The organism is Ilumatobacter sp., assembly GCF_046290335.1.
Lineage (GTDB): Bacteria > Actinomycetota > Acidimicrobiia > Acidimicrobiales > Ilumatobacteraceae > Ilumatobacter_A.
Map to the genome: position 1 here is coordinate 1 of NZ_JBKAGH010000005.1, position 56,350 is coordinate 56,350.

At 66.9% G+C, this 56,350-nt stretch carries 56 protein-coding genes and 4 tRNA genes (1 of these 60 cut by a window edge); 26 read left to right on the plus strand and 34 right to left on the minus strand.

Annotation, left to right across the window (positions count from 1 at the left end; translation table 11 throughout):
* Window positions 1–121 precede the first annotated feature (121 nt).
* Window positions 122–1,396 (plus strand): ISL3 family transposase, encoded by a 1,275-nt coding sequence (locus ACE37B_RS17835; protein WP_409922550.1) that lies wholly within the window; start codon window positions 122–124, stop codon window positions 1,394–1,396.
* Between the two features lie 1,305 nt (window positions 1,397–2,701).
* Here ACE37B_RS17835 and ACE37B_RS17840 read toward each other — a convergent pair.
* Complete coding sequence (locus tag ACE37B_RS17840; protein ID WP_409924694.1) at window positions 2,702–3,142, minus strand: PIN domain-containing protein; 441 nt, start codon at window positions 3,140–3,142, stop codon at window positions 2,702–2,704.
* Window positions 3,139–3,354, minus strand: a complete 216-nt coding sequence (locus ACE37B_RS17845; RefSeq protein WP_409924695.1) for a hypothetical protein — start codon at window positions 3,352–3,354, stop codon at window positions 3,139–3,141. Before ACE37B_RS17845 ends, ACE37B_RS17840 begins: the two co-directional genes overlap by 4 nt.
* Before the next feature lie 195 nt (window positions 3,355–3,549).
* On the opposite strand from ACE37B_RS17845, the gene ACE37B_RS17850 reads away from it, so the two are divergent.
* The gene (locus tag ACE37B_RS17850) at window positions 3,550–3,789 is read left to right on the plus strand and encodes a helix-turn-helix domain-containing protein (protein WP_409924696.1); all 240 of its coding nucleotides are present in this window, start codon (window positions 3,550–3,552) and stop codon (window positions 3,787–3,789) included.
* Between the two features lie 144 nt (window positions 3,790–3,933).
* Here the strand turns inward: ACE37B_RS17850 and ACE37B_RS17855 are convergent.
* The 3 genes from ACE37B_RS17855 to ACE37B_RS17865 form a co-directional block, all read right to left on the minus strand.
* A tRNA-Val gene (locus tag ACE37B_RS17855) sits at window positions 3,934–4,007 on the minus strand.
* Between the two features lie 39 nt (window positions 4,008–4,046).
* Window positions 4,047–4,454 carry a hypothetical protein gene (locus ACE37B_RS17860; protein WP_409924697.1) on the minus strand — a complete coding sequence of 136 codons (408 nt, stop codon included), beginning with the start codon at window positions 4,452–4,454 and terminating at the stop codon, window positions 4,047–4,049.
* Window positions 4,455–4,491: 37 nt separating this feature from the next.
* Window positions 4,492–5,295, minus strand: a complete 804-nt coding sequence (locus ACE37B_RS17865) for an inositol monophosphatase family protein (protein ID WP_409924698.1) — start codon at window positions 5,293–5,295, stop codon at window positions 4,492–4,494.
* A gap of 26 nt (window positions 5,296–5,321) precedes the next feature.
* On the opposite strand from ACE37B_RS17865, the gene ACE37B_RS17870 reads away from it, so the two are divergent.
* Together ACE37B_RS17870 and ACE37B_RS17875 are read left to right on the plus strand one after the other, a co-directional pair.
* Entirely contained in the window at window positions 5,322–5,891 is a 570-nt protein-coding gene (locus ACE37B_RS17870; RefSeq protein WP_409924699.1) for a hypothetical protein, read from the plus strand.
* Window positions 5,892–5,918: 27 nt separating this feature from the next.
* On the plus strand, window positions 5,919–6,182 hold the full coding sequence (locus ACE37B_RS17875) for a hypothetical protein (protein WP_409924700.1): 264 nt from the start codon (window positions 5,919–5,921) through the stop codon (window positions 6,180–6,182).
* A gap of 64 nt (window positions 6,183–6,246) precedes the next feature.
* Here ACE37B_RS17875 and ACE37B_RS17880 read toward each other — a convergent pair.
* The 4 genes from ACE37B_RS17880 to dnaG form a co-directional block, all read right to left on the minus strand.
* A tRNA-Ile gene (locus ACE37B_RS17880) sits at window positions 6,247–6,320 on the minus strand.
* A 94-nt stretch (window positions 6,321–6,414) separates the two neighbouring features.
* Window positions 6,415–6,487 (minus strand) — tRNA-Asn (locus ACE37B_RS17885).
* Between the two features lie 103 nt (window positions 6,488–6,590).
* The gene (rpoD, locus tag ACE37B_RS17890; RefSeq protein ID WP_409924972.1) at window positions 6,591–7,892 is read right to left on the minus strand and encodes an RNA polymerase sigma factor RpoD; all 1,302 of its coding nucleotides are present in this window, start codon (window positions 7,890–7,892) and stop codon (window positions 6,591–6,593) included.
* Complete coding sequence (dnaG, locus tag ACE37B_RS17895; protein WP_409924701.1) at window positions 7,879–9,639, minus strand: DNA primase; 1,761 nt, start codon at window positions 9,637–9,639, stop codon at window positions 7,879–7,881. Before dnaG ends, rpoD begins: the two co-directional genes overlap by 14 nt.
* A gap of 95 nt (window positions 9,640–9,734) precedes the next feature.
* On the opposite strand from dnaG, the gene ACE37B_RS17900 reads away from it, so the two are divergent.
* Window positions 9,735–11,165: a hypothetical protein gene (locus ACE37B_RS17900; RefSeq protein ID WP_409924702.1), complete on the plus strand. Its 1,431-nt coding sequence runs from the start codon at window positions 9,735–9,737 to the stop codon at window positions 11,163–11,165.
* An 87-nt stretch (window positions 11,166–11,252) separates the two neighbouring features.
* Here the strand turns inward: ACE37B_RS17900 and ppdK are convergent, their stop codons facing one another.
* On the minus strand, window positions 11,253–13,895 hold the full coding sequence (gene ppdK, locus ACE37B_RS17905; RefSeq protein WP_409924703.1) for a pyruvate, phosphate dikinase: 2,643 nt from the start codon (window positions 13,893–13,895) through the stop codon (window positions 11,253–11,255).
* Between the two features lie 93 nt (window positions 13,896–13,988).
* Here ppdK and ACE37B_RS17910 point away from each other — a divergent pair, with 93 nt between their 5' ends.
* A complete protein-coding gene (locus ACE37B_RS17910; protein ID WP_409924704.1) occupies window positions 13,989–15,110 on the plus strand; it encodes a metalloprotease in 1,122 nt (373 codons plus the stop codon).
* 21 nt (window positions 15,111–15,131) lie between these two features.
* Here the strand turns inward: ACE37B_RS17910 and ACE37B_RS17915 are convergent, their stop codons facing one another.
* Window positions 15,132–15,836: a YgfZ/GcvT domain-containing protein gene (locus ACE37B_RS17915; protein ID WP_409924705.1), complete on the minus strand. Its 705-nt coding sequence runs from the start codon at window positions 15,834–15,836 to the stop codon at window positions 15,132–15,134.
* A 33-nt stretch (window positions 15,837–15,869) separates the two neighbouring features.
* On the opposite strand from ACE37B_RS17915, the gene ACE37B_RS17920 reads away from it, so the two are divergent.
* Window positions 15,870–16,463 carry a hypothetical protein gene (locus ACE37B_RS17920; protein ID WP_409924706.1) on the plus strand — a complete coding sequence of 198 codons (594 nt, stop codon included), beginning with the start codon at window positions 15,870–15,872 and terminating at the stop codon, window positions 16,461–16,463.
* A 99-nt stretch (window positions 16,464–16,562) separates the two neighbouring features.
* On the opposite strand, the gene trpE is transcribed toward ACE37B_RS17920, so the two are convergent.
* Entirely contained in the window at window positions 16,563–18,089 is a 1,527-nt protein-coding gene (gene trpE, locus ACE37B_RS17925) for an anthranilate synthase component I (protein WP_409924707.1), read from the minus strand.
* A complete protein-coding gene (gene hisI, locus ACE37B_RS17930; RefSeq protein WP_409924708.1) occupies window positions 18,086–18,442 on the minus strand; it encodes a phosphoribosyl-AMP cyclohydrolase in 357 nt (118 codons plus the stop codon). The genes trpE and hisI overlap by 4 nt, the downstream gene beginning before the upstream one ends.
* Window positions 18,443–18,631: 189 nt before the next feature.
* On the opposite strand from hisI, the gene ACE37B_RS17935 reads away from it, so the two are divergent.
* Window positions 18,632–19,699 carry a hypothetical protein gene (locus ACE37B_RS17935; RefSeq protein ID WP_409924709.1) on the plus strand — a complete coding sequence of 356 codons (1,068 nt, stop codon included), beginning with the start codon at window positions 18,632–18,634 and terminating at the stop codon, window positions 19,697–19,699.
* Between the two features lie 115 nt (window positions 19,700–19,814).
* Here ACE37B_RS17935 and ACE37B_RS17940 read toward each other — a convergent pair whose 3' ends face one another.
* Complete coding sequence (locus tag ACE37B_RS17940; protein WP_409924710.1) at window positions 19,815–20,138, minus strand: GroES family chaperonin; 324 nt, start codon at window positions 20,136–20,138, stop codon at window positions 19,815–19,817.
* 26 nt (window positions 20,139–20,164) lie between these two features.
* Here ACE37B_RS17940 and ACE37B_RS17945 point away from each other — a divergent pair, with 26 nt between their 5' ends.
* Entirely contained in the window at window positions 20,165–20,788 is a 624-nt protein-coding gene (locus ACE37B_RS17945) for an alpha/beta hydrolase (RefSeq protein WP_409924711.1), read from the plus strand.
* 49 nt (window positions 20,789–20,837) lie between these two features.
* Here the strand turns inward: ACE37B_RS17945 and ACE37B_RS17950 are convergent, their stop codons facing one another.
* The 7 genes from ACE37B_RS17950 to hisC form a co-directional block, all read right to left on the minus strand.
* Window positions 20,838–21,800, minus strand: a complete 963-nt coding sequence (locus ACE37B_RS17950; protein WP_409924973.1) for a potassium channel beta subunit family protein — start codon at window positions 21,798–21,800, stop codon at window positions 20,838–20,840.
* An 88-nt stretch (window positions 21,801–21,888) separates the two neighbouring features.
* On the minus strand, window positions 21,889–22,584 hold the full coding sequence (locus tag ACE37B_RS17955) for a crotonase/enoyl-CoA hydratase family protein (protein ID WP_409924712.1): 696 nt from the start codon (window positions 22,582–22,584) through the stop codon (window positions 21,889–21,891).
* Window positions 22,585–22,668: 84 nt separating this feature from the next.
* The gene (gene hisF / locus ACE37B_RS17960; protein WP_409924713.1) at window positions 22,669–23,457 is read right to left on the minus strand and encodes an imidazole glycerol phosphate synthase subunit HisF; all 789 of its coding nucleotides are present in this window, start codon (window positions 23,455–23,457) and stop codon (window positions 22,669–22,671) included.
* Window positions 23,454–24,224: a HisA/HisF-related TIM barrel protein gene (locus tag ACE37B_RS17965; protein ID WP_409924714.1), complete on the minus strand. Its 771-nt coding sequence runs from the start codon at window positions 24,222–24,224 to the stop codon at window positions 23,454–23,456. Before ACE37B_RS17965 ends, hisF begins: the two co-directional genes overlap by 4 nt.
* Window positions 24,221–24,862, minus strand: coding sequence for an imidazole glycerol phosphate synthase subunit HisH (gene hisH, locus ACE37B_RS17970; RefSeq protein ID WP_409924715.1), 642 nt, complete (start codon window positions 24,860–24,862; stop codon window positions 24,221–24,223). Before hisH ends, ACE37B_RS17965 begins: the two co-directional genes overlap by 4 nt.
* 25 nt (window positions 24,863–24,887) lie before the next feature.
* A complete protein-coding gene (gene hisB / locus ACE37B_RS17975; protein WP_409924716.1) occupies window positions 24,888–25,481 on the minus strand; it encodes an imidazoleglycerol-phosphate dehydratase HisB in 594 nt (197 codons plus the stop codon).
* Window positions 25,482–25,499: 18 nt separating this feature from the next.
* A complete protein-coding gene (hisC, locus tag ACE37B_RS17980; RefSeq protein ID WP_409924717.1) occupies window positions 25,500–26,633 on the minus strand; it encodes a histidinol-phosphate transaminase in 1,134 nt (377 codons plus the stop codon).
* Window positions 26,634–26,682: 49 nt separating this feature from the next.
* Between hisC and ACE37B_RS17985 the strand changes: the two genes are divergently transcribed.
* From ACE37B_RS17985 to rlmN, 4 genes are all read left to right on the plus strand, one after another.
* Entirely contained in the window at window positions 26,683–26,895 is a 213-nt protein-coding gene (locus ACE37B_RS17985; protein ID WP_409924718.1) for a hypothetical protein, read from the plus strand.
* Window positions 26,896–27,145: 250 nt separating this feature from the next.
* Window positions 27,146–28,063 carry a mycothiol synthase gene (gene mshD, locus ACE37B_RS17990; RefSeq protein WP_409924719.1) on the plus strand — a complete coding sequence of 306 codons (918 nt, stop codon included), beginning with the start codon at window positions 27,146–27,148 and terminating at the stop codon, window positions 28,061–28,063.
* A gap of 94 nt (window positions 28,064–28,157) precedes the next feature.
* A complete protein-coding gene (locus ACE37B_RS17995) occupies window positions 28,158–30,008 on the plus strand; it encodes a M3 family oligoendopeptidase (RefSeq protein WP_409924720.1) in 1,851 nt (616 codons plus the stop codon).
* 16 nt (window positions 30,009–30,024) lie between these two features.
* On the plus strand, window positions 30,025–31,071 hold the full coding sequence (rlmN, locus tag ACE37B_RS18000; protein WP_409924721.1) for a 23S rRNA (adenine(2503)-C(2))-methyltransferase RlmN: 1,047 nt from the start codon (window positions 30,025–30,027) through the stop codon (window positions 31,069–31,071).
* 38 nt (window positions 31,072–31,109) lie between these two features.
* On the opposite strand, the gene ACE37B_RS18005 is transcribed toward rlmN, so the two are convergent.
* Genes ACE37B_RS18005 through ACE37B_RS18015 form a run of 3 tightly spaced genes read right to left on the minus strand, consistent with a single transcriptional unit; the run spans window position 31,110 to window position 33,694 of the window.
* Complete coding sequence (locus tag ACE37B_RS18005; RefSeq protein WP_409924722.1) at window positions 31,110–31,466, minus strand: DUF6285 domain-containing protein; 357 nt, start codon at window positions 31,464–31,466, stop codon at window positions 31,110–31,112.
* Window positions 31,463–32,392 carry a phosphotransferase family protein gene (locus ACE37B_RS18010; RefSeq protein ID WP_409924723.1) on the minus strand — a complete coding sequence of 310 codons (930 nt, stop codon included), beginning with the start codon at window positions 32,390–32,392 and terminating at the stop codon, window positions 31,463–31,465. Before ACE37B_RS18010 ends, ACE37B_RS18005 begins: the two co-directional genes overlap by 4 nt.
* An 18-nt stretch (window positions 32,393–32,410) precedes the next feature.
* On the minus strand, window positions 32,411–33,694 hold the full coding sequence (locus ACE37B_RS18015; protein ID WP_409924724.1) for a peptidoglycan DD-metalloendopeptidase family protein: 1,284 nt from the start codon (window positions 33,692–33,694) through the stop codon (window positions 32,411–32,413).
* A 199-nt stretch (window positions 33,695–33,893) separates the two neighbouring features.
* Here ACE37B_RS18015 and ACE37B_RS18020 point away from each other — a divergent pair, with 199 nt between their 5' ends.
* Window positions 33,894–34,733, plus strand: a complete 840-nt coding sequence (locus tag ACE37B_RS18020; RefSeq protein WP_409924725.1) for an ABC transporter ATP-binding protein — start codon at window positions 33,894–33,896, stop codon at window positions 34,731–34,733.
* A gap of 59 nt (window positions 34,734–34,792) precedes the next feature.
* Here ACE37B_RS18020 and ACE37B_RS18025 read toward each other — a convergent pair whose 3' ends face one another.
* Together ACE37B_RS18025 and ACE37B_RS18030 are read right to left on the minus strand one after the other, a co-directional pair.
* The gene (locus tag ACE37B_RS18025) at window positions 34,793–35,230 is read right to left on the minus strand and encodes an SRPBCC family protein (RefSeq protein ID WP_409924726.1); all 438 of its coding nucleotides are present in this window, start codon (window positions 35,228–35,230) and stop codon (window positions 34,793–34,795) included.
* A 16-nt stretch (window positions 35,231–35,246) separates the two neighbouring features.
* Window positions 35,247–35,834 (minus strand): hypothetical protein, encoded by a 588-nt coding sequence (locus ACE37B_RS18030; RefSeq protein WP_409924727.1) that lies wholly within the window; start codon window positions 35,832–35,834, stop codon window positions 35,247–35,249.
* Window positions 35,835–36,056: 222 nt separating this feature from the next.
* On the opposite strand from ACE37B_RS18030, the gene ACE37B_RS18035 reads away from it, so the two are divergent.
* Window positions 36,057–36,398, plus strand: a complete 342-nt coding sequence (locus ACE37B_RS18035; RefSeq protein WP_409924728.1) for a WhiB family transcriptional regulator — start codon at window positions 36,057–36,059, stop codon at window positions 36,396–36,398.
* Window positions 36,399–36,511: 113 nt separating this feature from the next.
* Window positions 36,512–36,585, plus strand: a tRNA-Val gene (locus tag ACE37B_RS18040).
* Between the two features lie 160 nt (window positions 36,586–36,745).
* Here the strand turns inward: ACE37B_RS18040 and ACE37B_RS18045 are convergent.
* Entirely contained in the window at window positions 36,746–37,393 is a 648-nt protein-coding gene (locus ACE37B_RS18045) for a J domain-containing protein (RefSeq protein ID WP_409924729.1), read from the minus strand.
* A 74-nt stretch (window positions 37,394–37,467) separates the two neighbouring features.
* Window positions 37,468–37,908: an Lrp/AsnC family transcriptional regulator gene (locus tag ACE37B_RS18050; RefSeq protein ID WP_409924730.1), complete on the minus strand. Its 441-nt coding sequence runs from the start codon at window positions 37,906–37,908 to the stop codon at window positions 37,468–37,470.
* Window positions 37,909–37,967: 59 nt separating this feature from the next.
* Here ACE37B_RS18050 and ald point away from each other — a divergent pair, with 59 nt between their 5' ends.
* Entirely contained in the window at window positions 37,968–39,116 is a 1,149-nt protein-coding gene (gene ald, locus ACE37B_RS18055; RefSeq protein WP_409924731.1) for an alanine dehydrogenase, read from the plus strand.
* Window positions 39,117–39,188: 72 nt separating this feature from the next.
* Window positions 39,189–40,463 (plus strand): cytochrome P450, encoded by a 1,275-nt coding sequence (locus tag ACE37B_RS18060; protein ID WP_409924732.1) that lies wholly within the window; start codon window positions 39,189–39,191, stop codon window positions 40,461–40,463.
* Window positions 40,464–40,504: 41 nt separating this feature from the next.
* On the opposite strand, the gene arfB is transcribed toward ACE37B_RS18060, so the two are convergent.
* Window positions 40,505–40,945 (minus strand): alternative ribosome rescue aminoacyl-tRNA hydrolase ArfB, encoded by a 441-nt coding sequence (arfB, locus tag ACE37B_RS18065; RefSeq protein WP_409924733.1) that lies wholly within the window; start codon window positions 40,943–40,945, stop codon window positions 40,505–40,507.
* A 71-nt stretch (window positions 40,946–41,016) separates the two neighbouring features.
* On the opposite strand from arfB, the gene ACE37B_RS18070 reads away from it, so the two are divergent.
* Window positions 41,017–42,045 carry an LLM class F420-dependent oxidoreductase gene (locus ACE37B_RS18070; RefSeq protein WP_409924974.1) on the plus strand — a complete coding sequence of 343 codons (1,029 nt, stop codon included), beginning with the start codon at window positions 41,017–41,019 and terminating at the stop codon, window positions 42,043–42,045.
* 46 nt (window positions 42,046–42,091) lie between these two features.
* On the opposite strand, the gene ACE37B_RS18075 is transcribed toward ACE37B_RS18070, so the two are convergent.
* A complete protein-coding gene (locus ACE37B_RS18075; protein ID WP_409924734.1) occupies window positions 42,092–42,439 on the minus strand; it encodes a DUF971 domain-containing protein in 348 nt (115 codons plus the stop codon).
* Window positions 42,440–42,459: 20 nt separating this feature from the next.
* Between ACE37B_RS18075 and ACE37B_RS18080 the strand changes: the two genes are divergently transcribed.
* A complete protein-coding gene (locus ACE37B_RS18080; protein ID WP_409924735.1) occupies window positions 42,460–43,233 on the plus strand; it encodes a YqjF family protein in 774 nt (257 codons plus the stop codon).
* A gap of 33 nt (window positions 43,234–43,266) precedes the next feature.
* Here the strand turns inward: ACE37B_RS18080 and ACE37B_RS18085 are convergent, their stop codons facing one another.
* The 3 genes from ACE37B_RS18085 to ACE37B_RS18095 are packed head-to-tail and all read right to left on the minus strand — an operon-like array spanning window position 43,267 to window position 48,762.
* Window positions 43,267–45,057: an acyclic terpene utilization AtuA family protein gene (locus tag ACE37B_RS18085; protein WP_409924736.1), complete on the minus strand. Its 1,791-nt coding sequence runs from the start codon at window positions 45,055–45,057 to the stop codon at window positions 43,267–43,269.
* Window positions 45,050–47,131, minus strand: coding sequence for a biotin carboxylase N-terminal domain-containing protein (locus ACE37B_RS18090; RefSeq protein ID WP_409924737.1), 2,082 nt, complete (start codon window positions 47,129–47,131; stop codon window positions 45,050–45,052). The genes ACE37B_RS18085 and ACE37B_RS18090 overlap by 8 nt, the downstream gene beginning before the upstream one ends.
* Window positions 47,131–48,762, minus strand: a complete 1,632-nt coding sequence (locus ACE37B_RS18095) for an acyl-CoA carboxylase subunit beta (RefSeq protein ID WP_409924975.1) — start codon at window positions 48,760–48,762, stop codon at window positions 47,131–47,133. The genes ACE37B_RS18090 and ACE37B_RS18095 overlap by 1 nt, the downstream gene beginning before the upstream one ends.
* A gap of 86 nt (window positions 48,763–48,848) precedes the next feature.
* On the opposite strand from ACE37B_RS18095, the gene ACE37B_RS18100 reads away from it, so the two are divergent.
* The 5 genes from ACE37B_RS18100 to ACE37B_RS18120 all read left to right on the plus strand — a co-directional run bounded on the left by ACE37B_RS18100 (window position 48,849) and on the right by ACE37B_RS18120 (window position 54,569).
* The gene (locus ACE37B_RS18100) at window positions 48,849–49,619 is read left to right on the plus strand and encodes a TetR/AcrR family transcriptional regulator (protein WP_409924738.1); all 771 of its coding nucleotides are present in this window, start codon (window positions 48,849–48,851) and stop codon (window positions 49,617–49,619) included.
* Window positions 49,616–50,455 (plus strand): TIGR03084 family metal-binding protein, encoded by an 840-nt coding sequence (locus ACE37B_RS18105; protein ID WP_409924739.1) that lies wholly within the window; start codon window positions 49,616–49,618, stop codon window positions 50,453–50,455. Before ACE37B_RS18100 ends, ACE37B_RS18105 begins: the two co-directional genes overlap by 4 nt.
* 34 nt (window positions 50,456–50,489) lie before the next feature.
* Window positions 50,490–51,629 (plus strand): epoxide hydrolase family protein, encoded by a 1,140-nt coding sequence (locus ACE37B_RS18110; RefSeq protein ID WP_409924740.1) that lies wholly within the window; start codon window positions 50,490–50,492, stop codon window positions 51,627–51,629.
* A 90-nt stretch (window positions 51,630–51,719) separates the two neighbouring features.
* Window positions 51,720–53,009 carry an MFS transporter gene (locus tag ACE37B_RS18115; protein WP_409924741.1) on the plus strand — a complete coding sequence of 430 codons (1,290 nt, stop codon included), beginning with the start codon at window positions 51,720–51,722 and terminating at the stop codon, window positions 53,007–53,009.
* Between the two features lie 54 nt (window positions 53,010–53,063).
* Window positions 53,064–54,569 carry an HAD-IG family 5'-nucleotidase gene (locus tag ACE37B_RS18120; RefSeq protein WP_409924742.1) on the plus strand — a complete coding sequence of 502 codons (1,506 nt, stop codon included), beginning with the start codon at window positions 53,064–53,066 and terminating at the stop codon, window positions 54,567–54,569.
* A 77-nt stretch (window positions 54,570–54,646) separates the two neighbouring features.
* On the opposite strand, the gene murF is transcribed toward ACE37B_RS18120, so the two are convergent.
* Window positions 54,647–55,948 (minus strand): UDP-N-acetylmuramoyl-tripeptide--D-alanyl-D-alanine ligase, encoded by a 1,302-nt coding sequence (gene murF / locus ACE37B_RS18125; protein WP_409924743.1) that lies wholly within the window; start codon window positions 55,946–55,948, stop codon window positions 54,647–54,649.
* A gap of 24 nt (window positions 55,949–55,972) precedes the next feature.
* Here murF and ACE37B_RS18130 point away from each other — a divergent pair, with 24 nt between their 5' ends.
* Window positions 55,973–56,350, plus strand: the 5' end (the start) of a protein-coding gene (locus ACE37B_RS18130) for a D-alanine--D-alanine ligase family protein (protein WP_409924744.1). The gene runs 813 nt beyond the window's last position; the window shows 378 of its 1,191 coding nt (coding positions 1–378); the start codon lies at window positions 55,973–55,975; the stop codon falls past the right edge of the window.

Consider the following 56,350-nt stretch of genomic DNA (forward strand, 5'->3'; position numbering starts at 1 on the left):
CTCATATCACGCTCTTCTGCTCTGTCCGTGGGTGAGTTGAGGGCCTATCCGCGGGTGCACCCCGCCTGATTCCTAGGTTTCGCGCTGTCGAAGGCTCGAAACTGAAAGGACGGCAGACGGGGTGCTGAACACCAAGGTATGGGAGAAGGCGTGCGGGTTGACGCGCACGGTCGTGGAAGGGGTCTGCGTTGACGACAGCGATGGTTCGATCGTGGTGTCGGTGAGACCTGATGCGAAGGCTCGTGGCCGCTGCGGTCACTGCCATCGACGTTCGCCTCGCTACGACCGTGGTGATGGTCGTCGGCGGTGGCGGGCGTTGGACGCCGGCACGACGAAGGTGTTCATCGAAGCCGACGCACCACGGGTCCGGTGCCGAACTCATGGCCCGACGGTGGCGGCGGTGCCGTGGGCTCGTCACGGTGTCGGCCACACCCGCGACTTCGACGACCTGGCGGCCTGGTTGGCGGTGCGCACCTCGAAGTCCGCGACGTGTGAGTTGTTGCGGGTGGCGTGGCGCACCATCGGGGCGATTGTCACGCGGGTCAATGCTGATGTCGAGGCGCGTGTTGATCGTCTCGACGGGCTGCGACGGATCGGGATCGATGAGATCTCCTACAAGCGCGGGCACCGCTACCTGATCGTCGTGGTCGATCACGACACTGGGCATCTGGTGTGGGTCGGCCCGGGCCGCACCGACGCCGACTTGGAGGTGTTCTTCGACGAACTCGGCGACGAACGCGCTGCGGAGTTGACCCACATCTCTGCGGACATGGCGGGCTGGATCGCCCGCGTCGTTGCCAAGAGAGCCCCGAACGCCGTGCGCTGCGCCGATGCGTTTCACGTCGTCGCGTGGGCGATCGAAGCACTCGACGTCGAGCGTCGCCGAGCCTGGAACCAGGCATCGGGACGAAACGCGATCACGACCGTCATGTCCCAGCGAGGACGAGCCCGAGGCACCTCGCTCGGCATCGCACGCGCCCGCTACGCGCTCTGGAAGAACCCTGGTGATCTCACCGACAACCAACGCGCCCAGCTCGACTGGATCGCCAAGATCGACCCTCGCCTCCATCGCGCCTACCTCCTCAAGGAAGGACTGCGATTCGTGTTCGCCGTCAAGGGCGACGCCGGCAAGCACGCCCTCGACAGATGGCTGTCGTGGGCGCGCCGATCACGCATGCCGGCCTTCATCGAACTCGCCCGCAAGATCGTGAAGCACCGAGGGGCGATCGATCACGCACTCGACTCCGGGCTCTCCAACGCCCTCATCGAGTCGACCAACACCAAGATCCGACTCCTCACCCGCATCGCGTTCGGCTTCCACGGACCCGAACCCCTCATCGCCCTCGCCCTCCTCGCACTCGGGAGCCACCCACCCGCCCTCCCAGGCCGAACCTGACCCACAGATCCAGCAGGAGAGCGTCATATCAGCGTGGACATTCAGACTCTCGAACAGCGCGTAGCGGCACTTCTGCGCTCGGCCAAGCGCTCCAAAATGCTCGATGACGCAAGCCGCCGGTGCCGTCGAATGCCGGAGCATGGACGCATAACGAGCCTCCGACCACTGCACGCCACGAGCAAGAGCAGGGGCGTCCGCTTGCAACTTCGCTCGAGCTGCGTCGAGCGCACCCCACGAACACCGACACGACACCCGATCACGCCGGCTCACAGATGAGATCTCGTCGCAGATCGTGTGACCAGATCCGCCGGCAAACACGGCTGATACCGCGGGTCGGCCGGCGTGCGTCTCAGCCTGCGTGAGGCTGGCGTGTCAGCCGGGGTTCGTCGCAGTTCCGGCATTGTTCTCGTCATCCCCGGGTGAGGCCTGGCCTGGTTGAGTGAACGGCCGCCTCGCCAGATCGTGTGTGATCGGCGGTCGGGTCAGGCAGGTCGTGTGTCCGAGTGGTGGGAGGGCATGCACCTTTGCAGGTTCCCTTCGGGAACCTGCCGTGGGCGCTTCGCGGCCTGTCCCCGCCCCACAACCTGCGGTGCTTCGACTCCCGTTCACACCGCGTCGAGCAACTGGGCTGTCGTAGCCGGAAGGCGGTCTGAGACGGTCGACGCCGAGCCGAATGGACCGAGGTGCTCAATGCCGACCTCGTCGCCGAGTTCCATCCCACAGCAGTCTGGCTCTACGACTCGGTCGCGTGCAGCGACGAGAGCGACCGCCACATCGACGAGCCCGTCGTGCTCGACTCCTTGGCTCCCCCAGGCGCGTCGATTTCACGGTCCGATCGTTCAACACGGCAACCGCCAGTAGCGCTCCGTTCGACGTGTCGTTCACCCGTCCAATGCGCTCCGCCGACGGAAGCAGAAACGCCGACACCATCGAACGGACAACCGCTCTCGACGGCCGAGGCCGCCACCAATGCTACCGACCCGGTTCCCCAGGTCTCCCGATGAGGGAAACCTGCAAAGGTATATGCCCTCCCACCACCAGGACAGACGAGCTGCCTCACCCGATCTCTGGCCGCGCACGATCTGGCGAGGCGGCGATGTCCCACCAACCCAAAGCGAGCCGCCTGTACAGGACGGGGGAGACCTCACGAGCACTCCCCTGGACGAACGGAGTCGCACCACAACCGCCACGCACAAAAAGCCGCAACCGCCCCGCACCCGGACGAAACAGATCTACGTGACGAAGTGGAGGGTCAGCGAAGTGCTGGCCGAACCCGATCTGACCACGAGGCAAGAGGCGCGGTCGTCAGGCTGTGCGCGTGGAGAGTAACGAGAGTCCCGGCGCCGAACGAAACGCCTTGTCGTCGGAGACCAAGTCGAGGCCTCCGGCGATTGCGGTGACGGCGATCCAGCGATCGGCTTCGTGAAGCTTCTGCCCCAGCGGATGCCCTCGACGTTCGCACGCTGACCGGAACTCGGCGCACGTCGACATCAACTTGTCGTCGGGCTGAACGACGACAAAGGTGCGCAGGTTGCGCTCCAGGCTCCGCTGGCGAAGCTCGCCCCAATTCCCGTTGATCGCTCTGCAGCGGAGTTCGGTCACCGTTGCGAACGAGATCACGACTCGCCGACCAGCAATCAACTTCTCGAACGGGTTGGGTTCGCCCGGCCGACGGCGAGAGTTGATCAGCGCCGAGGCAGCCATCGTGTCGTCGACGACAGCACGACCAGCCGCTGAACTGTTCACCTCTGCTCGAGCGCAGTGATGAAGGCGTCCCACTCTTCGTCGGTGACATCCTCGATCCCCGTGGTCGGATCCGGCGCCCATGGCTTGGCGAGGCGCAGCGCCTCATCGAGCGGCACGACGATCAGGTCCTCGCCCGCCCCGTCGTGTTTCGCCGTATCAGACATGTTCACATCGTAGTCGGCCGGTGATAACAGGTCGATCGGGTCAATCACACATGACGGGCTCCCACGATCGCCGCTGGTCAGAAGGCTGAGATCAGCGCCGAGCCAGACCGGCGGTCGGGCACGAATTGATCGAAGCCGCGGCGTTCACACGACATCGTGTCGACTGTCGTGCGAGGCATCGTCCGGCGCTGTGATCGTCAGGTTCGTGTCCCATACGATCAGACCGGGCGCCTTTACGCTGGTATGGCAGCGAAGTCGTTCTCGATCGTTCCCGCAGACGAAGATGGCACGTCGACCTCGGTGCGGCCGCTGCTCGTGACCGTCGAGCAGGCAGGAGCGATCCTCTCCTTGAGCCGCTCGTCGATGTACCAACTCATGTGGAGCGAGGAGCTCGTTCCGATTCGCATCGGTCGAAGTGTCCGGTTCTCGATCGAGCAGTTGGAGCGCTTCGTCACCGAGCGCCAACCCGGCGACAAGGAGTGAGCCGCAGCTGCGCCTGCACGGCCGATGTGCGAGATGCAGTCTGCCCATCACCACCGCGGATCCGTTGAGATCGTGTTGCCCACCGCGTTGCCCACCGCGAAGAAACACAGACAGGCCAAATTTGTAAAGTGCCTGGTAGATCGGTGGGCGCAGAGGGACTCGAACCCCCGACATCTTCCTTGTAAGGGAAGCGCTCTAGCCAACTGAGCTATGCGCCCGAACAGGCGGGGAGCCTATCGGGCACGGGTGCTCCCGCTTCAGGGGCCGGCGGTCACGAGGAAGCCAGCACGAGCGATCACGACGTTGTCGGCATCGAGCGCTCGGGCCTCGATGATGTCGGTCGGCGAACCTTCCAGTCGAACCGGGATGCCGACGTTGCCGTTGCCGTCGGTGGTGACGACCTCGATCAGATCGGGCTCGTTCTGCGCTGCCCCGTCGGATCCCCGATTGACGAACAGCAGGTCGTAGGTCGTTTCCGCGTCCGCGCCGGTCAGCGTGACCCGGACTTCGGAGCCGCTCGGCGCCTGGAACGGCGTCATCGTCAACGTGGGCCCCTCCACACCAGGGGCAGCCGCCTCGTCTCCGGTCGGGACGAACAGCAGTCCGCCGAACAGTGCGATCACGGCGAGGGCGGCGCCGATCTTGATGACGAGCTTGCGGTCCATGTCGATCTGCGACCTGACGATAGCGAGCGCGTCGACGTCAGCGGTCGACCTTCGCTGCTACGAGCAGCTCGTCCAACAACCTCGCCGATCGAGCAGCGACGGGTCGACGGCGCTCCGTCGGATCGAGCGTCACCAGGTCACGGCCGAGGGCGTCGGCGACCACACCGCCCGCTTCGACCACGATGAGCATCGCCGCCAGGTAGTCCCACACACCGATCATTTCGTCGTCGAAGTCGACGTAGCCGTCGAACCCGCCCGGCGCAGCGACGCTGGCGACATCGAGCGCCGTCGATCCCATCGCCCGGAACTGTCGCGGCACGAACGAGGCCGGCGGACGCGCATTGACCGCGACGATCGCGTCCGCGAGCACGACGCCACGCTGCCCGTCGCCCGCGTCCACGCTGATCGGACCACCGTCGGACGTGGCCCCCTCCCCCGCCACGGCCTCGTATCGTGCGCCAGTCCGCAGGTTTACGACGTGTGCGACGGTCGGTACCCCGTCGACGACCAGGCACAGCGACGTTGCACACCAGGGCAGGCCCAGCGCCGCGTTCGTCGAGCCGTCAAGCGGATCGACGACCACGATCGCATTCGGTGGAGCAGCCAACGACGAACCGTCGGCTCCGGTGATCCCGCTCTCCTCCGACAGCACCGCCCAGCCCGCGTCGTGCAGGATCTCCAGGCACACCTCGTCGACACCGAGATCGACCGCGTACTGACCGACCCGCTCACCCGATTCCGACCAATCGAGGTTCGCTGCCACCAGGTCGGCGGTGCGCTCGCTGATCGACCGGAACAGGTCGAGGACGTCGCCCGCCCGCAGATCGTTGGTCTCGTTCACTCAGCGGACGGTAGTGTCCGGGGTTGATGGCTGTCATCGATGTAGCTGGTTTCGTGGCCGACGTGAAGAGTCAGGCCATCGACCACGGGTTCCACGTCCACGACGAACGCCACTTCGTGGAGACCTACTCGCTGCGGCAGCTCTGGGAAGTCGACCTGCATCCGGAGGAGGCGTGCGCCGGCCCGATCGACCTGCATCTGTCGCTCGACGTCGACCCGCGGGCGATGCTCGCGTTCGAAGACGAGGTGATCCGGCTCGAAGAGCTCGACGATCCGCCTCCGACCGGCTTCACGTTCGCACTCATTTTCACCTGGACGCTGCCGCCACTTCCCGAACCGCCAGACCTCCTGGTGCTCGCCACCGACCTGGCTGGGATCGGTGGCATCGATCTCCCGGTCGAGGTGTCGGCGATCGACTCGTTCCCCTCGGTCACCGATGCTCCCGAACGGAGTCTGTCGATCGTCGCCAAGATGACCGTCGACCTCGCCGATGTCTATCTCACCAACGACGACGCCATCGGCGCGGCGCTCGAACGTTGCAAGTACGTGAGCCTGTATCTCCTCGATCGGGCACCCGCCTGGCTCGACGATCTCTGACCACCTCCGAAGAACCGAGGACCCACCGTGCGAGTGCATGAATTGATCGACATCTTGAACGACCAGCCACCGGACGCCGAGGTCGAACTGGCCGTCATCGCGCCGGTCGAGGATTCCACCGACGACATCACCGTCGACCGCTACTTCGTCGACGGCGTGCTCCCGTGGCAGGACGCCGAAGACGACGACGGCAACGAGATCGCCGATGGTGAGGTCACGATCTGGCTCGTCGGCGGCGAAGAGGGCGACGTCAACGCGTTCCTCGACGCCATCGAACAACCCGACGCCTGACCGTCGCGCTCGACGGCGTCCGCCGCCTTGGCCCAAGGGAGCGTGCGCGTCGCCGAGGCGTGCGTGGGGCGTCCGGGGCTCGAACCCGGGACCGACGGATTATGAGTCCGCTGCTCTGACCAACTGAGCTAACACCCCGCATCGCCGACCGGGACCGATCGGCGTGTTCTCAGTCAAGCGCGTCGGCGCCGAAAAAGACAGAAGCCCACCGCGTGGACGGTGGGCGTCTGAGCTCCGGGAGCAGGGCTCGAACCTGCGACCCATTGATTAACAGTCAATTGCTCTGCCAGCTGAGCTATCCCGGATTGCGAGTGCCGATGATATCGCGGCGCTCCGCCGCATCACACGTCTCGATGCCGCGATGTCTGTGATGTCGGTGAGAATCGTCGGAATCCGGGCCCAGCCAGATCACTCGGCTTCGAGGAACTCCCGCAGACGCTGGCTGCGCTGCGGGTGACGCAACTTGGCGAGCGTCTTCGCCTCGATCTGGCGGATCCGCTCACGCGTCACGCCGAACGCCTTGCCCACTTCCTCGAGCGTCTTGGCCTGCCCACCGTCGAGCCCGAAACGCAGGCGCACGATGTCCTGCTCGCGCTCCGACAGCTCGCCGAGCACTTCACTGACGGCATCGGACAGCATCGCCTTGGTCGCCGCGTCGGCCGGACTGTCGGCCGAATCGTCCTGGATGAAGTCACCGAGGTTCGATTCGTCCTCCTCGCCCACCGGCGAGTCGAGCGACAACGGATCCTGCGAGATCCGCAACAGCTCACGGACACGGTCGGGTTCGAGCTGCACCCGCTGGGCGAGCTCGTCGATCGTCGGCTCCCGCTCGAGCTCCTGATGCATCGTCCGCTTCGCACGGGTCACACGGTTCATGTGCTCGACCATGTGCACGGGGATGCGGATCGTGCGCGCCTGATCGGCGATGGATCGGGTGATCGCCTGGCGAATCCACCAGGTCGCGTACGTCGAGAACTTGAAGCCCTTGGTGTAGTCGAACTTGTCGACCGCACGCATCAACCCGAGGTTGCCCTCCTGCACCAGGTCGAGCAGCTGCATGCCGCGCCCCGAGTACCGCTTGGCGATCGAGACCACGAGGCGCAAGTTCGCCTGCGTCAACTCGCTCTTCGCGCGCTCACCCCGGTTCACGGCGCGCATCAGCATCCGGGCCTCGACACCCTCGGCTGGCGACCCGGCCTCGCTCGCCGCGTCGATCTTCTCGGCGGCGACCTTGCCTTCTTCGATCAGCTGGGCCAGGCGGCGCTCGTCGTCGATCGTCAGCAGGTCGACCTGTCCGATCTCACGCAGGTACATCCGCACGGCGTCGGCCGTGCCGCCCTCACCGCGCGGCGCCTGCTTCTTGGTGCGATGCTTGCGACGGCGGCTGAGCAACTGCTCGTCGGCGTCGTCGGCGTCGGGCTCGGCGGAGATCACCGATCGCGTCACGCCACCGGGGGTGTCGTCGGGGTCGTGATCGACCGCGTCGTCGATCTCGATGCCCAACACCGACATGGCGTCGTGCACCTCGGTCAACACGACGGCGGACAACTCGACGTGGCGCAACACGTGACTCACCTGATCGGCGTGCACCTCACCGGATTGGCGGCCCTTGGCGAGCAGTTGCGCCCACTCGTCGGGATCGACGCCGTCGAATGGCGCGACGAGATCACGAGCCTCGGCCGCATCGTCGGATGCGTCAGGTGTCACCAGCGGTCCGCTCTTCTGTGCGTCGATGCAGCCAACCTAGCAATGACTCGGCCGCCGCCAGCGACCGCTCGGCATCAGAACTCGTCAAGGCCTCGACATCGAGGCGAGCCACACGGTTCTGCTCCAGGTCGACCGGGTCGGTGAGGCTCGTTCGCTGCCGCAACTCACGCCGAACCGCCGCCTCGATCAGCTGGCGGGCCTCGACCATCGGATCGAGCTGCAGGTCGGCCATCCCGGCGCGTTCGAGCACCTCACGAGCGTCGGGCGGAGCGATCTCGAGGGCCCGATTGAAGTCGCCGGCCTCCGCCAAGGCCAGGAACGCCATCCGATTCGCGTCGTCGTAGAAGAGAGCCTCGACCAACCATTCGGCGATCGAGTCCCAGTCGTCGATCAGCAACACCAGCGCAGCGAACTCGGCGTTCTCCATCGGCCCGTTCCGCCGCGGTGCACGCACCTCGACGACCGGGCGACGGGTGCCGCGCTCGGCCAGCCGAACCAGATCGGTCACCGGCAGGCCGACCTTCGCCGCCACCTCCCCGGCGTACAGCTTGCGGACGTTGGCGTTCGGATGCTCGTTGACGACCGTCATCGCCTCCTCGGCGAGACGGGCACGATGCTCCGGGGAATCCATGCGCCGACTCTGCAGCGTTCGCTGCAACCGGAATCCGAGGAACGGAATCGGCGATTCGACCGCCTTCGCCAACGCCTCTGGATTGGATCGTGCCAGGTCACCGGGGTCCTTCCCCGCCGGGAGGCGCGCCACCGACACTTCGACCTGGTGCTTTTCCTCCCACTCGTAGAAGCGTTCCGCTGCGCCCTGGCCGGCCGCGTCGGCGTCGAACGACAGCACGACACGGCGGGCGTAGCGCTTCAGGATGCGGACGTGTTCTTCCGTGAGCGCGGTGCCACACGTGGCGACCGCTCGGGGCACGCCGGCCTGATGGAATCCGATCACGTCGGTGTAGCCCTCGCACACCACCACCTGATCGACCTTGGCGATGTCGGCCTTCGCCCAGTTCAAGCCGTACAACGTCTTCGATTTCGCGTAGATCGCGGTTTCCGACGAGTTCTTGTACTTGGCCGGATCGTCCGAGCCGGGCAGCACGCGTCCTCCGAACGCCAACGCCTCGCCAGAGTCGGAGAAGATCGGGAACATCACCCGCGCCCGAAACGAATCCTGCATCCGGTTGCGACGGTTCCGAAACGCCAGCCCGACGTCTTGCATCACGTCGGCGGGTTGGCCCAACTCGCGCGACAGCAGATCCCAGTCGTCAGGAGCCCAGCCGAGCTTGAAATGCCGGGCGACGTCACCCGCGAGACCACGTGTCCGCAGGTAATCGCGCGCCGCGCGTGCGTCCGGGCTCGTCAACAAGCGCTGGTGATACCACTCGACTGCGTCGCCCATTGCTTCGGTGAGGCGCTTGCGCCGAGCCCGCTCCGAGGACTGCCCGGTGGTGGTGTACGTGAGATCGACACCCGCTTTGGCGGCCAGATGCTCCACCGCTCCAGGAAAATCGAGATGCTCGATCTCCTGGATGAACGTGAAGACATCGCCGCCTGCCTGGCAACCGAAACACTTGTAGCGACCCCGCTCTTCGCTCACGTTGAACGACCCGGACTTCTCGGCGTGGAACGGGCACAACCCCACCCAGTTGCGCCCCACACGCTTGAGCGCGACGTAGCGCTGCACCGTGTCGATGATCGACACCGTCGAACGCAACCGCTCGATGTCGTCGTCCGCGATCCCCATCGCCGTCACACTACGGCAGCGAACGCCGATCGGCCCTGGCACGCCGCATCGCCAAATACCGGCCTGCGGCCGACTCCGATTCCTACACTCTCGCCATGCGCATCCGCAGGGCCTTCATCGCCATCCCCGTCGTGTTCGCCGTCGTCACCGCAGCGTGCGGCGGCGGTGGCGGCAGTTCGACGCAACCGCAAACCGAGGAGGGAGCGGTCGCGGCCGCTGAGCGGGCGTTGCGCGGGACCTACACCGCGGACATCGACGACGTGATGGCGTTCATGAGCGCCGAGTGCCGAGAGAAGGTCGACCGTGACGAGATCCGCGACGCGCTCATTCTGGTGCAGGCGTTCATGAGCAGCGACGAACTCAACCTGTCCGACCTCGAGGTCCGCGGCACCGCCACCTCGTTCGACGGGGACCAGGCCACGATCAGCGTCGAGTTGATTCCACCGGAGGGTGTGGACCTCGACGGCTTCGGGCTCTCCGACGAAGAAATCGACGTCATCTACGAGAACGGGAAGTGGGTCAGCGAAGACTGCGATTTCGAAGACACGTCGGGCCGTTCACTGGAGGACCTGGAGGCCGAACTGGAGACACTCGGTCTCGCTGGCACGAAGGACGATCCCGTTCCTGCGAACCTGGCGACACCGGTCGGTGAGGGTTTCGTCGTCGCGATCACCGGCTACGAAGCCGACGCCGCCGCGACCATCACCGAACGCGGAGGCTCCGAGCCGTTCCTCGACGAGGGTGAGATCATCGCCATGGTGTCGCTCGACGTCGGTTACGGCGGCACCGAAGAACCGACGAACCTCAGCCAACTCCAACTCCAACTCGTCGGCAGCGACGGCGTCGCGATCGACCAGGCCGGCTGCGGCAACATGACCGAGACGCTGTACTTCTCGAATCGCGAAGCCTTCTCCGGAGCATCGCTTTCGGTGGTGAGTTGCTTCAGCGCCACACCCGACCGCTTCCCCGACGAACCCGAACTCAGCGTCGAGGTCGGCTTCGGCAATCGCCCCGTGTTCTTCGCACCGACCACCGAGGCTGCCACGCCGACGACCGTGACCGGATCGACCGGCCCCGCCGCCGACGGCGACGCCACCGACGACCGCACGGCACCCGCCGCTCTCGGTACCGCCGTCGACGTCGGCGAAGGCTGGACCGTCACCGTGAACAGCGCTGATCTCGACGCCGACGCCGCCGTCGCCGCAGCCAGCGACTTCAACAACCCGCCTCCGCCTGGCACCAGCTACGTCTTGATCGACGTGACCTTGGCCTACGACGGCTCGGAGACGTCGAGCTCGGGCTTCTCGGTCGACACCGGCGCCGTCGGAGACTCCAACGTCTCGGCGACCGACTGCTTCGTGTCGGGGCTCGACAACGAAATCGATCGCTTCGCGGACGTGTTCCCCGGTGGCGCCCTCACCGGCACGCTCTGCTTTGTCGTCGACGAGGCCGACACCGACTCGCTGCTCTTCTACGCCAACGGCAACGCCTTCGAGGGCGACCCCGACTTCTTCGCGGTCCGCTGAACGCGACACGAGTCCGGGCCGGCGACCAGCCGGCTCCGGACTCGTGGAGGCTCACCCTGACGCAGACGCCCGATCGGGCGCCCGTCGTCAGGCGTTACGAAGGATGGCCTGCGCCGCCGACAGCCGAGCGATCGGCACTCGGAACGGGCTGCACGACACGTAGTCGAGACCGACCCGGTAGAAGAGGTCGATCGACTCCGGGTCACCGCCGTGCTCACCGCACACGCCCAGCTTCAGATCCGGCTTGGTCGCCCTGCCACGCTGCGCACCGATCTCGACGAGGTCGCCCACGCCGCTCTGATCGATCGTGTCGAACGGGTTCCGCTTCAGCAGGCCCTGCTCGAGGTACGCCGGCATCATGCGGCTCTCGACGTCGTCACGGCTGAAGCCGAACGTCAACTGCGTCAGGTCGTTGGTGCCGAACGAGAAGAAGTCCGACACCTCAGCCAACTCGTCGGCGCGAATCGCCGCACGCGGCGTCTCGATCATCGTGCCGATGGTGATCGTCGGCTTCTTCTTCATGCCGGCGAGCGCTGCGTCGATCTCGGTCTGCACCCAGCTGCGTGCCAACGCGAGTTCCTCGCGGGTGACGGTCAGCGGGATCATCACTTCGACGACCGGCTTCTTGCCGGCTTCGCGCAGCTTCGCAGCGGCATCGAGCAACGCCCGCACCTGCATCGCGTACAGACCCGGCTTGATGACGCCGAGTCGAACACCGCGAGTGCCGATCATCGGGTTGTGCTCAGCCCAACGCTCGGCCGCTTCGAGCATCTGTCCGTCCTTCTTCGACAGCTTGCCCTTCGCAGCCTGCTTGACGCGCAGCTCCTCGACCGACGGGAGGAACTCGTGGAGCGGCGGGTCGAGCAGGCGGATCGTGACCGGCAGGCCGTCCATCGCCTCGAGGATCTCCTCGAAGTCGGCCTGCTGGGCGACCCGCAGCTTCTCGAGCGCGACCTCTTCCTGCTTGGGAGTCGACGCGAGGATCATCTCGCGCACGATCGGCAGGCGGTCCGGAGCGAGGAACATGTGCTCCGTGCGACACAGGCCGATGCCCTCGGCGCCGAGCGCACGGGCGTTGGCAGCATCTTCGCCGGTATCGGCGTTCGCACGGACGGACATCTTGCCCTTCCGAACCGCGTCAGCCCACTTGAGGATGATGTCGAACTCGGCCGGCGGCTTCGCATCCTCGAGGTCCATCGCGCCGAGCACCACATCGCCCGTCGTGCCATCGAGGGAGATCTCGTCACCTTCGCTCACCACGACGTCGCCGACGGAGAACTGCTTGCCGCTGATCTTGATCGCCTCGGCGCCGACGACAGCAGGGGTGCCCCAACCGCGAGCGACGACCGCTGCGTGGCTCACGAGCCCACCGCGAGCGGTGAGGATGCCCTGCGCGACCATCATGCCGTGAACGTCTTCGGGACTCGTTTCGTTGCGAACCAGGATGACCTTCTCGCCCCGCTCCTCAGCGTCACACGCGTCGTCGGCGGTGAAGTACACCTTGCCGACAGCGGCCCCCGGCGATGCGCCTAGGCCCTTGGCCAGCGCCTTGCCGGCCTTCGCGAACTGCGGGTGCAGAACCGAGTCGAGGTGCTCTTCGCTCACACGCATCAACGCTTCCTCGCGCGTGATCTTCCAGCGTTGATCGCCGCGACCGGTGCCCTTGGTCATGTCGACGGCCATCCGCAGCGCTGCAGCACCGGTGCGCTTGCCGACACGAGTTTGCAGCATCCAGAGCTTGCCCTGCTCGATGGTGAACTCGGTGTCGCACATGTCCTCGTAGTGGCGCTCCAGCCGCAGGAAGATGCCGAGCAGCTCCTTGTAGATCTCCGGGAACGCACGCTCCATGTCTTCGAGCGTCTGCGTGTTGCGGATGCCGGCCACCACGTCTTCGCCCTGCGCGTTGATCAGGAAGTCGCCGTAGGGCTGATTGACCCCGGTCGACGCATTGCGCGTGAAGCCGACGCCGGTCGCAGAGCTGTCATCGCGGTTGCCGAAGACCATGGCCTGGACGTTGACGGCGGTGCCGAGTTCGTGACTGATCTTCTCGCGCACGCGGTACGCGATCGCCCGCGCGCCGTTCCACGACTTGAACACGGCCTCGACCGCGCCGCGCAGCTGAAGACTCGGCCGCTGCGGGAACTCTTCGCCGGTCGCCTTCTTGACCGCCTTCAGGTAGGTCGTACACAGCGACTTCAGCACCGAGGTGTCGAGGTCGGCATCGTTCGTCGTACCGGCCTTTTCTTTGGCGGCTTCGAGCGGGGCTTCGAACACATGCCCGTCGACGCCGAGCACGATCCGGCCGTACATGGCGATGAAGCGGCGGTACGAGTCGTACGCGAACCGCTCGTTGTTCGTGATCGTCGCCAGACCCTTGACGCTCTCGTTGTTGAGGCCGAGGTTGAGGACCGTGTCCATCATGCCCGGCATCGAGAACTTGGCGCCCGAGCGCACCGAAACGAGCAGCGGATCGTGCGGATCGCCGAGCTTGCGGCCCATGTCCTTTTCCAGCTTGAAGACCTGCGCGGCGATCTCGTCGTCGAGCTCGGCCGGCCAGCCGCCGTGCATGTACGCACGGCATGCGTCGGTCGAGATCGTGAAGCCCGGCGGAACCGGCAGCTTGAGGACCGACGTCATCTCGGCGAGGTTCGCACCTTTGCCCCCGAGCAGATCCTTGTACTCCATCGGAGGGCGGCGATGCTTATGGTCGAAGCTGTAGACAAGTGACATACGGCGTCGAAGTCTACGACTGTCGTGACGGATCGTGGGTCGATGCCTCACGGCACGGCGCGGACCCGCCGGCGACCGTACGATGGTCCATCGATGTTCCGATTGTTCGGGTTCGACGTACGAGTGCAATCGGGCTTCGTGGTGTTCATGGTGCTGATCGTCGCGCTGTACGGCAGCGAGTTCGGTTGGTGGCTCGCCGGTGCGATCGCCGTGCTCACCTTGCTCCACGAACTGGGCCACGCCTTCGCCGCGAGAAGCGCGGGCGCCGACGCCGAGATCTCACTCGGGTTCCTCGCCGGGTACGCCTCCTACCGACCGACCCGTCCGATCAGCCGGGCTCGCCAGGCGTGGATCTCGTTCGCCGGACCGTTCGTCCACATCTCGGTGAGCGTTGCCGTGTTGCTGGCGATGGGGGTCAATCCGCTCAGCCGCGACTCCTTCGACGACTCGCCTGCGTCGTTTGCCATCTGGTGGGCCGGGCCGGCGATCGGATTGATGAACCTCATCCCGGTCCTGCCGCTCGACGGCGGCCACATCGTCAACACGGCGCTCGACCGAGTGCTGCCCGGTCGCGCCGACAAGCCGATGATCTATTTCTCGATCGCCGCTACCGCTGGCGGCGCGATCTGGATGTTCCTCAACGGCTACCAGGGCTTCGGGATCTTCATCGCCTTCTTGATCATCGCCCAACTGCAACTCCTCAATGCCACCAAGCCCAGGCCGTCGCCCGCGTCGCCATGGGAACTCGCGGGGCGCGCGCTCGATGCCGACAAGCCCGCCAAGGCGCGCCGGCTGTTGACCGCCGCGTTGAGCCACCCGCAGCCGATACCGCCGACGTCGAACCTGTCGATGACGCCAGCTCGAGCGAATGAGCTCATCGATCTGCTCCCCGACCCGTATCCGCACGGCGACGCCGGGAACGAGTACGTGCTCGCCAATCTGTTGATGATGACCGGTCGATTCGACGCCGCAGCGCACTACGCCGCCGGGTCGTTCGACCGGCACCCGAACACGCTCAGCGCAACGATCGTCGCTCGTGCCGCGGCCGCGCTCGGCGATCACTCCACCGCGATCGGATGGCTTCGGTCGGGGGCGGACGCCGGCACCTCCGACAGCGGTCTCGCCATGACGATCGATCGGGCACCGGAGCTCACCGGAGTCCGACACCATCCCGACGTCATTGCGATCCGGCGCTCTCTGGCGACCCCTGGCTGAGGGGCGCCCGGCTCGTTCGGCTCAGTCGAGTTGGAACGGTGCGGTGCCGACATCGGCGCCGCGCTTGACGTAACCGAGCGCCCAACAGCCATCAGGAGCGACGCTGGTGACGACACCGACGTCGGTGCCATCGATGCCGACGACCGAGTCGCCCGGCCGCACGCCGTCGGCGACTGCCACGCCGACCTCGAGGACCCGCAGCGACCGCGGGGCATCTGCTCCACGACTGTCCATTCGCTCCACCAACTCCTGGCCCGGATAACACCCCTTCTTCAGGTTGACAGCCACCGGGACGAGCCCGGTCGTTGCCGGGATCGTCGAGCCGGGTTCGATCTCCGCGCCCATGCGGGGCCAACCTGCTTCGACACGCCGCTGCTCGAATTCCGCCGCCGGTGATGGCGATTCGGCGGTCTCGAGGGTCACGTCGGCAGCCACACGGATCTTGAAGCGGTTGACCCGTGCCATCAGCGCCTCGCCGAAGCCGGCGTCGGTGTCGAGGACGAACACCACATCGGCGCTGCGTCGAACACGTGCCAGCGAGTCGACCTTGCCGGTCGGATCGAGGACGAGACTCCATCGTGCCGCACCCACGGCGAGGTCACGGAGTTCCTGCGCCAGCTGCGACTGCAGGTACGTCTGCGCATCGGCACCAGATACGGTGACTCTGTCTCTGGCGGAGTCGTCGATGAAGTCGGCGGTGGAAGCAACGGCGTCGTCGGGGTTCACATGTCCAGTCTGGCGTGGCACACTGCGATCACCATGGCTGCCCGCGACGACATCCCCGACGACGACGACGGTTTCGGGCTCGACGACCTCGACCGACTTGCCCGGCGGGCCATCGACAGCGTCCTCCACCTCGTTCGGCGAGCCAACGCGCTCGCCGGTGGCGTGCTGATGTTCGCCGTCCTCGCGTGCGTCAGCGGCTTCCTACTCGGCCTGGCAGCCTTGAGTGACGGCATGAGGACGGTCTGGGTCGCGCTCGGCGGGTTCTTCGCCGTCGTCGGCGTCGGGTCGGTGGTGATCGCGATGTGGCGACTTCGATCCGTGCGCCGATCAGCCGACTCGTTGGTCGCAGAGGTGCGAGCGCTCATCGGCGGTGATCGCACCACGGAGCGAACGGTGATCGACACGGTGCTCGTCACCGAGGAGCGAAGCGACGACGGCATCGCCGACTTGTCGAGAGAATTCTTCGGATTCCGGAGCGCCATCGGCGACCGCGCTCAGCAGTTCCGGGCGCTCACCTCGGCGCTGTCCGCCGTCACCACGTTCCCCGGCCTCATGGCGATCGCCGCGCTGGTCAGCTTCGTGTTCCTCGGCCTCGGGGTCATCTTCGCCATCTCCCTCGCCCTCTGACCGTCAACCGAGAGCACGTCAACCTGGTGTCAGACACCACGTCAACCTGGTGTGTCAACCTGGTGTCAGACACCACGTTGACGTCACTCTGCGTGATCGTCAGGCGGGGGTGCCCGTGGCGCGGCGGGCGGTGGTCATGCGGCGGGCCGCCGGGATCGCTGCGAGGAGCGCGGCGGCCTTGTTGCGGCACTCGAGATCTTCCTCATCGGGTTCGGAATCGGCGACGATGCCAGCTCCTGCCTGCAGGCTGGCGGTCGCGCCATCACCGGTGACGAACATGGTGCGGATGGCGATCGCCGTGTCGAGATTGCCCGACCAGTCGATGTAGCCGACCACACCGGCGTACGGACCGCGCTTGACCGGCTCGAGTTCGTCGATGATCTCCATCGCACGCACCTTCGGAGCGCCACTCACCGTTCCCGCCGGCAACGTGGCACGCAGGACGTCGATCGGACCGAGCCCGTCGTTGAGATCGCCCGACACCTGCGACGTGAGGTGCATCACGTGGCTGTACCGCTCGAGGGTCATCAGTTCGTCGACGTTGATCGATCCGAACTTCGCGACCCGGCCGACGTCGTTGCGGGCGAGATCGACCAGCATCACGTGTTCTGCACGCTCCTTGGGATGCTCCGACAACTCAGCGGCCATTCGTCGATCGTGCTCGTCGGTCTTGCCGCGTCGGCGCGTTCCCGCGATCGGCCGCGAGATGACCTTGCGGTCGAGCAACTGCACCATGGGCTCGGGCGATGACCCGACGATCGTCAACTCCGGATGCCTCACGAAGTACATGTACGGCGACGGGTTGACCTGACGAAGCACGCGGTACACGTCGAACGGATCGGCTTCGAGTTCGAGGTCGTAACGTTGCGCCAGCACGACTTGGAAGATGTCGCCGGCGACGACGTAATCCTTGGCCACGTTCACCGCCCGCTGGTACGCGCCGTCGTCCATCGACGAGCGCAACTCCGGGAGTACGTCGTCGGACGACGGAGGCTCGACCGGCGTGTACGGCAGCGGCTTGGCGAGATCGGCCACCGCCTGCTCGACCCGAACAATCGCGGCGTCATATGCGGCATCGATCTCGCTCGTCGACAGCCCGAGCGTCGACACACTCTCGATCAGGTACACACGCTGTCGCCAATGGTCGAACGCCGCCAGTGACCCGATCACCGACATCACGCCATCGGGGTACTGCCGATCATCGGAGGGCGTGTCGGGCAGATGTTCGACTTCGCGGATCACGTCGTAGCCGAGAAAGCCGACGATGCCGCCGTGCAGCGGCGGCAGATCGTCGAAGGCCGGGCTGCTGTGTGCATCCAGCAGCGCCTCGATCGCCGAGAGGATCCCCCGGTCGGTCGGGATGCCAGCCGGCAGCGGCCCGTCGAGCTCGACCGTTCCGTTGCGCAGCACCATCGTCGCCGAGGGATTGCGTCCGACGAAGGAGAACCGCGCCCAACGCTCGGCGCCCTCGACCGATTCGAGCAAGAACCCCGGTTGATCACCGACGAGCTTGGTGAACGCCGCCACCGGCGTCTCGAGATCGGCGAGCAACTCGGTCCAGACGGGCACCACCGTGTGCGCGGTCGCGTGCGCGTGGAACGCCTCGCGCGACGGCTGGAACTTCACGATCCGAACTGTCGGAAGAAGCAGGAGCGAGCGCCGGTGTGGCACGCGCCCGCACCTTCCTGCTCGACCTTGAACAGGAGCGCGTCGGCATCGCAGTCGTAGAACGCTGCCTTGACGAACTGGCGATCACCGCTCGTATCGCCCTTGCGCCACAACTCTTGGCGGCTGCGCGACCAGTAGACCATCCGCCCTTCGGCGAAGGTCATCTTGAGCGACTCCTCGTTCATCCAGGCGAGCATCAGCACCTCGCCGTTCTCGACGTCTTGTGCGATCGCGGTCACCAGCCCGTCGTCGTTGTACTTGATGCTCGCCAACTCGTCGGCGGTTGCGTCGATCGTGATCCCCTCGGGCATGGCCGACAGCCTAGAGATCAGTCACCTGATGTCGCGAGACGATTCCGAGGCGGCGTCGACCGCCGGCACCCGTGTCCAGAGCGCCGCACCTCGACGCTCTAGCACACCCTGCCGAATATTCCAAGATCCGGGTCACCGCTTCCTGTCACGCTGGGTTCACGTCACTACCCGTCACAAAGGAGCAATGCCATGAAAGCAAGCAAGAAGTCCACGTGGGCAGCGATCGGTGCTGCCGTCGCCGTCACCCTCGGAGCCGGAGGGGTGTCGTTCACCCAAGCCGCGCTCACGTCCGGCGACAAGCCGGTGTTCGTCGCACTCGCCGAACCCTGCCGCCTCGTCGACACCCGACCCACCACCAACATCGGACCCAAGAACACACCGATCTCGGCCGGCGAGACCAACGCCTACGAGATCCAGGTCACCGGCGCCAACGGCAACTGCACCGGCAGCCTCGCCATCCCTGCCGAGGCCACCGCCGTAGCCACCAACGTCGCCGCCATCGCACCGTCGGCGCCATCGGGCCGGTCGTTCTTCACCATCTACCCGGCCGACGTGGCCCTGCCCACCACCGCCAACCTGAACTTCGTCGACGGGCAACCGCCGACGCCCAACAAGGTCGACGTCGGCCTCTCCGCCGACGGCAAGATCAAGATCTTCAACAACGACGGCAGCGCACACGCCGCCGTCGACGTGTTCGGCTACTACATCGACCACAACCACGACGACCGCTACTACACCGAAACCGAAATCGACGCGGCGCTCGACGCCAAGGCGAACTCCGCGGACATCCTCCCGGCCCCCGGGGTGGTGAGCAACACCGAGGACGAGTCGACGACGCTCAGCGGGACCGTGGCACGTGTCGTGTCGACGTCGATCCGTGTCCCAGCCGACGGGTTCCTCGTCGTCAACGTCAGCGGCACCTTCTCCACGGATGGCGCAGGTGGCCAACTCGCGTTCTGCCGGATCACCAAGGGTGGCACCGCCGGCGCGATCCCGATCATCGGCTCGGATATCGAGCCGTACACGACCCTCAGCGACTTCGGCGCCAGTGGCGCCCAGATCTCGGGATTCTCCGCTCATCGCGTCCTGCCGGTGAGCGTTGCCGACAACCCGCTGTTCATCACTACCGGGCAAGCGATCGGCTTCGACTGCCAGCGAGCCGGAAGCGACACGATCAGTGTGACGAACGCTCACATTTCTGCGACGTACGTCCCGCGCAGCTACGCGCCCGTCGGGTTCGTCTTCCCAACCCTGTGAGCTGAACGGTCGCCCCGAACAACCGAGCAGGTTCCCGGCGGGACCGTGTCGAAGCGTCGCCGACTTCGGCGATGCCGCGGTCTCGCCGGGCCGCCTCGCGGCGGCCCAGCCTCAGCTAGAGGTACAGCCCGGTACTGGATTCGATGCGTTGAGCGGCCACGGCGTGGAGTTCGCGCTCGCGCAACATGATGTAGTCCTCACCCTGCACTTCGACCTCGTAGCGGTCGTCGGGGCTGAACAGCACCTTGTCGCCGACCTCGCAGGCCCGCACGTTCTGCCCGTGTGCGACGACCGTCGCCCAGACGAGTCGCTTGGCCATCTGTGCAGTCGCCGGGATCAAGATGCCACCGGACGACTTTCGCTCGCCGTCCTCGTCGGAGCGAACGAGCACGCGGTCGTTGAGCATCTTGATCGGGAGCTTGTCGTCAGCGACCGGCATGGCTCGGCAGGGTACCGTCGGAACCCGTGAGCCCGAACGACCGAACCGATGTCGACATCTCCCAGGTTCGCTTCGTCACCGCTGACGGTGTCGAGATCACCGGGGATCTCGCCGAGCCAGCAACGTGTCGAGCGGCGGCGATCGTGTGCCACCCGCATCCCCAGTACGGCGGCAACCGATACAACAACGTCGTCGAGGCGATCTTCGGCGCGCTGCCGGGGGCCGGCGTCGGCGCCCTCCGGTTCGACTTCCGCCGAGAGTTCGGCGGCGGTATCGACGAGCGACTCGATGCGATCGCTGCGCTCGACCACCTCCACGAGACACATCTCGAACGACCGCTGTTTGCGATCGGCTACTCGTTCGGCGCGATGGTCGCACTGTCGCTCAGCGACGATCGACTCCACGGCAAGGCCCTGGTCGCCCCTCCGTTGGGCGCGATGGACGCAGCGCCGGCGATGGACACGCCGACGCTCGTGCTCAGCCCGGTTGCCGATCAGTTCGCTCCTCCCGATGTGGCGCGTCCGATCGTGGCCGATTGGCCGTCATCGGTGTTCGAGGTCGTCGAGTCGACCGATCACTTCCTCACCGGACGAACAGCGATCGTCGCACAGCGCATCGTCGAGTGGATCGACGACCGACTCGCCGACTGAACGCTGCTGCGCTCGACCGGCCCGGCGTCGATCGCTGCCGATCATCCGGTCAGCCGATCGCCGCTTCGATCTCCTCGCGCACCTCGTCGGTGATCGCGGGGATCACGTCGACGGTCTCGAAGTTCTGCACGACCTGGCTCACCTTGGAGGCGCCGGTGATCACCGACGACACCATCTTGTGCTTGGTCGCCCACGCGAGCGACAACTGCGCCATCGAGCAATCGAGACGCTCGGCGATCGGACGCAGGCGCTCGACCCGTTCGATCGCTTCTTTGTCGGAGAGCCGACCCTGCAACCACTCGTAGCCCGACAGCGCGCCGCGCGAGTCCTCGGGGATGCCGTCGCGGTACTTGCCGGTCAGCAGACCGGAGGCGAGCGGGCTCCAGATCGTGTTGCCGTAGCCGTAGTCCTCGGTGATGCGGGCGTAGCTGCGCTCGACCGCCTTGCGTTCCAGCAGGTTGTACTGGCTCTGCTCGGTGACGGGCTTGTGCCAGCCATGCTTGTCGGCGATCTCGATCGCCGCGCGGATTTCATCCGCGCTCCACTCGCTCGTCCCCCAGTACAGCGCCTTGCCAGCATCGATGATGTCGCTCATCGCCCGGACGGTCTCCTCGATCGGCGTGTTCGGATCGGCGCGGTGGCAGTACAGCACGTCGACGAAGTCGTGCCCGAGACGCTCCAACGAACCGTCGATCGCGTGCATCAGGTATTTGCGGTTCAGCGTGTTGCGCATGTTCGGGACCTCGCCGTGGATGCCCCAGAACACCTTGGTGGTCAGCACGTACGACCAGCGCGGCCACCCGAGCTCGCGGAACGCCCGTCCCATGATCTCCTCGCTCTTGCCGCCGGCGTACGCCTCGGCGTTGTCGAAGAAGTTGCAGCCGGCGTCTCCCGCGGCCGCAATGCACTCGACGGCCGCGTTGTCGTCGATCTGTGTGTCGAAGGTGACCCAACTGCCGAAGCTGAGCACGCTGACGCGCAGACCCGAGTTGCCGAGGCGTCGGTATTCCATCTGGGGATTGATCGTCGGTTGAGCCATGCACTCAACGTAGCGAGTCGATGGCGCCGTGCCCCGGCCGCGCCGGGACACGTATCGAGTTTCAGCCCAGCGCGGCGCGGTCGGCAGCGATCTGGTCCGCCATCGTGGCCAGCACGTCGCCGCGCAGCTTCGCGACCGTCCCGGCGTAGGAGCGACGGTCGAGCCCCGCCATCGCCGATGCACGCTCGATGGCAACGGGCAGCACGTCATCGACCGCAACGACCTCGTCGAGGTAGCCGGCATCGAGGGCACCGTGCGCGCCGGTGATGCGGGCGGTCGGCACAGCGAGTTGCAGGTGCCGACGGCTGAGGCGTTCGACCGCGATGGTCAACGCCCAGTCGGGCAGCACCATGCCGATCGCGACCTCGTTCAGGCCGATCTTGCAGTCGGTGTCGGCACCGATGCGCACGTCACAACCGAGCAGCATCAGGGCGCCGGCTGCCAACGCGTGCCCGGTGCATGCCGCGACCACCGGGATGCCCGAGCCGTACAACTGACGAACCAGGTCGCCGCCATCGGCGACCAGATCGACCATCGCCGCGATGTCGCCACCGCGCATCACCGACAGATCGAAGCCAGCGGAGAACTTGCCCTCTCGCCCGTGGAGCACGACCGCGTGCAGCGACTCGTCTGCTTCGGCCTCCGACACGGCGTCGCTGATCCCTGCGATCATCTCCTTCGACAGGGCGTTCGCCTTGCCGTCGTCGAGGTGGACGACGAGGACGCCGTCGAGTCGATCGGTACGCACACTGGCCATCGCCACACGGTAGATCCCACGGCCCGGTGGCACCCACTTCGTCGACTCGTCCGCCCGCATGCACCGCCGGACGCGACGCGGCGATCAGACGGGACGCACGGTGATGCCGGCTGCGGTCATCACCGCTTTGGCCTCCGCCACCGTGTGCTCACGGAAGTGGAAGATCGACGCTGCGAGGACGGCATCGGCACCGCCATCGACGATGCCGCGCGCCAGGTGATCGAGCGTGCCGACGCCCCCGCTCGCGATCACCGGCACGCTGACGGCATCGGCGACCGCGCTGGTCAGTTCGATGTCGAAGCCTTCACGGGTGCCGTCGCGATCCATCGACGTGAGCAGGATCTCACCGGCGCCGCGGCGAACCGCCTCACGCGCCCAGTCGACGGCGTCGATGCCGGTCGGGGTCCGTCCACCGTGGAGAAAGACCTCCCAGCCCGCTGCTTGCGTCCAGGGAGAACCGTCGTCGGGAGTGCGTCGCTTCGCATCGATCGCACACACGACGCACTGCGCACCGAACTCCCTGGCGATCTCGCTGATGACCTCCGGACGCTGCACCGCGGAGGTGTTGACGCTCACCTTGTCGGCGCCAGCGCGCAACATCGCACGCGCATCCTCGAGCGAGCGGATCCCGCCGCCGACCGTGAACGGGATGTACACCTGCTCCGCGACGTGACGCACCATGTCGATGGTCGTGTCTCGGTTGTCGCTCGACGCGGTGATGTCGAGAAAGACCAGCTCGTCGGCACCCTCAAGGTCATAGCGGGCAGCCAATTCGACCGGATCGCCGGCGTCACGGAGATCGACGAAGTTGATGCCCTTCACCACGCGGCCCTCGGTGACGTCGAGGCACGGGATCACTCGTGCGACCTTCATGACGACCGCTCCCCAGCGGCTCGGCGTGCACTCGCGAGCACCGCCAGGGCGTCGGGCACGGTGAACCGACCTTCGTACAACGCCTTGCCCGTGATGATGCCGGCAAGGCCGTCGATCGCTGCGAGCGCGGTGACGTCGTCGAGCGTGGCGACACCTCCGCTGGCGATCACCGGTGCTCCGGCAGTGGCCGCCGAGCGGGCGAGTCCGTCGAGGTCCGGGCCGGCGAGCATGCCGTCGCGACCGATGTCGGTGATGACGAACACGTCGGCGGTCGGGAACAGTCCGTACGCGGCCTCCAGTTGGAGACCGCTGCCCTGGGTCCAGCCGTGCACGGCGATCTCGCCGTCACGATGATCGAGGCCGACTGCGACGCGCACGACCTGTGACGCCTGCTCGACGAGCGCCGGATCACGAACGGCCGCTGAGCCCATCACCACTCGGGCGACGCCGGCGTCGGCGAGTTGGCGAGCGTCGTCGAGGGTGCGAACGCCACCCCCGGTCTGCACCCGAGCGCGACCGTCGACAGCGGAGGCGATCGCTGCGACGACGGGACGGTTCACCGGGTCTCCCGACTTCGCCGCGTCGAGGTCGACGACGTGGATCCACGGCGACCCGGCATCGGCGAACGCGCTGGCGACAGCGGCCGGGTCGTCACCGTAGACGGTCTCGTCGGCGTAGTCGCCCTGGCGCAGGCGAACCACGTGTCCGCCGCGCAGGTCGATCGCCGGGTAGAGCTCCGGCCATCCATTCGATGTGGTTTCGTTCATCGCGCTCCTCCACAGATCTCGACGAAGTTGGTCAGGAGGCGCAACCCGGGCGTGCTCGACTTCTCCGGGTGGAACTGTGCCGCGAACACGTTGTCGAGCCGGAACGCGGCGTTGATCGTCGACCCGTACTCGACGGTGGCGACGACGACGCTCGGATCGCTCGGCACGCCGTGCAGCGAATGCACGAAGTACAGCCAGGCATCGTGGTCGAGCCCGTGCAGCATGGGGTCGGTCGAGCCGCGACCGACCACGTCGAGCCGGTTCCACTGCATCTGCGGGATCTTGAGGTCAGCGCTCGGCGGAATCCACTCGACCACGCCCGGGATGACATCGAGGCCCGCGCTGTCGGGAGTCTCCTGCGACGAGGTGAACAGCATCTGCATCCCGACGCAGATGCCGAGGAACGGTCGGCCCGACTCGACGGCGTCGAGCGCCGGACCTTCCAAGCCCGTCGAGCGCAACGCATCCATGCACGCCCCGAACGCCCCGACGCCGGGCAGAACGACCCCATCCGCGGCGGCGATCGTGCCCGGGTCACTCGTGAGCACGGCGTCGGCGCCGCAGGTCTCCAGCGACTTCTGAGCCGAGTGCAGGTTGCCGATGCCGTAGTCGATCACGGCGATGCGCGGCCGCGTCATCGTGTGACTCGCGCGTCGACTCCGCTCACAGCACGCCCTTGGTCGACGGCACGCCCGAGGCGTCGTCGATGCGCACCGCGTCGCGCAAGGCGCGTGCGAGACCCTTGAACGTCGCTTCGATGATGTGATGCGTGTTGCGCCCTCGAACCAACTCGACGTGCAACGTGATGTTGGCCGACGTCGCGAACGAGGACACGGCGTGCTCGGCGAGCTGCGGGTCGAACGCGGGGTCACCGAGCGGGAGCGATTCCGGAATCGGGACGTGCCACTCGACGTGCGGACGACCCGACAGGTCGAGCGCGATGTCGACGAGTGCCTCGTCGAGCGGGTAGCGGCCGCTCGCGAATCGCCGCACGCCCGCTTTGTCGCCGAGCGCTTCGGCGAACACCTCCCCCACGGTGATCGCAACGTCCTCGACGGTGTGGTGCGTGTCGATGTGTAAGTCACCGACCGCCTTCACGACGAGGTCGAAACCGCCATGACGGCCGAGTTGATCGAGCATGTGGTCGTAGAACGGGATGCCCGTCGAGATGTCGGTCGCCCCGGTGCCGTCGAGGTCGATCGACACTTCGATCGAGGTTTCCTTGGTCGAGCGGGAGCGTGTGGCGGTGCGGGTCATCGAAACTCTTTCGAGGCGTCAGGCGGTCGGGATGTCGGCGGGTACAGCGGAGTCATTGGCGGCTGCGGTGCCGGAGTCGTTGGTGGTGGCGGGCGCGCTCGCCAGTGTCTCGGCGAGCGCGTCGAGAAACTCGGTGTTCTCCTCGGGCGTGCCGACGGTGACCCGCAAGCAGTTCTCGAGGCGCGGCCAGCTCGAGCAGTCACGAATCAGCACACTGCGGTCGACGAGGCCCTGCCATACGGCTCGCCCGCCGACGGAGTGAGGGCGGAACAGCACGAAGTTGGCGCCGCTGTCGAACACCTCGATCGGCAACGTGCGTAGCGCGGCGGTGATGCGGTTCCGCTCCGAGACCAGGAGATCGACCCGGTCGTTCATCTCGTCCGAGTAGCGCAGCGCCAGACAGCCCGCGATCTGCTTCACGGCGTCGAGGTGGTACGGCAGCACCACCTTGTCGAGCTCTGCGACGAGCCACCGCGGCCCGACGAGATAGCCGAGTCGGGCGCCGGCCATCGACCAGGTCTTGGAGAAGGTGCGGGTCACGACGAGCGGCCGGGTCTCATCGACGAGATCGAGCGCGCTCCACGACGCGAACTGCGCGTACGCTTCGTCGACGACGACGAGTCCGGGAGCGAGCGCGAGCAACTGTTCGACGCGCTCGCGAGGCTCGACGAGGCCGGTCGGGTTGTTCGGAGAGGTGAGGAACACGACGTGGGGCTGCGCCTCGGCCAGGACCCGTTCGACCTCGCTGGGGTCGAGCGTGAAATCGTCGCCGCGGTCGCCTTCGACCACTGCGGCGCCGGTGACCCGGGCGATCTGGGCGTGCATCTGGTACGTCGGCTCGAACGTCACGACGGTACGTCCCGGACCGGCATAGGCGAGCAGGACGGTCTGGAGCACCTCGTTCGATCCGTTGGCGACGAACACCTGGTCGGCGTCGACTCCGTGCAGCGCGGCGATCGCCTGACGCAGCTCGGTGGCCGCTCGATCGGGGTAGCGGTGCCAGTCGACCCGGCTGACCTCGGCGGCGACGGCGTCGCGGAACCCGGCGGGCGGCGGGAACGGCGACTCGTTGGTGTTGAGCCGAACGCGCACGTCGACCTGCGCCGAGTGGTAGCCCTCCAACGCTCGCAGATCGTCACGCACCGGAATCACGATGGGCCAGCGTATCGACGCGGCCCACGCAGCCGGTACGGTGATTTCGATGTCCGCCTCGAACCCGACGACCGAATCGACGGCCCACGAGTTGGCGACGATCGCCGACAACATCGCGCAGTACCGCAGCCGGGTCGCTGCGTTGGCCGATCGCCACGTCGGCGACGACCGAGACGACTTCGTCATGGCGATCCACGAAGCCGAACGTCAACTTCGGAGCGCAGAGCGTGGCCTCATCCGCGCCGTGCGCAGCGCCGGGTGAACCGCTGCGTCGGCGATGAACGCGGCCGGTAGCGCGGCGACGGCCCCTCACGAAGAGAGGCCGTCGCTCGGGCGACGCCGGGCGGCGGATCCCAGCAGTCGCCGATACCAGGTGGCGGGAACCTGGTAAGAGCCCACCCTAACCCACTCACCACCGTCGGCGGGCAGCCAAGACGTTTCGGAACGTCATGACCATTCACGCCGCGCGACCGAGGCCGTTCGAAGCCGCGCCGAGCCGATACCGTGGCGAGATGCGGCGTCTCGAGATCAAGCGCCAGATGGAACGCACCGACATCGCCTCCGTCGGTGAACTCCTCGACGCAGCCGCCCGGGCCGACGGCCGGCGACCGCTGTCCGATCACCTCTACCTCGACCTCGTCGGCGGCGGAACCGACGGGTTCGCTGGGCTCGTCGCCTGGGAGCCCGGCCACGACCACCCGGTCGCCTACGCGCAGATCTCCAAGGGCAACGATGCGCTCGCGTTCGAACTCGTGGTCCACCCGCATCACCGCTACGAGATGGCGACGATCGGGCCCGAGTTGATCGACGCAGCACTCGACGTCGTTCGTGGCGAAGGTGGCGGCAACGTCAACTGGTGGGTGTACGAGCCGACGAGTGCCCACACGACGCTCGCCGACGACGCCGGCATGGTCCAGAGCCGCACCCTGTACCAGATGCGCCGTTCGCTGCCGACCGAGCGGCACGCAACCATCGCGACCCGCTCGTTCGTACCCGGTGACGACGACGAAGCATGGCTGTCGGTGAACAACCGAGCGTTCGCCGATCACGCAGAGCAGGGCGGCTGGACGATGGAGCTGTTCTGTCAACGCCAGCGCGAGCCCTGGTTCGATCCCGACGGCTTCCGCATCCACGAGCGCGATGGACGGGTGGCCGGTTTCTGTTGGACCAAGGTGCACACTCCAGACCCGACCGTCGAGGGGGACAAAGAACTCGGCGAGATCTACGTCATCGCGGTCGACCCCGACTTCCACGGCCTCGGCCTCGGCTCCGAGATGACGCTGTCGGGGCTCGATCACCTCGCAGCAGCCGGTATCGGCACCGGTCTGCTCTACGTCGACGCGAGCAACGAGTCGGCCGTCGCGATGTATCGGCGACTCGGCTTCGAGGTCTACTCGACCAACGCTGCGTTCACCGCTCGAATCGACTGAGCCGGCCGCGCCGGATTCGTTCGCCACCGGTCTCGACGTAGTTCGGAGTGCGCACGCGGGTGCGGGGTTGCCAAGCTCGGGCCATGATGGGGGGATGACTTCCGTCGACACGACGACCGACAGCGCCGAGACGCCCGACGAGCTTCCCCGCTGGAGCGTCGCTGACCTTCACGAGAGTTTCGACTCTCGGTCGTTCCTCGATGCGAAGGAACGCACCGGTGCCGACGTGGATCGCCTCGTCTCGCTGTTCGATCACCACGGCATCCGAAGCGCCGAGCGGCGTGCCGCTGCCGATGTCGACGGCGCCGCTGCCGACGAGGTGATCGCCGAGTACAACCGCGTGATGGCCGAGGTCAGCCTGCTCTGGGCGTACGTGTACGCCACGGTCTCGACCGACTCTCGCGATGCGGCGGCGCAGGCGACGATGAGCGAGCTCGAACCGATGCAGGCGAAGCTGACGCCGCTCCTCGCGCGGCTTGCCGACTGGGTGAGCTCGTTCGAACCCGACTCGCTCACGACGGTCAGCGACGAAGCCGCCGAGCACGCTGGGCCCTTGCAGCGCCTGGCCGATCGGGCAGCCCATCAGATGTCCGAAGCCGAAGAGCACCTGTATGCCGAGCTCGCCTCGACCGGAGGCGGGGCATGGGGGCGACTACAGCGCGAAGTCACCTCGCAGCTGTCCGCCGAGGTCGAGCTCCCGTCGGGCGCACACACGATGCCGATGCCCGCCGTGCGCGGGCTCGCAACCGACTCCGACCCCGCCGTGCGCCGCGCCGCCTACGACACCGAGCGCCGAGCCTGGCCCACCATCGAAGTACCGGTCGCATCGGCGATGAACGCGATCAAGGGCGAGGCCAACGCGATCAACCGGCGTCGACACTGGGAGTCACCACTCGACGCGTCGCTGTTCGCGAACTCGGTCAGCCGCCCGACGTTCGAGGCCATGCAGTCTGCGGTGACGACCTCGCTGCCCGACTTCCGCCGCTGGATGCGCACCAAGGCGCAGCTCCACGGTCACGGCGCCGACGTCGGGCTCCCGTGGTGGGATCTCGTCGCCCCGTCGCCCGTCGCTCCGGGCGAACTCTCGTGGCAGGAGGGCATCGACGTCGTACGCACCGCGTTCGGCGGCTACAGCCCGACCCTCGGCGGGCTCGTCGACCGAGCGATCGACGAGCAGTGGATCGACGCCGCCCCTCGTGACGGCAAGACCGGCGGGGCGTTCTGCATGTCCTTCGTCGACGACCGATCGCTCGTGCTCCTCAACTGGTCGGGTTCCGCCGAATCCGCGCAAACGACAGCGCACGAACTGGGTCACGCCTACCACAACACGACGCTGGCGCATCGCACCTCGCTGCAGCGCCGGCTCCCCATGGCGCTCGCCGAGACGGCCTCGATCTTCTGCGAGACACTGGTCGTCGAAGCTGGCCTCGCCCGACTCGCGGGCGACGAACACCGAGCCGAGCGACTGGCCCTACTCGACGTCGACCTCCAGGGCACCAACCAGGTCGTGGTCGACATCCGGTCACGCTTCACGTTCGAGACCGAAGTCTTCGCACGCCGTCAGCGCCGCACGCTCAGCGCCGCCGAATTGTCCGAGATGATGAACGAGGCCCAGGCCGACGCATACGGCGACGGCATCGACCAGGCGACCGCTCACCCGTACATGTGGTTGCTCAAGCCGCACTACTACAGCTCGCACTTCTACAACTGGCCGTACACCTACGGGCTGCTGTTCGGCCTCGGGTTGTTCGCGAAGTACCAGGAGGACCCCGAGCGGTTCCGCGAGGGCTACGACACGTTGCTCTCGCGCGCCGGGATGGACACGGCCGAAGAGCTCGGCGCCGCCTTCGGGTTCGACGTGACCGACGAGGCGTTCTGGACCGCATCGCTCGACGTCGTACGCGGCCGCATCGACGACTACGTCGACCTCGCGTCGACGTTCTGAACGGCCCCACACTCCCATGTCCACCACGCTCTACGACCTCGACCGAGTCGCATTCGGTTCTCTGCTCGACAGCGAGCCTCGCTATCGGCTCGACCAACTCTGGGACGGCCTCTACGCGCAGCTCGCGGACCCCGCCGACATCACCAACCTGCCGAAGTCACTACGCGGCCGACTTGCCGCCGAACTGCCCACCGCATTGACGAAGGTGACCGAATCGGTCAGCGACAAAGGCGACACGATCAAGTTTCTGTGGGAACTCGACGGTGGAAGCCGTGTCGAGACCGTGCTGATGTTGTATCCCGACCGCGCCACCGTCTGCGTGAGCAGTCAAGCCGGTTGCGCGATGGCGTGCGGCTTCTGCGCCACCGGGCAGGCTGGCTTCACTCGGCACCTCACCGTCGGCGAGATCGTCGAACAAGTCGTCCGCGCCGCGCAGCGCGCTCGCGACACCGGACGACGCGTGAGCAACATCGTGTTCATGGGCATGGGCGAACCGATGGCGAACCTCGATCGGGTCTGGGCGGCGACCGAGCGCATCCACGGCGACATCGGCCTCTCGGCCCGCCACATCACGATCTCCACCGTCGGGCTGGTTCCTGGCATCCGGGCACTGCGCGATCTTCCACTTCCCGTGAACCTCGCCGTGTCGTTGCACGCCGCCAACGACACGTTGCGCAACGAACTCGTGCCGATCAACAAGCGCTACCCGATCGACGATCTGCTCGACGCGTGCGCCGACTATCTCGACGTCAAGAACCGCCGGGTCAGCTTCGAGTGGGCGATGATCGACGGGGTCAACGACCGTCGGTCCGACGCCGACGAACTCGCCGAGTTGTGCCGCAAGCTGCGGCCGAGCGCTCACGTCAACCTGATCCCGCTGAATCCGACGCCGGGCTACCCGACTCGCGGGACCCCGCTGAAGCGCGTGTACGAGTTTCGTGACCGCCTCGAAGAACTCGGAGCGAACGCCACCGTTCGCCAGAACCGTGGCACCGACATCGACGCGGCGTGCGGACAGCTCGCTGCTGGCCAACCGGTCACGCTCTCACCCAAAGAGCGCTGACGGCACGGCGCCGCCACCGCACCGCGTCGTGACCGTCGTCAGATCGCGTCGAGGTACTTCGGATTCGCCACGCGCAATTTGTCCTCGACCGCTGCGCGAAGGAGCGCGCGAACCTCGTCGAGTCGGTCGTCGAGATCGCCAGCGCGGATCGCTGTAGCCAACGCCGCGTCGTCGGCCATCTCGAGGACCGCAAGACGATCCCCGTGCGCCACGGCCTGGGACGGCCCGAGCTCGAGTTCGCGCTCGACCATCGCCAGCATGTTGACCGCGACGCGCGTGTGGAATCGCAGTCGCCCGTCGGTTGCCGCGGCGACGTCACGCTCCAGCCACTCGCGGACCGCTTCGACGAGCTGTGCGGCGCTCGGAACGTCGTGTGGGTTCACCGGCGCGCTCACCAGCGTCCCTCCAACGCGAGGAACAAGTCGTGTTCGTTCTCACAGACACGTCGACCGATCGCCGCGAGTTCGTGGCTGCGCACCGCACCGTTCAGGTGCGCCGACGCTTGCAGAATGCACATGATTCCCCATTTCCAGGTGCCGAGCACCTCCCACCATCGCACCACGTCCGGATCGACCCGGCGCCCACCGGCTGCTTCGTAGGCGGCGAACAACTCCTCGTACTCGCCCAGTCCGGCGACCGGCGGCCGCTGACCGAATCGCCACGCCTTGACGCACAACCAGCCGAGATCTTCCATCGGGTCGCCGAGGTGCGCCAGTTCCCAATCGATCACCGCACGGAGGCCGTCGTGCCCGACGATCACGTTGCCCAGGCGAAAGTCGCCGTGCACGACGCGCTGGTCGACCGTGGCAGGGCGATGGTCGATCAGCCACCGTCGCACGAGTTCGAGCACCGGATGCGGCTGGCCGAGATCGTCGAGCACGTCGGTGTAGAACGAGATCTGATCGACCGGCTCGAGACCGGTCGCCTCGGCCGGGTCGAGCGCATGGATCCGTGCGAGCGCTGCGCCGAGTTGCCCCACCACGACGGTACGAGCGTCGGTGTACTCCTCGTCACGCTGGATCTTTCGGGCGATCGTCTCGCCCTCGATCGCCTCGAGCACCATGAAAGCCGATCCGTCATCGCGGCGTTCGGCGTGCAGGAGTTCGGCCACCGGCACACCGCCGCCGCCAGCGAGGCGAACGACCGCTGCTTCGTTGAGCATGTCGCGTTGATCGCCCGGACGTTGCAGCTGCGCGACCCTCGCCCGTCCGTCGGCCTCGAAGCGCCAGGTCTCGCGAGACGCACCGCCGGAAAGTCGGGTCAGTCGCTCGACGCGCTCGACACCGAGCCTCGCCGCGAGAAGTGTGGCCAGATCATCCATCTCCTCGATCGTCGCAGATCAGCAGCCGGCAGCCCGCACCGTCGGCGTCGGGTTGACCGCCTGCCCCCCGCCGGGGTGGACCTGAAAGTGCAAGTGTGGCGTCGAGTAGATCGCATTGCCGGTGTCGCCGTTGTAGCCGATGAGCTCACCTTGCGCGACCCGACGGCTCGCTCCCTCGTAGCGGTCGAGGTGGGCGTAGTAGTACCGGTTGCCGTTGTCGCCGACCAGCGACACGGCGTTACCACCGAGGCGGTTGAACTTGAACGTGGCGAACCCGCTCGTGACGGCGAAGATCGGCACACCACGCGGTGCGATCATGTCGACGCCCTGGTGACGGCGCCCACCCGACCGTGGCGCGCCCCAGGTATCGCCGTAAGCGGAGCCGGGCATCGGACACACGATGTTGTCGATGTAGCCGGCTCCGGTCGAGATCCCGCCGGGGTTGCTGCCACCGCCACCACCACCGGTACGACCGCCGCTCGTGCCGCCTGACCCGCCGGAGTTCTCGGGCAACGTCGACACGGGTGGCTCGGTCGTGGCGGGCGTCGTATCGGCAGGCGCATCACTCGATTCGCCGTCCGCTGACGCGTCCGATGCATCGCCGGCAGGTTCATCACCGACCGCTTGCGTGGCGACCGCATCGCCGTCGGCTGGCGCAGTGGTCGACGGGGGCACCGTCGTCTCGGGCACGACGATGCCCGGATTCGGCTGAGCGCGCGCTGCCGCTTCGGCCTCGAGCCGGGCGACCTCTTCCAACCGAGCGCGCTCTTTCTGGAGTTGTGCGTCGAGCGCCTTCTGGACGGCTTCGTCCTGCAGCCGCTCCTCTTCGATCGCACGCAACCGAACGACTTCCTCATTCGCGGCGTCTCGCAACGCCGCATGCTGCGCCCGTTGGTCCTCGACCTGCCGGCGCCGTTCGGCCACGTCGTCTTGCGTGTCACGCAACGCGCTCTCCGCGGCGTCGAACTGGTCGATCACGTCGGCGCCGGTGTTGGTCAACACGTCGACATAGACCTTGGCCTGAATCTGATCCTGCGGATCGGTCACGTTGGTGAGGAGCGGGATCCCTGCGGTCCCGCTGCTGACGTAACGCGCCAGTGCAACCGCCTCGACCTCGGACCGGAGGCTGTCGACCTCGGCTTGCAGGATCGTCTCCTGCCGCTCGAGCGCGATCAACTCGTCTTCGAGCACCTGCAGCGTCGACTCGGCCTTGAAGTACTCGTCAGCGGCATCGTTCGCTCGATCGCGAGCTTCTTGGATCTCGCGAGCGGCCTGCTCGGCCGGGGTCTCGCTCTGTGCCATGGCGACCGACGATGCGGCTCCCCCAGCCAAGACCGCAGCCAGGGCGAGAGCGAGCACCCGGCGCCGCGAACTCGACCGCCGCGACGACACGTGGGCGCGCTGAGTAAGGCGATCTGGCAGCTCGGCGCGCATCACGCCGATCGTATCCCTCGTTGCAGTTTCGTTACGGGCATGCTGCATCGGTTTCTGTATCGGCACGATGTCGGCTGTGCCTGAGCAGCTCCGCAGCGATTCCGCCGCCTCGTTCGAGCCCGTCGCGGCGCTCGAGGTGTCCGACATCGTCGTGCGACGCGATGGCCGCACGCTCGTCGACGGCATCACGCTGCGCGTCGGGCACGACGAGCGATGGGTGATCCTCGGCCCCAATGGCTCGGGCAAGACCACGCTGATGCGCATCATGGCGATGTACGACCATCCGACCAGCGGCACCGTCGAGGTGCTCGGACGTCGACTCGGCCACACCGACGTCCGCGAACTCCGTCGGCATGTCGGCTATGCGTCGGCTGCGTTGGCCGATCAGTTGCGTCGAGATCTCCCGGCCCACGACGTCGTGCGCACCGCGAGGTACGCCGCGCTCGAACCGTGGTGGCATCGCTACAGCGCCGCCGACGACGAGCAGGCCGACCGGTGTCTGGAGCTCATGCACGTCGGTCACCTGCGCGATCGTCAGTTCGAGACGTTGTCCTCCGGTGAACAACAGCGAGTCCTCCTCGCCCGGACGCTGATGAACGATCCGGCGGTCGTGCTGCTCGACGAGCCCTCGGCACGACTCGACCTCGGCGGCCGCGAGGAACTGGTGGCCACTCTTGCCGACCTGGCGACCGACGACGCCGCTCCCCCGTTCGTGATGGTCACCCACCACGTCGATGAGGTGCCGCCGGGTGTCACCCATGTCGGGCTCCTCCGAGACGGACGGATCCACGCGGCAGGCCCGATCGAGTCGACGCTCACCGCTGCGGCGCTCAGCGAATGCTTCGGGCTCGGTCTTCGACTCGATCGACGCACCGACGGCCGCTACTCGGCATGGGCGCCGCGCTGACCGCACGCCGCCACTCGACACCTCGCCCTGCTACCGCCCGACTCCGCAGGCCGCCTCGCTCAGCGGGCCGTCGACACGATGTCGAGCAACGCGGCGCTCCCGGCGGCGACCTGATCATCGAGCACTCGCTCCAGCACGGCACCCGTCCACAAGCCGCCGCCGTAGCGCAGCGTCATCGTCAGCTCGGTCGTGCTGGACTCGCCGTCCGGCTGCAGATCGGCTCGCAGCGTCCACGGCGCATGTTCGCGCCCGTCGGCTTCGGCCCGCTCGAACACCGCACACGTCGGCCGCACATGGTCGGTACGCGCCATACGAAGCCGCTTCGAACGTGCGAAGGGTCCGACGCGCGCTCGAAGCTCGACGTCCCAGACACCGACGTCGACCGGTTCGACCTGGTGGACGAGTCGCATCCACGTCGGGTACACCGCAAGGTCCTCGACGTACGGGTAGAGCGCGTCCGCGCTGCACGGTGCGACCAGGGTTCGAACGATCTCCATCAGCGGACGCTTCGAGTCAACGTCGACGCTCACTTCCGCGGAAGGCGCGTGCCAGCAACGGGCTTCGCGCCGACAGCAGGCCGTCGAGGTCGTCGGCCGAATCGAAGTCGGGTCGCCATGAAGTCGGCTGGCCGCCGCCGGCCGCCCCCGTTCGGCTCTCGTCGGCGGCGCCAGGGTCCGGGCCAACGGGCACGTCTGGCGCTGCGTCACGACGATCGCGAACCTCGTCATCATCGGAGTCGGCCAAGGGACTCGGTTCGACAGGCTCGACAGGCTCGGTGATCTCGGTGATCTCGACGGCGGCGAGGCTGAGCTGTTCGACGCCGGTCGGCGTGTCGTCACGATGCGAGCGACGCGCACGCGGCTTGGGCGCCCGCTTGATCGGCGGCGGTCGGAACAGATGCAGGTCCGGGTCACGGAGATCGTTCAGCGTCCAGTTGCGTGGAACGACCATGGAATCGGCGTGCATGCTGCACAGACGTCCACCCTCGTCCTCTTGGCCCGGACGGACGACGTCGAGCCAGAACACGAGGTCTTCGGGCTGCATGCCGTAGGCGACGGCGGCAACCTCGGAGCATCCCGGTCGCTCGCACAGTCTCGCCATCGACGACGACTGTACCCTCCGCACCGCTCCGGCGACGGTTCGCGGAACCGGGAACAGGCGACGCGGTGCGAGCCGCGCGGTCCGACGTGAGCAGCGCAGTCCGACGTGAGCCGAGCGGTCAGTGATGAGCATCGCATCGTCGCTCGCTGAGTATCGCGGTGAGTAGTGGCGGTCGCCGATTGAGCAACGCTCGATTGACGGTGGGTCTTTACGTTGGACTCCGTGGCACCCCAACCCGTCGCCCTCGACTCCGCAATCGCCTTCGAGCCGCTCCCCACGCGCCGCGCTCGCTGCGCAGACGGCGCCGGCACGCTCGCGCCGCTGTTCTTCTCCGACGACGACGTCGACATCGCCCGCGCCAAGGCGGTCTGTCGGAGTTGCTCACTGCGGGTGCAGTGTCTCGCCGCTGCGCTCGAGCGCAAAGAGGCCTACGGCGTGTGGGGCGGGACGCTCCTCATCGACGGCGAACCGACTCGCTTCGCCCGCCGTCGGGGTCGCCCCGCCCGCGATCGCGTGGAGATCGCCGAGGACGAGGTCCCCATTCCCGCGCACCTGGTCGCCTGAGCCGCCCGGCGCTGGTGTCGGCCGACACGCCTCGTCCGCCAACTCACGCTGCGCTCAGAAGTCGACGGTGGAGGTGTGCCGCGTTGCTCGACACGGATAGAGTCCTCGCCGCCGGGCGCATAGCTCAGTTGGTTAGAGCGCTGCCTTCACACGGCAGAGGTCGGGGGTTCGAATCCCTCTGCGCCCACCCGGCCGTTCCTCCTGCCGTCTTCCTCAGGCGGTTCATCCTCTGGCCGTCATCGGTTGTCATCGGTTGTCATCGGTTGTCATCGGTTGTCATCACGGTGTGTCACTCGGTTGTCATCACGGTGTGTCACTCGGTTGTCATCGGTTGTCATCACGGTGTGTCACTCGGTGGGAGCCACGGTCGGCATCGTCTCGATGCACGCCACGCCCATGCCCTGACGGTCGCGGTGCGCTGCGTAGGCATTGGCGCACACTCGATCGAAGCCGATGAACTGGCGCACCACGAGATCACCGTTTCCGGTGCAGCGCACTTCGCGGGCGTCGTTGTTCGCGAGGATCTCGACGCAGTCGCCATTGCGCAAGATGCCGTCCGGAGCGGCTGGATCTCCCGGCGTGGAGAACTGTGCCAGCACGAAGATCGCCATGATCGCGAGCAGGCTGCAGATCGACAACACCCGCCACGGGATACGCGGAGGTCCGTCGGGATGCTGATACCGCCATTCCTGCATCGCCTCGTCGCCGGGCAGATCGGGCCGAAAACCCGACGTTGACGCGGGTTCGGCCGTCGTCGTGGTCGTCGAAGCGTGTCCAGCCCCTCGGAGCGTGGCGTCGTACACCGCCCGGCGACCAGGGTCCGACAGCACCCGATACGCCTCGTTGATCGCGGACATCTTGTCGCTGCCAGCGGCCGAGCCGGCGACGCGATCGGGGTGGTACTCACGAGCGAGTCGCCGGTAGGCCTCTCGAATGGAGTCGGCCGACGCACTCGATTCGAGACCCAACACGTGATAGTGGGTTCTGGTCGTCACCGAGTCCCACGATAAGGACCGGAGCGATCGGATACCACTCGTCCGCGCATCGGATCAGCATCGAGCACGCCGGGTCAGCCGACGATCGACCGCAACATCAGCTTGCTTTCGGTGCGCGCCACCGCTCGGTCGGCACGAACCCACCGGACGAACGCGTCCAAGCCCTCGGCGCCGGCGCACTCTGCCACGATCGAGTAGTCGGCCGAGCCGGTGACATAGGCAGCGAGCACGACCTCGTCGCGCTCCACCAATCGCTGTTCGAATCCGTCGGCTTCGTCGCCGGGAATCAGGCTCACGTCGATGACGGCTCGCACCGTTCGCCCGAGCGCCGACGGGTCGACCCGAGCGGCGTAGCCGACGATGACCCCTCGCTCCTCGAGGCGGCGCACCCGATCGGCGACCGAACTCGGAGCAAGATGCACACGATCGGCGAGCTCCCGCCAGCTGATTCGACCGTCTCGACGAAGAACTCCGATGATTCGGGCGTCGACAGGATCGAGTGCCGTTGTTTCCACGGCAAAAGCCTAGCAATCGTCGTGACTTCCCCAGGACCGAAGGCACGCCGTCGTGCAAGATGGCGTCCATGTCGAGCGACAGCCACGTCAACCAGCCCGCCATTCGTACCGTCGGCGTGCCGCGGGAGATCAAGAACTCCGAACATCGCGTGGCGATGACCCCTGACGGCGTGCGCGAACTCGAACGCGCCGGGATCGAGGTCGTCGTCGAAACCGGGGCTGGCGAAGGCGCGTCCATCACCGACGACGCGTACATCGCGGCCGGAGCCCGGATCGCCCCGACCGCCGCCGACGCATGGGCGCAAGAGATGGTGGTGAAGGTCAAAGAGCCGAAGGCGGAGGAATTCGGGTTCCTGCGCAACGATCTGACGTTGTTCACCTATCTGCATCTGGCCGCGTACCCCGCGGTGGCCGATGCGCTCCTCGCTGCTGGCACCACCGGCGTCGCGTACGAGACGGTGCAGTTGTCCGACGGCTCCCTGCCGTTGCTCGCGCCGATGAGCGAAGTCGCCGGCCGCCTCGCTCCACAGATGGGCGCGCGCTTCCTCGAACGACATGCCGGTGGACGCGGCGTGTTGATGGGCGGCGTTCCCGGGGTCAGCCCGGCCAAGGTGGTCGTGCTCGGGGCGGGCAACGTCGGCTGGAGTTCGGCCGTCATCGCTGCCGGCATGGAAGCCGAGGTCACGGTGCTCGACAAGAACCTGGAGCGACTGCGCTACGTCGATCAGATCCACAAGGGTCGCATCTCGACGCTGGCGTCGAATCAGGGCTCCGTGGAACGATCGGTGATGGATGCCGATCTCGTCATCGGCGCCGTGCTCGTCGCGGGAGGGCGCGCTCCGGTCGTCGTGAGCGAGGCGCTCGTCGCGCAGATGAAGCCCGGTGCGGTCATCGTCGACGTCGCTGTCGACCAGGGCGGATGCATCGCGACCACTCGCGAGACAACGCACGACGACCCGGTGTACGAGTTGCACGGCATCGTGCACTACGCGGTCGGCAACATGCCTGGAGCGGTGCCGCACACCAGCACCTACGCACTGACGAACGCGACGCTGCCGTTCCAACTCGACGTCGCCGTGCACGGCGCCCTCGGCGCTGCCCGCCGCAATCCGGCTCTCGCTCACGGCATCAACACGCTCGGCGGACACTTCGCCAACGAGATCGTGGCTGCGTCGCTCGGCGCCTCCGGCGTCGACCCACTCGCCTGATCCCACCCCAACGAGGCGTAACGGTTTGTGTCAGACACAAACCGATACGCCCAGGCAGCGTAGGATCGGGCCATGACTGACAGTGCGACCGACGAAACCTCGATCGACGACTCGGCGAGCGAGCCGGTCAGCGTCCACGACCTCGACCTCCCGCAGCTCGATCCGGAGATTCGCGCCCTCGACCGCAGCGAATCGACGCAGATCTACCGTGACCTGGCGAAAGACCACTGGATCGTGCGCAGCGTCATCGGCTACAGCATCTTGCACTACGACGACGTCACCGCCATCCTGCGCGACAAGCGCTGGCACAACGCCGTCGCCAAGATCCCGGAGATGATGGGGATCACCGATCCCGACTTCCTCGACCGCCCGCCGTCGATCCTTGCCGCCGAGGGCGACCTCCACACGCGGCTTCGCCGGCTCGTCGCGAAGTCGTTCTCACCCCGCAACGCTGATCAGCTTCGTCCGTTCATGCGCGAGGTGGTCAACGAACTCGTCGACAACGTCGCCGCAAGCGGCCATGCCGACATCGCGACCGACATCTGCGACCCCTATCCGATCCCGATCATCTGCGAGTTGCTCGGCGCGCCGCGCGAGGACTGGGAGCTGTTCTCTCGGTGGGCCGAGGATGTCTTGCGCATCTTCAACGGGACCGCCGCCGACGAACTCGACGTGATCAAGCAGGCGCAACTCGAACTCAACGAGTACGTCGTCGACATGATCGCCAAGCGGCGCGACGATCCGCGTGATGACCTGATCACCCACCTGATCGCTGCCGAGGAAGAAGGCGATCGATTGTCGACCGAGGAACTCGTCTCCATGGTCAACGCGGTCATCGTCGGCGGCACCGACACGACCCGCAACCAACTCGGGTGCGCCGTCGGGTTGTTCGCCGAACACCCCGACCAGTGGAAACTGCTCGCCGAGCAGCCCGACCTCGCGCCCCGCGCAGTCGAAGAGGTGATGCGAGTGTTCGGAGCCGTGCGCGGCACCGGCCGATTTGCCAGCGAAGACATCGTGTACCGCAACATCCTCTTTCCCGCTGGCACGTTCGTGTTCCCGTCGCTCGCGTCGGCCAACGTCGACGTCGACGTCGTGGAGGATCACGAGCCGTTGCGCTTCGACATCACGCGCGAGCCGGTCAAAGGTCGCGTGCAGATGACGTTCGGCTCCGGCATCCACTACTGCCTGGGCGCCTCGCTCGCCCGCGCGGAGTTGCAGGAGGCCCTCCCGATCCTCGCGCAGCGGATGCCCGACCTCGCCGTCGACGGCGTCGTCACCTGGAAGCCCCCGACCACGGCCATCTTCGGTCCCGACAGCCTGCCGGTCACCTTCACCCCGCAGTGAACGACAGAGTGGGTCTGACCCACTCTGTCGTTTCGGGAGCGTCAGTCGGGCGGAGGGCGTCGGCGCTGCTGCTTGATCTCGCTCCGGCGTGACTTGTCGTCCAACCGGCGTCGCTGCGAACCGCGGGTGGGGCGAGTCGGGCGGCGGACCCGAGGCACCGACACCGCCGCTCGGATGCGCTCGACCAGACGCTGGCGGGCCAGCTCGCGGTTGCGGAGTTGTGACCGCTCGTCGTCGGCCACGACCCGCATCATCGGGCCGAGTCGGGCGATCGCTCGCTCCCGCTGCGCCTCGTGGCGGAACGCCGACGACGTGGTCAGATCGAACGTCAACTCGACCCGAGTCGCCGCCTTGTTGGCGTGTTGGCCGCCGGGCCCGCCCGACGTGGTGAATGTCTCGGTCAACTCGAACGACGGAATCCGGATCGCGTCGGTGACGACGAGACGGTCGTCGTGACGCCCCGGATCGTTCGTCGCTCCCATGGGGCCATCATGGCGCACGGCTTGACTGCGTCCGCGTCGCGTTGTCGGCCTACGGTTGGCGGATGGCTGACATCAAGCTCGGATACAACACCGGATACTGGTCGGCGGGTCCACCTGCCGGTGCGCTCGAAGCAATCCAGGAGGCCGAGAAACTCGGCTTCAACTCGATCTGGACCGCCGAGGCCTACGGCTCCGACGCGTTGACCCCGTTGTCGTGGTGGGGCGCGCACACCGAGAAGGTGCAACTCGGCACCGGCATCATCCAGATGGCCGCCCGCACGCCGGCCGCCACCGCGATGGCGGCGATCACGATCGACCACCTGTCGAACGGGCGCTTCATCTGCGGTCTCGGCGCGTCGGGCCCGCAGGTCGTCGAAGGCTGGTACGGCCAGGAGTACCCACGACCGCTCGCCCGCACCCGCGAGTACATCGAGATCCTGCGCAAGATCTGGGCCCGCGATGCGCCGGTCGAGTTCCACGGTGAGTTCTTCGACATGCCCGTCGACGGCGGCATGCATCTCGGCAAGCCCCTCAAGTCGACCGTGCATCCGTTGCGCAACGACATTCCGATCTACCTCGCCGCCGAAGGCCCGAAGAACGTCGCGCTGTCGGCCGAACTCTGCGAAGGCTGGCTGCCGTTGTTCTTCTCGCCCAAAGAAGACAAGTGGTACCGCGAGCAGCTCGCCGCGGGTTTCGCCGCCTCGGGCGATCCCGGCAAGGCCGACCGCTTCGAGGTGTCGTCCGGCGTCATGATCATCCCGGGCGACGACGTGCAGAAGTGCGCCGACATGGTGCGCCCGTTCCTCGCGCTGTACGCCGGGGGCATGGGGGCGAAGGGCGCCAACTTCCACTACGAGGTGTTCGAGCGGATGGGGTACGGCGACGTCGCCGACAAGGTCCAGAACCTCTACCTCGACGGCAAGAAGGAAGAAGCAGCTGCGTCGATCCCGCTCGAGATGGTCGAAGACGTCGCACTCGTCGGGCCGGCCGACAAGATCAAGGGCGAGCTCGACAAGTGGCGCGAAACCTGCATCACCGAGTTCTTGCTGTCGGGGCCAGCGATGATGCTGCCGATCTACGCCGAACTGATCAACGGCTGAGCGACCAGTTGGTTGCGGATCGGGCCGGATGTCGCCGAGTGACGGTTCAGCCGTCGTGATCCGCGGTGCCGACGTCGGCCTCGACGAGGTGTTCGTCGATCCACGACCGCAATTTCTCGAACGCGTAGATCCCCGTCGAGTGGCCGTCACTCCAGTCGAGGTTGAGGCCCCACGCGCCCGCCATCGCCGCTTCGGTGATCGTGATCTTGTCCGGATCGGTTTCGGCGAGGATCGACACGCTCGCACCTCGTTGACGTCGCGAGTTGCACTCCGCACAGGGGCAGGCGAGGCGCAGCGGCGCCAACCGAAACCGAGCGGTGACACCATCGGCGAACTCGATGAACACGTGCGAGGTGCGGTCGACTTCGATCGACTCGATCTGATGCGTGCCCATTGTCGGGCAGGGTACCGACGATGACCGGCGAACGCGAGCTCGCGACCCTGTCGCCGAAACGGCCGGTGCCGCTGAGGCGGACGTGGCTGCGGAACCGGTGGGAGGAACTCGCCTTCGTCCACTGGCGCTACGACCCAGACGTCGTCCAGTCGCTGCTGCCCGACGGCCTGCGCGTCGACACGATCGACGGCGCGGCGTTCGTGTCGTTGATCCCGTTCCGCATGGCCGATGCGTCGCCTCGCTTCGTCCCGGCGATCCCGTGGCTGTCGTCGTTCGCCGAGACCAACGTGCGTACCTACGTGGTCGATTCGGCGGGCAACCGTGCGATCTGGTTCTTCTCGCTCGAAGCCGCCCGCCTCCCGATCGTCGTGTTCGCCCGCGCTGCGCTCGGCTTTCCGTACGTCTGGAGCGAGATGTCGATCGAGGTCGGCGGCGATCGTCGCCGCTACGAGACCCGTCGGCGACGCTGGCCGAGCCGGCCGGCATCCAGCACCGTCGTCGAGCTCGAGGTCGGCGAGCCGATCGTCGAGCAGTCCCCACTCGACGTGTTCCTCACCGCCCGCTGGGGAACAGTGGCCCGCTGGCCGGGTCGACCGGGGGCCCCACGTGACGGGCGCGGACGGCTACGTCACCACCCGGTCGATCACCCTGCCTGGTCGCTGCACGCAGCGACGCTCGTCGAGTACCACGACCGGTCGATCGAGGCCGCTGGGTTGCCCGAGCCAGCCGGCGAACCGGTAGTTCGTTGGGCGAAGCCGATACCTGCGTACTTCGCGGCGCCGGAGAAGGTCTGAGCGACAGAGTGGGTCTGACCCACTCTGTCGTTTTCAGCGCAGGGAAGCGGGGATCTCGACGACTCGCGAGCGCAACCATTCGCCGACTGCCTTGGCCTGGCCGTCTTGGCGGGTCGATGCCGCCACGCCTTCCTGGAGCAGTCCGTGGATCACGAAGTTCAGTGCCCGGATCTTGGGGAATCGGTACCTCGTGATCTCGAGCGCGCCCGCCTCCGGGAGCAGTTCGCCGAGGCGTTCGGCCGTGAGCCAGGAATCGAGCCACGGCCAGGCCTCGTCGGTACGAACGAACACGCCGAGATTGGCGTTGCCACCCTTGTCCCCCGAGCGGGTCCCGATGATCGTGCCGAGCGGCGCGGCGACGGTCGCGACGTCGAGGTCGAAGCGCGCGGAGTCCGACTGCTCGAGATCGATGTCGACCGCGGGCCCGGTCGGGGCGACCGAGTCGACCTGGGTGGTTCGACCACCGAGGATGTGGACGTAGCTCGGTACGAGATCGTTCGGCACCGTGGCGGGGCGATACACGCCGAACGGCGAGCCCGGGCCGGGGCTGCCGTAGCCGTACATGCCCGGGATCGACGACAGCGCCGTGTGCACGTTGGCGTCGCTGAACGCTCGACCCACCTTGCGCTCGTCACGATCTTTGACCGTCACTCGCCACACTGCCGTCGCCTGTTCCTGCGTGGCGGCATCGGGCTGGTCGGTGCGCACGATGGTCGAGGTGATCGATTCGAAGTCGTCGGGCCCGTACGGGCACGCGTCCCAGAACGTCGCCTCGGCGAAGCGCGCCTTGTCGTCGATGTCGAGCCCGGTGAGCGCCACCGAGAACGAGTTGCGGTGTCCGCCGAGTTCGTTCATCGCCACCTTCAGCGTGGACGGCGGCGCCTGACCCTTCACCCCGAACACGTGCACCCGGTCGGGCTCGACCTCGGCCAACTCGATCGAATCGAACCGGGCGGTGACATCGGGGCCGAGGTACTCGGGGCCGCCGATTTCGTACAGCAGTTGCGTGGTGACGGTGCCGACCGACACCTGGCCGCCGGTGCCGTCGTGCTTGCCGATCACACACGAGCCATCGGCCGCGATGTCGGCCCACGGGAAGCCGAAGCGGGCACGACCACCGATCTCCTCTCGACCTTCGATCTCGGTGAAGAAGGAGTAGTTGCCACCGGTGACCTGAGCGGAGCATTCGATCAGATGCCCAGCGACGACCGCGCCGGCGAGTTGATCGAAGTCGGTGCGCTGCCAGCCGTGATGCCATGCCGCGGGCCCGCATACGACGGCAGCGTCGGTGACGCGACCGGTGATGACGATGTCGGCGCCCTGCGTCAACGCCTCGACGACGCCGAAACAGCCGAGATAGGCGTTCGCGGTGAGAAAGCGATCCGGGTCGCCGAGCGATCCGTCGCCGTAGGTCACGCCGTCGTCGAACGGCGTGATCGAACCGGCAGCGGCCAGATCGGAGAGTCGAGACATCAGATCGTCGCCGTCGACGTAGGCGATCGTCGGGTTGAGTCCGAGCTTGTCGGCGATCTCCTTGACGGCCTCGGCGCAGCCGCCCGGATCGAGTCCACCAGCGTTCGACACGACCTTGATACCCCGCTCCAGACAGCTCCCCATCACCTCCTCCATCTGACCGACGAAGGTGCGGGCGTAGCCAGCACCTGGGCGCTTGGCCCGGATCCGGCTGAGGATCAACATCGTCAACTCGGCAAGCCAGTCGCCGGTCAGCACGTCGATCGGGCCGCCCTCGACCATCTCGCGAGCGCCGCTGGGCCGATCACCGAAAAAGCCCGAACAGTTGGCGATGCGAATCGGATCAGTCATCGCCGCCGACCTCCTCGAGGCTGACCAGCACGTCACCCTGGTCGACGCGATCACCCACGGCGAAGTGGACCTCGGTGACGGTCGACGCCGCACCGGCGGTGATCTTGTGCTCCATCTTCATCGCTTCGACGATCATCAACACCGCGCCGGCGTCGACCGTGTCACCCGTCGACACATTGACGGCGATGACCGTGCCCGGAAGCGGACACACCGGTCCGCCGCCGCCGACCTCGGCAGCGTGGTCGATGAAGCGTGGCTGCAGGTTCCAGGTCGCCGTGCCCGCAGAACTTCGCGTGCGCACCTCGGCCTCGGCAGGCCCGGCGTCGGAGGCCTCGATGCCGATCACACGCCGCACGCCGTCGATCTCGATGGCGATGCGGTCGTCCGACATCGACAACAAGCGGATCGCGACGCGTCGGCGCTCGTCGGCGCTCAACGATCCGTCGGCGGTCGGCACTGGCCACGGACCGAGCCGAACCACCGCCGAGTCGAGACATACCGTGTACTCCACGTGCTCCACGCCGTCAGCGCCGACCTGTGCCCAGATCTCGCGCTGTCCCTGTGTACGAAGGTTCCTCCACCCCGACGGGGCGAAGCCCAGCACACGATCGACCGCTCGCGCCGCACGCTCGGTCGCGAACACCGCAGCGAGCAGTTGCGCGAGGCGGTCGTCGCCGGATGGCCCCGTCGACGACACCACATCGGGATGCTCGTCGAGATAGGCCGTGGGCGTGGCAGCCGCCAGGTAGTCGGGCTCCCCCAGGATCTCGACGAGCGCAGGCACATTGGTCGTCACCCCGGTGATCTGCGAGTGCAGCAGAGCTCGACGCAACTTGGCTGCCGCCCCCTCGCGGGTCGGGGCATGAGCGATGACCTTGGCGAGCATCGAGTCGTAGTCGGCCGACACGACCGCGCCGGCCCGAAAGCCGGTGTCGACTCGAACCAGGTCGGCCTCGGAGCCACCGAGATCGAACGACGAGATCGTGCCGGTCGACGGCAACCAACCGGCCGCTGGATCCTCGGCCACGACGCGCACCTCGATCGCGTGCCCACGAGCAGAGATGAACTCCTGGGCGATCGGCAACATCTCGCCGGCCGCGACGCGAAGTTGCAGTTCGACGAGGTCGACGCCGGTCACGGCCTCGGTCACCGGATGTTCGACCTGCAGCCGAGTGTTGACTTCCAGGAAGTTGATCGAGTCGGTGCCGCCGTCTTCGCCGACGAGGAACTCGACCGTGCCGGCGCCGTGGTAGCCGACGCTGCGAGCCAGCGCCACCGCTCCGTCGCACAGCGCACGGCGCGTCTCGGCGGTGATGCCTGCCGAGGGCGCCTCTTCGACGATCTTCTGGTTGCGTCGCTGGATCGAGCACTCGCGCTCACCCAGGTGCACGACGTTGCCGTGCATGTCGCCGATGATCTGCACCTCGACGTGGCGCGCACGTTCGATGTAGGGCTCGACGAACACCGTGCCGTCGCCGAACGACGCGGCCGCCTCGCGAGAGCCAGCCGCCACCGCATCGGCCAGTTCGTCGGGGGTGCGCACGATGCGCATCCCGCGACCGCCGCCCCCGGCAGCGGCCTTCACGAGCGCTGGCATCGGCACGTCATCGGGGATCACGCCGTCGACGATCTCGATCAACGCCGCGGTGGGCACGCCCGCCGCGATCGCTGCCTTCTTGGCGGCGATCTTGTCACCCAGCAAGGTGATCTGCTCGGGCGTCGGGCCGACCCAGATCAGTCCGGCGTCGGCGACTTGCTGGGCCACCGTCGAATTCTCGGCGAGGAAGCCGTACCCCGGATGGATTGCATCGCAACCGTGTTGCTGCGCGATCTCGATGATCGCGCCGGCACGCAGATAGGAATCGGCTGGAGACGAACCGCCGAGCGCCACGGCCACGTCGACCGCATCGACGTGCATCGCGTCGGCGTCGGGTTCTGAGTAGACGCCGACGGTCGAGATGCCCATCGCGTGCGCGGTGCGAGCGATGCGTACCGCGATCTCGCCACGGTTGGCGATGAGCAGCTTCGTGATCGGGCGGACCATCACGTCCACCGGTGAGGGGATCGTGGACATCAGTGCCTCCAGACGCCGTATTCGGTGGCGCCGCGCACCACGTTGCTGTGTGCCGCCGACAAGGCCATGCCGAGCACTGTTCGTGAATCCGCGGGGTGGATGATCCCGTCGTCCCAGATCCGACCGGTCGAGAACAGTGCCGTCGACTCCTGTTCGATCTGCGCCTCGAGCGCTCCGGTCTGTGCGGCCAGCGCCGCTTCGTCGACCTCGACGCCTCGCCCCGCAGCCGAGTTCCGGGCGATGATGTCCATCACCCCGGCCAGTTGCTTGGGCCCCATGACCGCCACGCGGTGGTTGGGCCACGAGAAGATGAACCGAGGGTCGTACGCCTTGCCAGCCATGCCGTAGTTGCCAGCGCCATAGCTCGCACCGACCATCAGGTTGAAGTGGGGCACCGTCGAGTTCGACACGGCGTTGATCATCTTCGCTCCGTTGCGGATGATGCCGCCCTGCTCGGCCTTGGAGCCGACCATGAACCCGGTGATGTTGTGCAAGAAGACGATCGGGATGTCGCGCTTGTTGCACAACTGGATGAACTGCGCTGCCTTGCGTGCTTCCTCGGAGAAGAGAATGCCGTTGTTACCGATCACGCCGACCGGGAAGCCGTGGATCGATCCCCAGCCGACGACGATCTTGTCGCCGATCAGCGGCTTGAACTCCTCGAAACGGCTGCCGTCGAGCAGCCGGGCGTAGACCTCGCGAATATCGAACGGAATGCGCACGTCGGCCGATGCGCAGCCGAGCAACTCCATCGGGTCGTACAGCGGGTCGTCGTCGGGCTCGGTGGGTCCCGGGCCGAGCTTCTTCCACCCGAGGTGTCGGACGATCTGGCGGATGATCCGCAAGGCGTCCATCTCGTCGTGTGCGAAGTAGTCGGACAGCCCACTCGTGCGGCTGTGCATCTCGGCGCCACCGAGCGTCTCTTCGTCGACGATCTCGTCGATCGCCATCTTCACCAGCGGCGGACCACCCAGGTAGGCGGTGCCCTGCCCCTTGACGAAGATCGTGTAGTCGCTCATGCCCGGCGTGTAGGCACCACCGGCGGTGTTCGGGCCGAACGCGGCGGTGATCGTGGGGATGCCCATCTTCGACATCACCGTGAGGTCGCGGAAGCTCCGTCCGCCTCCGATGAACAAATCGGCCTGCCGGGGCAGATCGGCTCCCGCGGACTCGTTCAGGTTGATCAAGGGGAGACGGTTCTCCATCGCGATCTCATAGAAGCGGTGACCCTTCTTCCACGTGGTCGGGTTGGCCGACCCACCTCGCACGCTCATGTCGGTGCCGGTGATCGCGCACTCGACCCCTTCGATCACCCCGATGCCGCTGGCGACACCGACCCCGACGGGATCTTGCGTGCCCCAGGCGGCGAGCGGGCTCAACTCGAGGAACGGCGTGCCCGGGTCGATCAACGCTTCGATGCGCTCACGAACCAGCATCTTGCCGCGTTGGCGGTGGCGATCGACGTAGCGCTGACCGCCGATCGTGGGCACCTTGTCGAGCTCGGCCGCCACCTCGTCCCACAGTGCCTGCATCTGTGCGAGGTTGGCCCGGTACTCGTCGGACTTCGTGTCGAGCTTCGAGCGCAGCACGGTGCCGATCGTGCTGGCCCGGCGTACGCCCGGTGAATGCATCCCCATCGGGTCGACGGTACTCGATCGACCTCTTCGGTACCAGGGCCGGACGACTCCGCCAATAGCGTCGAGTATCGTCGGGTTCGATGAACGGCGCGAGCGACGCGATGGCCGAGCCCGGTGATCGGCTCCGCCTGCTGCGAGCCGGTGCGCCTCGACCGTTGCTGTCACGCTCGGCGGAGGCTCGACTCGGCCCACGCCAGCACGACGTGTTGGAGCAGCTCGAGACGATCTTCCTCGACAGCGGATTCTCGTCGCTCACGATCGCCGACCTCGCCGCCGGCGTCGGCTGTTCGCGCCGAACCCTGTACGAGATCGCGCCGTCGCGTGACCAACTCGTGCTCGTCGTGCTCGACCGCTTCCTCCACAAGAAGGGCCGATCGGCGCTCGACTCGATCGACCCGACCGACTCGTTCGACCGTCAGATCCGCGCGTATCTCGGTGGTGGGGTGAAGTTCGTGTGGCACGCGCCGCTCGCCGACGACCTCGCCGACGACGCCCCCGCTCGTCGCCTCGTCGACCACCACTACCGTTTCGTGATGACGGTGATCGAGCGCCTCGTCTCGCTCGGCATCGATACCGGCGAGTTCCGACCGGTCAACCCGGCGATCGTCGCCGCGGCCATCACCGGCGCCTCGCTCTTCATCGACGAACCCGACATGACCGAACGCCTCGGCATCACCCGCACCGACACGATCGAGCAGATCCTCGACCTCGTCTTGCCGTCGATCACCGCATCGCTCCGTGCCGGATCGAGTGCCGGATCGAGTGCCGGCCACGGCGCCGATTCGCCGAGGTCGCCAGCCGCACAGCATGATTCGATCGAGATGCCCGACGATCAGGAGCCAGCTCGATGACCGATACCCCCACGTCCGCAACGACTTCGACGCCGGGCCGACCGACCGTGGCCTCGGTGCTCGCCGACCTCCTCGCCGAGCAGGCAGCACTCGACCTGATCGTCGCCGACCTCGACGATGCGGGATGGGCCACGCCGACCCCGAGCGAACGCTGGAGCGTGGCCGACCAGATCGGACACCTGGCGCACTTCGATCAGACGGCAGCGTGGGCGATCGTCGACGAGGCACGATTCACCGAGTCGCTGCACGAACTCATGGCCGGCCTCACCGGCGAGGCGTCTCCGGCCGAGGTCGACGACCTCACGCTGGGTCGCTTCCGGGCGATGTCACCGAGTGACCTCCTCGCCGCATGGCGCGACAACCGAGCCGAACTCGCTGCGGCTGCTGCGACATTGGCCGACGACACTCGCGTCATCTGGTACGGGCCGTCGATGGGCGCGAAATCGTTTCTCACCGCCCGGCTGATGGAGTGCTGGGCACACGGACAGCACGTCGTCGACGCACTGGGAGCGACCCGCGAGGCAACCGACCGTCTGCAGCACATCGCGCAGCTCGGCTTCATCACGCGAGGCTGGACGTACATGAACCGCGGGCTCGAGGTGCCCGCCGTTGCCATACGGGTCGAGCTCACCGCGCCGTCGGGCGCGGTCTGGAGCTTCGGGCCCGACGACGCCAAGCAGTCCGTCGTCGGCAGCGCGGAGGATTTCTGCCTCGTGGTCACGCAATGCCGCCACGTCGACGCCACCGACCTCGTCGTGATCGGCGATGCCGCCTGCGAATGGATGGCGATGGCACAGGCATTCGCCGGCGGGGCCACCGACGGCCCGACCGCCTGACGAATGCGCGAGCCGATCGCGTAGGTTCGAACCCATGACCGACGAGAGCATCCGGCCCTTCCGCATCGACGTGTCCGACGAGATCCTCGACGACCTGCGTCGGCGACTCCACGCCACGCGCTGGCCCGAGGCCGAACTGGTCGACGACTGGACCCAGGGCACGCCGCTCTCCTACGTGCAGGAGGTGTGTGGCTATTGGGCTGACGACTACGACTGGCGATCGCGCGAGTCCGCGCTCAATCGCTTCGATCAGTTCACGACCACGATCGACGGACTCGACCTTCACTTCGTCCATCAACGCTCCCCTCACGACGACGCGATGCCGCTCGTCTTGAGCCACGGCTGGCCCGGATCGATCGTCGAATTCCACAAGGTCGTCGAACCGCTCACCGACCCGACGAAGTTCGGCGGCGACCCATCCGACGCGTTCCACGTCGTCGCTCCGTCCCTTCCGGGGTACGGCTTCTCCGCAAAGCCGACCGAAACCGGCTGGGGCGTCGAGAAGATCGGCCACGCGTTCTCGACGCTGATGGCTCGCCTCGGCTACGACCGCTACGTGGCACAGGGCGGCGACTGGGGATCCGCGATCACCAACGTGATCGGCGCGGTCGATCCGGAGCATTGCGCCGCGATCCACCTGACGCTGGCGATGGGTGCCCGGCCCGGCGACCTGTCGAACCCGACGCCGGATGAGGTGCACACGCTCGAACGCGCTGCGTACTACCGGGACTGGGACTCGGGATACTCCAAGCAGCAATCGACGCGTCCGCAGACCGTCGGGTATGGCCTCGTCGACTCGCCAGCGGCTCAGGCCGCGTGGATCCTGGAGAAGTTCTGGGCGTGGACCGACTGCGACGGCCATCCCGAGAACGTGCTGAGCCGAGACGAGATGCTCGACAACGTGATGCTCTACTGGATCAACGGCAACGGCGCCTCGTCGGCGCGGCTGTACTGGGAGAGCTTCAGCACTCGCACCAAGCTCGACGTGACGGTGCCCGTCGGATTCGCCGTCTTCCCTGCCGAGATCGTTCCGCCGATCCGCTCGTGGGTCGAGCCGTCGTACCCCGGCCTCTGCCATTGGGCCGAGTACGACAAAGGTGGGCACTTCGCCGCGTTCGAAGTACCCAACGTGTTCGTCGACGAGCTGCGCGGCTTCTTCCGCCAGTTCCGCTGAATTGTCACACCGTTCCAATCGGGACGCCGGGGTAGGTTGAGCCGCCGTCGCGCTCGCACCGTTTCGACCAGCAGACGACTCGCATTCCCCATGACCAGCACCACGACGACTCCTGCGCCCCCGCCCGACCACGGCTTCACGCCGGGGACCGCGCGCGCTGCGTTGTCGTATCGGTCGTTCCGCATCGTCTTCATCGGGTTGGCGATCTCCCAGATCGGCACCTGGATGCAGAACTTCCTGCTTCCGGCGTACATCCAGGAACGGACCGGACGGCCGGCGCTCGTCGGGGTGTCGATCTTCGTGCAGCTCGGCCCCTTGTTGTTCTTGTCGATTCCGGGCGGTGTGCTCGCCGACAAGGTGTCGAAGCAGAAGTTGATGCTGACGATGCAGATCGCCTCGGCGATCCTGACGCTCGGAACCGCCTGGCTGGTCTGGCAGGACGCGACGGTCTGGGCGATCTTCGGGGTCCAGCTCCTGATCGGTACCGCCAACGCGCTCAACGCCCCGGCGTTCCAGTCGTCGATGCCGCTGCTCGTGCATCGACAGGACCTCGCTGGCGCCATCAGCCTCAACTCGGCGATGATCAACGGCACCCGAGTCATGGGTCCGGTCACGGCCGCGCTGCTCGGTGTGTTCGGGTTGTCGCTGGCTCAGATCTTCCTCGTCAACGCGTTCAGCTACCTGACGTTCATCGCTGCGCTCCTGTTGGTGCCGATGCCCGACGTGAAGGCGGCGGTCACCGCCCGCGGGTGGCGCCAGTTGGGCGTCGGCCTCAAGATCGCGAGAGAGCGGCTCGTGCTGAATCGACTGCTCCTCGGCATGTTCTCCTTCTCGGCGATCAGCCTCGCCTACATCGGGCTTTTTCCGTCGGTCGCCGAGCTCAACTTCGGGATCGACGCGGATTCCTCGCGCTACCGCTGGCTGTACGCCGCATGGGGAGCTGGCGCGTTCGCCGGTGCGCTGTCGGTCGGGACGTTCCTCTCCCGCTTTCATCGTCGCGTGCTCATCGTGCGCGGCTTCACCGGTTTCGCCGTCTCCCTCGCGGTCTTCGCGATGCTTCGCGATCAGGTGTCGCCGTTTTTCGTCGGGTTCGCGCTCGGATTCTTCTACTTCATGACGGCAACGGCGATCACGACCTCGTTGCAGCTCAACATGCGCGATGGCGAGCGGGCCTCGGTGATGCCGCTGTGGTTCATGGTCTTCGGCGGAACCGTGCCGCTCGGCAACCTGGCGGGCGGGGTGTTGTTCGAGGCGATCGGCGTCCGCCCGGTGCTGCTGATCGGCGCCGGCTGGGCGCTGTTTCTCGCCTGGTGGCTCGACCTGCGCCGCCAGCCACCGGAGGCCTTCCTGAGCGAAGCCGACGGCGGCGAGACGCCGTGACGGAGCGATGAGGGAGCAGTGACGGACCCGGGATGAAGCCGGGATGAAGCCGGGATGACCGTCAGACCGGCGTGTCGTGGCGCGGCGCGGCGACGGTTCGAGACGTCGACATGGCACACTCGCCAGGTGATCTCCGACGTGCAGCCCGAACGTGGCGTGTTCGCCAACCGCACGCTCAACCTGCGGTCGGTGGAGGCGATCGGGTACGACATGGATTACACCCTGATCCCGTACCGCACCGACGAATGGGAGTCGACGGCGTTCTCCCACGCCCGAGTGGTCCTCGGGCATCATGGCGTCGACGTGGAAGGCCTCGAATTCGAACCCGACGCGCACATCCAGGGGTTGGTCATCGACCTCGATCTCGGAAATCTGATCAAGGCGACGCGCTTCGGCTACGTGATTCGTGCGATGCACGGCACCCGAGAGCTGTCGTTCGACGAACTCCGGCGCGCCTACTCCGACGTGGTGGTCGACCTGGCCGAGCCGCGCTTTCGGTTCTTGAACACCCTGTTCTCGATCTCGGAGGCGTCGCTGTACGCCCAACTCGTCGACCGTCTCGACGCCGGCGAACTGTTGTCGCGACCCGGCCCACCGATGGGATACGACGAGCTGTACCGGCTCGTGTCCGGTTCGATCGACCAGGTGCATCGAACCGGTGCGCTCAAGGCGGAGATCATCAGCGATCCCGACCGGTTCTGTTCACTCGACGACGACACGGCCCGAACGCTGCTCGACCAACGGTTGGCCGGCAAGCGGCTGCTGCTGATCACGAACAGCGAATGGACCTACACCCAGCCCATGATGCGGTACGCGTTCGACCGCGCCGTCGACGGCGAGATCGCCGGGGGCACGTGGCGCGACCTGTTCGACATCGTGGTCGTGGCCGCTGCCAAACCGACGTTCTTCGAGTCGAAGGCTCCGTCGTTCCGCATGGTCGATCCGGAACGTGGGTGGTTCGTCCCGCATCACGGTCCGTACTCCGACGGCGAGGTGTATCACGGAGGGTGCGCAGCGGTCGTGGAGGAGAGCCTCGATCTCGCCGGCGACCAGATCCTCTACGTCGGTGACCACCTGTTCGGCGACGTCCACGTCACCAAGTCGTTGGTGAGGTGGCGGACGGCGCTGATCCTGCGCGAGCTCGAGGCCGAGGTCCAGGACGCACTCGGTTTCGCCGACTCCGAAGCCGAGTTGCGGGACCTGATGAACGCCAAGATCGATCTGGAGACGCGGCTGTCCCAGGCGCGGCTCGAGTCGGCTCGCTCCGGTGGCCGCCGGTCCCACGACGTCGATCGGCTGTACGCCGAGGTCGCCCGGCTCGACGAGCGGATCACCCCGCTCGCCATCCGATCGGGTCGTCTCGGCAGTGCGAGCTGGGGTCCACTCATGCGAGCCGGCAACGACAAGAGCCTCTTCGCTCGCCAGGTCGAGAAGTACGCCGACGTCTACACCAGCCGCGTGGCCAACCTCGGCCCCCGCACGCCCTACGCGTACCTCCGAGCCGCTCGAACGAATCTGCCCCACGACGCCGTCGTGCTCCGTGATCGATCCGACACGTGATCGATCCGACACGTGATCGATCCGACACGTGATCGATCCGGTCGAGTTCGGCACTCGGAGAAGATCGCGGCCCGAGCTCAGTGGGTGGCGACGAGCGCCGTGACGATGCGTTCGAGGCCGGCGCTGCGGCTGGCCTTGACGAGAATCACGTCGCCGGGACCGAGCGGGCCGATCGCCGCCACCGGGTCGTCGACGGGCGCGGTGCCGTACAGATCGGTGCCGATCGCCACGAGATCGATCCCGAGCGAGGCAGTGAGGCCGGCGACCGTCCGGTGCCCGAGTTCGGGATCATCGAGTTCGCCCATCCGGCCGAGTACGGCGATGCGGCGGCCCGCGTCCATCGCGGCCAGTGCCTCGAGCGCCGCGGTCATCGACGTCGGATTGGCGTTGTAGGCGTCGTTCACGATCCGCGCGCCCGACGCCAGCTCGATCACCTCCATGCGCATCCCCGACACCCCGGCGGTCGCCAGCGCCGCCGCAGCGGTCGCCAGGTCGACACCGACGGTTCCGGCCACGGCGATCGCTGCCGCCGCGTTGAGCGCCATGTGCCGTCCGCTGACGGCGAGTTCGACCGGCTGCGATCCCCACGGCGTGTCGATGACGAACCGCGGCCGAGCGCGCTCGTCGAGCACGAGGTCGCGAACGCGCACGTCGCCGGTCGTTCCGAACGTCAGCACGGCGGCGCCGGTCTTCGAGGCCATCGCCGCCACCCGTTCGTCGTCGGCGTTGAGCACGGCGATCCCCGAGCGCGGGAGTGCCTGCACGAGCTCGGCCTTCGCCAGAGCGACGCCATCGATCCCGCCGACGAGTTCGGTGTGCGATTCACCGACCGCCGTGACGACCCCGATGTCGGGGCGGGCGATCTCGCACAGTGCCGTGATCTGACCGAACCCGCGCATCCCCATCTCCACGACCAGGAGTTCGGTGTCGTCGGGCGCGCCGAGCATCGTCACCGGCAACCCCTGCTCGTTGTTGAAACTCCGTTCGTTCGCGGTCGTACGCAACGATGCTGCGCACGCTGCGGCGATCAGGTCCTTCGTCGAGGTCTTGCCCACGCTGCCCGTGATCCCGACCACCGTGGCGGACATCTGCGGGCGGGCCCAACGGGCCAGGTCCATCAGCGCCCGAGCGGTGTCGGCGACCTCGATACAGGTGTGGTCGCGCCGGTACGGATCGGCCTCGCTCGTCAGATGCAACGCTGCACCGGCTGCGTAGGCCTGGCCGATGAACGCGTGACCGTTGCGTTCGGCGACGATCGGAACGAACAACTGCCCGGTCCGGATCGACCGAGTGTCGAACGAGACGCCGTCGAAGGACAGGTCGGGCCCGAGCAAACGCCCGCCGATCCCCTGCGCTGCCAAGGATGCCTGCAACTCCACGACCTCGAACGGTACCGTCGCGACATGACCGCACGAGGGACGCTCCCCCCGAACGGCGACACGAACGACGATACGAACCTCGACACGAACGTCGACACGTCGATCGCTGCGCTGCAACCCGACTCCGACGACGAACGGATTCACCTGATCGTGCTGTTCGGCGGCGAGTCGGCGGAGCACGACGTGTCGTGCACGACCGCGGCGCACGTCCTCGCCGCCGCGGATCCGCAGCGGTATCGGATCACCCCGATCGGCATCTCCACCGACGGCCAGTGGGCGATCGCCGATCAGGCGCTCACCGCGATCACGGTCGGCGTTCCCCTTCCCGGACGTCTCGACCCCTCGGGTTCGAACGTCTCACCCACGCCGGTGCTCGCCGCTGCCACCTCCACGCCCGGTCGC

Coding starts and splice junctions, on each gene's coding strand:
- ACE37B_RS17850 (WP_409924696.1), top strand. CDS start 3,550: ATGGCAGCGAAGTCGTTCTCGATCGTTCCCGCAGACGAAGATGGCACG.
- ACE37B_RS17860 (WP_409924697.1), bottom strand. CDS start 4,454: ATGGACCGCAAGCTCGTCATCAAGATCGGCGCCGCCCTCGCCGTGATC.
- ACE37B_RS17870 (WP_409924699.1), top strand. CDS start 5,322: ATGGCTGTCATCGATGTAGCTGGTTTCGTGGCCGACGTGAAGAGTCAG.
- dnaG (WP_409924701.1), bottom strand. CDS start 9,639: ATGGGGATCGCGGACGACGACATCGAGCGGTTGCGTTCGACGGTGTCG.
- ACE37B_RS17900 (WP_409924702.1), top strand. CDS start 9,735: ATGCGCATCCGCAGGGCCTTCATCGCCATCCCCGTCGTGTTCGCCGTC.
- ppdK (WP_409924703.1), bottom strand. CDS start 13,895: ATGTCACTTGTCTACAGCTTCGACCATAAGCATCGCCGCCCTCCGATG.
- ACE37B_RS17910 (WP_409924704.1), top strand. CDS start 13,989: ATGTTCCGATTGTTCGGGTTCGACGTACGAGTGCAATCGGGCTTCGTG.
- ACE37B_RS17920 (WP_409924706.1), top strand. CDS start 15,870: ATGGCTGCCCGCGACGACATCCCCGACGACGACGACGGTTTCGGGCTC.
- hisI (WP_409924708.1), bottom strand. CDS start 18,442: ATGCCCGAGGGGATCACGATCGACGCAACCGCCGACGAGTTGGCGAGC.
- ACE37B_RS17935 (WP_409924709.1), top strand. CDS start 18,632: ATGAAAGCAAGCAAGAAGTCCACGTGGGCAGCGATCGGTGCTGCCGTC.
- ACE37B_RS17940 (WP_409924710.1), bottom strand. CDS start 20,138: ATGCCGGTCGCTGACGACAAGCTCCCGATCAAGATGCTCAACGACCGC.
- ACE37B_RS17950 (WP_409924973.1), bottom strand. CDS start 21,800: ATGGAATACCGACGCCTCGGCAACTCGGGTCTGCGCGTCAGCGTGCTC.
- ACE37B_RS17955 (WP_409924712.1), bottom strand. CDS start 22,584: ATGGCCAGTGTGCGTACCGATCGACTCGACGGCGTCCTCGTCGTCCAC.
- hisF (WP_409924713.1), bottom strand. CDS start 23,457: ATGAAGGTCGCACGAGTGATCCCGTGCCTCGACGTCACCGAGGGCCGC.
- ACE37B_RS17965 (WP_409924714.1), bottom strand. CDS start 24,224: ATGAACGAAACCACATCGAATGGATGGCCGGAGCTCTACCCGGCGATC.
- hisH (WP_409924715.1), bottom strand. CDS start 24,862: ATGACGCGGCCGCGCATCGCCGTGATCGACTACGGCATCGGCAACCTG.
- hisB (WP_409924716.1), bottom strand. CDS start 25,481: ATGACCCGCACCGCCACACGCTCCCGCTCGACCAAGGAAACCTCGATC.
- ACE37B_RS17985 (WP_409924718.1), top strand. CDS start 26,683: ATGTCCGCCTCGAACCCGACGACCGAATCGACGGCCCACGAGTTGGCG.
- mshD (WP_409924719.1), top strand. CDS start 27,146: ATGCGGCGTCTCGAGATCAAGCGCCAGATGGAACGCACCGACATCGCC.
- ACE37B_RS17995 (WP_409924720.1), top strand. CDS start 28,158: ATGACTTCCGTCGACACGACGACCGACAGCGCCGAGACGCCCGACGAG.
- rlmN (WP_409924721.1), top strand. CDS start 30,025: ATGTCCACCACGCTCTACGACCTCGACCGAGTCGCATTCGGTTCTCTG.
- ACE37B_RS18010 (WP_409924723.1), bottom strand. CDS start 32,392: ATGGATGATCTGGCCACACTTCTCGCGGCGAGGCTCGGTGTCGAGCGC.
- ACE37B_RS18015 (WP_409924724.1), bottom strand. CDS start 33,694: ATGGCACAGAGCGAGACCCCGGCCGAGCAGGCCGCTCGCGAGATCCAA.
- ACE37B_RS18020 (WP_409924725.1), top strand. CDS start 33,894: ATGTCGGCTGTGCCTGAGCAGCTCCGCAGCGATTCCGCCGCCTCGTTC.
- ACE37B_RS18025 (WP_409924726.1), bottom strand. CDS start 35,230: ATGGAGATCGTTCGAACCCTGGTCGCACCGTGCAGCGCGGACGCGCTC.
- ACE37B_RS18030 (WP_409924727.1), bottom strand. CDS start 35,834: ATGGCGAGACTGTGCGAGCGACCGGGATGCTCCGAGGTTGCCGCCGTC.
- ald (WP_409924731.1), top strand. CDS start 37,968: ATGGCGTCCATGTCGAGCGACAGCCACGTCAACCAGCCCGCCATTCGT.
- ACE37B_RS18060 (WP_409924732.1), top strand. CDS start 39,189: ATGACTGACAGTGCGACCGACGAAACCTCGATCGACGACTCGGCGAGC.
- arfB (WP_409924733.1), bottom strand. CDS start 40,945: ATGGGAGCGACGAACGATCCGGGGCGTCACGACGACCGTCTCGTCGTC.
- ACE37B_RS18075 (WP_409924734.1), bottom strand. CDS start 42,439: ATGGGCACGCATCAGATCGAGTCGATCGAAGTCGACCGCACCTCGCAC.
- ACE37B_RS18080 (WP_409924735.1), top strand. CDS start 42,460: ATGACCGGCGAACGCGAGCTCGCGACCCTGTCGCCGAAACGGCCGGTG.
- ACE37B_RS18085 (WP_409924736.1), bottom strand. CDS start 45,057: ATGACTGATCCGATTCGCATCGCCAACTGTTCGGGCTTTTTCGGTGAT.
- ACE37B_RS18090 (WP_409924737.1), bottom strand. CDS start 47,131: ATGTCCACGATCCCCTCACCGGTGGACGTGATGGTCCGCCCGATCACG.
- ACE37B_RS18095 (WP_409924975.1), bottom strand. CDS start 48,762: ATGCATTCACCGGGCGTACGCCGGGCCAGCACGATCGGCACCGTGCTG.
- ACE37B_RS18100 (WP_409924738.1), top strand. CDS start 48,849: ATGAACGGCGCGAGCGACGCGATGGCCGAGCCCGGTGATCGGCTCCGC.
- ACE37B_RS18105 (WP_409924739.1), top strand. CDS start 49,616: ATGACCGATACCCCCACGTCCGCAACGACTTCGACGCCGGGCCGACCG.
- ACE37B_RS18110 (WP_409924740.1), top strand. CDS start 50,490: ATGACCGACGAGAGCATCCGGCCCTTCCGCATCGACGTGTCCGACGAG.
- ACE37B_RS18115 (WP_409924741.1), top strand. CDS start 51,720: ATGACCAGCACCACGACGACTCCTGCGCCCCCGCCCGACCACGGCTTC.
- ACE37B_RS18120 (WP_409924742.1), top strand. CDS start 53,064: ATGACCGTCAGACCGGCGTGTCGTGGCGCGGCGCGGCGACGGTTCGAG.